48 protein-coding genes, 1 tRNA gene and 1 pseudogene (1 of these 50 only partly in view) are annotated in these 42,565 nt (G+C 55.5%); 45 read left to right on the top strand and 5 right to left on the bottom strand.

All coding sequences use genetic code 11. The features are described 5' to 3' along the window. The 11 genes from HMPREF9081_RS07665 to HMPREF9081_RS07615 form a co-directional block, all read left to right on the top strand. Window positions 1–1,036: autotransporter outer membrane beta-barrel domain-containing protein (locus HMPREF9081_RS07665; RefSeq protein ID WP_006306569.1), on the top strand; the 1,036-nt coding region annotated here is incomplete at its 5' end. A 102-nt stretch (window positions 1,037–1,138) separates the two neighbouring features. Further along, window positions 1,139–1,214: transfer RNA gene (locus HMPREF9081_RS07660), tRNA-Lys, on the top strand. A gap of 84 nt (window positions 1,215–1,298) precedes the next feature. Beyond that, window positions 1,299–2,054 (top strand): 5'/3'-nucleotidase SurE, encoded by a 756-nt coding sequence (gene surE / locus HMPREF9081_RS07655; RefSeq protein WP_040395531.1) that lies wholly within the window; start codon window positions 1,299–1,301, stop codon window positions 2,052–2,054. 132 nt (window positions 2,055–2,186) lie between these two features. Then, window positions 2,187–2,849 carry a precorrin-2 dehydrogenase/sirohydrochlorin ferrochelatase family protein gene (locus HMPREF9081_RS07650; protein WP_006306566.1) on the top strand — a complete coding sequence of 221 codons (663 nt, stop codon included), beginning with the start codon at window positions 2,187–2,189 and terminating at the stop codon, window positions 2,847–2,849. Continuing rightward, complete coding sequence (gene hemA, locus HMPREF9081_RS07645; protein ID WP_006306565.1) at window positions 2,803–4,122, top strand: glutamyl-tRNA reductase; 1,320 nt, start codon at window positions 2,803–2,805, stop codon at window positions 4,120–4,122. The genes HMPREF9081_RS07650 and hemA overlap by 47 nt, the downstream gene beginning before the upstream one ends. After that, on the top strand, window positions 4,082–5,014 hold the full coding sequence (gene hemC, locus HMPREF9081_RS07640; RefSeq protein ID WP_040394815.1) for a hydroxymethylbilane synthase: 933 nt from the start codon (window positions 4,082–4,084) through the stop codon (window positions 5,012–5,014). Before hemA ends, hemC begins: the two co-directional genes overlap by 41 nt. Then, window positions 5,011–6,528, top strand: a complete 1,518-nt coding sequence (gene cobA / locus HMPREF9081_RS07635; RefSeq protein ID WP_006306563.1) for a uroporphyrinogen-III C-methyltransferase — start codon at window positions 5,011–5,013, stop codon at window positions 6,526–6,528. The genes hemC and cobA overlap by 4 nt, the downstream gene beginning before the upstream one ends. Then, window positions 6,525–7,496, top strand: coding sequence for a porphobilinogen synthase (gene hemB, locus HMPREF9081_RS07630; protein ID WP_006306562.1), 972 nt, complete (start codon window positions 6,525–6,527; stop codon window positions 7,494–7,496). The genes cobA and hemB overlap by 4 nt, the downstream gene beginning before the upstream one ends. Before the next feature lie 11 nt (window positions 7,497–7,507). After that, window positions 7,508–8,827, top strand: coding sequence for a glutamate-1-semialdehyde 2,1-aminomutase (gene hemL / locus HMPREF9081_RS07625; RefSeq protein ID WP_006306561.1), 1,320 nt, complete (start codon window positions 7,508–7,510; stop codon window positions 8,825–8,827). A 144-nt stretch (window positions 8,828–8,971) separates the two neighbouring features. Further along, complete coding sequence (locus HMPREF9081_RS07620) at window positions 8,972–10,627, top strand: putative polysaccharide biosynthesis protein (RefSeq protein WP_040395530.1); 1,656 nt, start codon at window positions 8,972–8,974, stop codon at window positions 10,625–10,627. After that, entirely contained in the window at window positions 10,624–11,505 is an 882-nt protein-coding gene (locus HMPREF9081_RS07615) for a diacylglycerol/lipid kinase family protein (protein ID WP_006306556.1), read from the top strand. The genes HMPREF9081_RS07620 and HMPREF9081_RS07615 overlap by 4 nt, the downstream gene beginning before the upstream one ends. Before the next feature lie 5 nt (window positions 11,506–11,510). Here HMPREF9081_RS07615 and HMPREF9081_RS07610 read toward each other — a convergent pair whose 3' ends face one another. Both HMPREF9081_RS07610 and HMPREF9081_RS07605 read right to left on the bottom strand, forming a co-directional pair. After that, window positions 11,511–12,734, bottom strand: coding sequence for an ATP-binding protein (locus HMPREF9081_RS07610; protein ID WP_006306549.1), 1,224 nt, complete (start codon window positions 12,732–12,734; stop codon window positions 11,511–11,513). Between the two features lie 15 nt (window positions 12,735–12,749). Then, window positions 12,750–13,991: a tRNA(Met) cytidine acetate ligase gene (locus tag HMPREF9081_RS07605; protein ID WP_040394813.1), complete on the bottom strand. Its 1,242-nt coding sequence runs from the start codon at window positions 13,989–13,991 to the stop codon at window positions 12,750–12,752. Window positions 13,992–14,158: 167 nt separating this feature from the next. Here HMPREF9081_RS07605 and HMPREF9081_RS14510 point away from each other — a divergent pair, with 167 nt between their 5' ends. From HMPREF9081_RS14510 to rlmD, 14 genes are all read left to right on the top strand, one after another. Next, window positions 14,159–14,284, top strand: coding sequence for a secretion protein HlyD (locus tag HMPREF9081_RS14510; protein WP_071778225.1), 126 nt, complete (start codon window positions 14,159–14,161; stop codon window positions 14,282–14,284). Between the two features lie 44 nt (window positions 14,285–14,328). Next, window positions 14,329–15,417, top strand: a complete 1,089-nt coding sequence (gene mnmA, locus HMPREF9081_RS07600) for a tRNA 2-thiouridine(34) synthase MnmA (RefSeq protein WP_174262945.1) — start codon at window positions 14,329–14,331, stop codon at window positions 15,415–15,417. A 31-nt stretch (window positions 15,418–15,448) separates the two neighbouring features. Further along, window positions 15,449–16,498: a hypothetical protein gene (locus HMPREF9081_RS07595; RefSeq protein WP_006306546.1), complete on the top strand. Its 1,050-nt coding sequence runs from the start codon at window positions 15,449–15,451 to the stop codon at window positions 16,496–16,498. Window positions 16,499–16,509: 11 nt separating this feature from the next. Next, on the top strand, window positions 16,510–17,358 hold the full coding sequence (locus HMPREF9081_RS07590; RefSeq protein ID WP_006306545.1) for an NYN domain-containing protein: 849 nt from the start codon (window positions 16,510–16,512) through the stop codon (window positions 17,356–17,358). Between the two features lie 10 nt (window positions 17,359–17,368). Next, the gene (locus HMPREF9081_RS07585) at window positions 17,369–17,779 is read left to right on the top strand and encodes a DUF3783 domain-containing protein (RefSeq protein WP_040394808.1); all 411 of its coding nucleotides are present in this window, start codon (window positions 17,369–17,371) and stop codon (window positions 17,777–17,779) included. Next, window positions 17,776–18,723, top strand: coding sequence for an ABC transporter substrate-binding protein (locus HMPREF9081_RS07580; protein WP_006306543.1), 948 nt, complete (start codon window positions 17,776–17,778; stop codon window positions 18,721–18,723). Before HMPREF9081_RS07585 ends, HMPREF9081_RS07580 begins: the two co-directional genes overlap by 4 nt. Beyond that, entirely contained in the window at window positions 18,723–20,177 is a 1,455-nt protein-coding gene (locus HMPREF9081_RS07575) for an aminotransferase class I/II-fold pyridoxal phosphate-dependent enzyme (RefSeq protein WP_006306542.1), read from the top strand. The genes HMPREF9081_RS07580 and HMPREF9081_RS07575 overlap by 1 nt, the downstream gene beginning before the upstream one ends. Window positions 20,178–20,179: 2 nt before the next feature. Continuing rightward, window positions 20,180–21,040 carry a polyamine aminopropyltransferase gene (gene speE, locus HMPREF9081_RS07570; protein WP_006306541.1) on the top strand — a complete coding sequence of 287 codons (861 nt, stop codon included), beginning with the start codon at window positions 20,180–20,182 and terminating at the stop codon, window positions 21,038–21,040. Beyond that, window positions 21,021–21,902: an agmatinase gene (gene speB / locus HMPREF9081_RS07565; protein WP_006306540.1), complete on the top strand. Its 882-nt coding sequence runs from the start codon at window positions 21,021–21,023 to the stop codon at window positions 21,900–21,902. The genes speE and speB overlap by 20 nt, the downstream gene beginning before the upstream one ends. Before the next feature lie 73 nt (window positions 21,903–21,975). Next, window positions 21,976–22,266 (top strand): Asp-tRNA(Asn)/Glu-tRNA(Gln) amidotransferase subunit GatC, encoded by a 291-nt coding sequence (gene gatC / locus HMPREF9081_RS07560; RefSeq protein WP_006306539.1) that lies wholly within the window; start codon window positions 21,976–21,978, stop codon window positions 22,264–22,266. A gap of 12 nt (window positions 22,267–22,278) precedes the next feature. Beyond that, a complete protein-coding gene (gene gatA, locus HMPREF9081_RS07555) occupies window positions 22,279–23,745 on the top strand; it encodes an Asp-tRNA(Asn)/Glu-tRNA(Gln) amidotransferase subunit GatA (RefSeq protein WP_006306538.1) in 1,467 nt (488 codons plus the stop codon). Then, entirely contained in the window at window positions 23,742–25,181 is a 1,440-nt protein-coding gene (gene gatB / locus HMPREF9081_RS07550; RefSeq protein WP_006306537.1) for an Asp-tRNA(Asn)/Glu-tRNA(Gln) amidotransferase subunit GatB, read from the top strand. Before gatA ends, gatB begins: the two co-directional genes overlap by 4 nt. Window positions 25,182–25,418: 237 nt before the next feature. Beyond that, a complete protein-coding gene (locus HMPREF9081_RS07545; RefSeq protein ID WP_006306536.1) occupies window positions 25,419–26,087 on the top strand; it encodes an HAD family hydrolase in 669 nt (222 codons plus the stop codon). Beyond that, on the top strand, window positions 26,084–27,487 hold the full coding sequence (gene rlmD, locus HMPREF9081_RS07540) for a 23S rRNA (uracil(1939)-C(5))-methyltransferase RlmD (RefSeq protein WP_006306535.1): 1,404 nt from the start codon (window positions 26,084–26,086) through the stop codon (window positions 27,485–27,487). The genes HMPREF9081_RS07545 and rlmD overlap by 4 nt, the downstream gene beginning before the upstream one ends. Before the next feature lie 53 nt (window positions 27,488–27,540). Here the strand turns inward: rlmD and HMPREF9081_RS07535 are convergent, their stop codons facing one another. Continuing rightward, window positions 27,541–27,867 (bottom strand): hypothetical protein, encoded by a 327-nt coding sequence (locus tag HMPREF9081_RS07535; protein ID WP_006306534.1) that lies wholly within the window; start codon window positions 27,865–27,867, stop codon window positions 27,541–27,543. Between the two features lie 739 nt (window positions 27,868–28,606). Between HMPREF9081_RS07535 and HMPREF9081_RS07530 the strand changes: the two are divergent. The 9 genes and pseudogenes from HMPREF9081_RS07530 to HMPREF9081_RS07490 all read left to right on the top strand — a co-directional run. Further along, window positions 28,607–29,338, top strand: a pseudogene (locus HMPREF9081_RS07530) (IS256 family transposase); the annotation flags it as partial. A 22-nt stretch (window positions 29,339–29,360) separates the two neighbouring features. After that, window positions 29,361–30,320 (top strand): structural protein, encoded by a 960-nt coding sequence (locus tag HMPREF9081_RS12785; protein ID WP_006306528.1) that lies wholly within the window; start codon window positions 29,361–29,363, stop codon window positions 30,318–30,320. Between the two features lie 372 nt (window positions 30,321–30,692). Then, complete coding sequence (locus tag HMPREF9081_RS07515; RefSeq protein ID WP_040394805.1) at window positions 30,693–31,325, top strand: hypothetical protein; 633 nt, start codon at window positions 30,693–30,695, stop codon at window positions 31,323–31,325. A gap of 19 nt (window positions 31,326–31,344) precedes the next feature. Continuing rightward, entirely contained in the window at window positions 31,345–32,265 is a 921-nt protein-coding gene (locus HMPREF9081_RS07510; RefSeq protein WP_006306525.1) for a hypothetical protein, read from the top strand. Between the two features lie 11 nt (window positions 32,266–32,276). Continuing rightward, window positions 32,277–32,453: a hypothetical protein gene (locus HMPREF9081_RS13870; RefSeq protein ID WP_006306524.1), complete on the top strand. Its 177-nt coding sequence runs from the start codon at window positions 32,277–32,279 to the stop codon at window positions 32,451–32,453. Next, window positions 32,440–32,874, top strand: coding sequence for a hypothetical protein (locus tag HMPREF9081_RS07505; RefSeq protein ID WP_006306523.1), 435 nt, complete (start codon window positions 32,440–32,442; stop codon window positions 32,872–32,874). The genes HMPREF9081_RS13870 and HMPREF9081_RS07505 overlap by 14 nt, the downstream gene beginning before the upstream one ends. Then, window positions 32,855–33,229, top strand: coding sequence for a hypothetical protein (locus tag HMPREF9081_RS07500; RefSeq protein WP_006306522.1), 375 nt, complete (start codon window positions 32,855–32,857; stop codon window positions 33,227–33,229). Before HMPREF9081_RS07505 ends, HMPREF9081_RS07500 begins: the two co-directional genes overlap by 20 nt. Before the next feature lie 4 nt (window positions 33,230–33,233). Beyond that, window positions 33,234–33,671 (top strand): hypothetical protein, encoded by a 438-nt coding sequence (locus HMPREF9081_RS07495; protein ID WP_006306521.1) that lies wholly within the window; start codon window positions 33,234–33,236, stop codon window positions 33,669–33,671. A gap of 11 nt (window positions 33,672–33,682) precedes the next feature. Further along, entirely contained in the window at window positions 33,683–34,630 is a 948-nt protein-coding gene (locus HMPREF9081_RS07490; RefSeq protein ID WP_006306520.1) for a phage tail tube protein, read from the top strand. 42 nt (window positions 34,631–34,672) lie between these two features. Here HMPREF9081_RS07490 and HMPREF9081_RS07485 read toward each other — a convergent pair whose 3' ends face one another. Together HMPREF9081_RS07485 and HMPREF9081_RS07480 are read right to left on the bottom strand one after the other, a co-directional pair. Continuing rightward, window positions 34,673–35,071 (bottom strand): type II toxin-antitoxin system HicB family antitoxin, encoded by a 399-nt coding sequence (locus HMPREF9081_RS07485; RefSeq protein ID WP_006306519.1) that lies wholly within the window; start codon window positions 35,069–35,071, stop codon window positions 34,673–34,675. Next, window positions 35,068–35,283, bottom strand: coding sequence for a type II toxin-antitoxin system HicA family toxin (locus HMPREF9081_RS07480; RefSeq protein WP_006306518.1), 216 nt, complete (start codon window positions 35,281–35,283; stop codon window positions 35,068–35,070). The genes HMPREF9081_RS07485 and HMPREF9081_RS07480 overlap by 4 nt, the downstream gene beginning before the upstream one ends. Window positions 35,284–35,356: 73 nt before the next feature. Here HMPREF9081_RS07480 and HMPREF9081_RS07475 point away from each other — a divergent pair, with 73 nt between their 5' ends. The 11 genes from HMPREF9081_RS07475 to HMPREF9081_RS07430 form a co-directional block, all read left to right on the top strand. Then, window positions 35,357–35,617: a hypothetical protein gene (locus HMPREF9081_RS07475; RefSeq protein WP_040394796.1), complete on the top strand. Its 261-nt coding sequence runs from the start codon at window positions 35,357–35,359 to the stop codon at window positions 35,615–35,617. A gap of 20 nt (window positions 35,618–35,637) precedes the next feature. Continuing rightward, on the top strand, window positions 35,638–35,934 hold the full coding sequence (locus HMPREF9081_RS07470; RefSeq protein ID WP_006306516.1) for a DUF1799 domain-containing protein: 297 nt from the start codon (window positions 35,638–35,640) through the stop codon (window positions 35,932–35,934). 1 nt (window position 35,935) lies between these two features. Continuing rightward, on the top strand, window positions 35,936–36,790 hold the full coding sequence (locus HMPREF9081_RS07465; protein WP_006306515.1) for a tape measure protein: 855 nt from the start codon (window positions 35,936–35,938) through the stop codon (window positions 36,788–36,790). 304 nt (window positions 36,791–37,094) lie between these two features. Then, window positions 37,095–37,418 carry a transposase gene (locus HMPREF9081_RS13260; RefSeq protein WP_071778197.1) on the top strand — a complete coding sequence of 108 codons (324 nt, stop codon included), beginning with the start codon at window positions 37,095–37,097 and terminating at the stop codon, window positions 37,416–37,418. Beyond that, window positions 37,397–37,777, top strand: a complete 381-nt coding sequence (locus tag HMPREF9081_RS07460; protein WP_050795015.1) for a DUF4368 domain-containing protein — start codon at window positions 37,397–37,399, stop codon at window positions 37,775–37,777. Before HMPREF9081_RS13260 ends, HMPREF9081_RS07460 begins: the two co-directional genes overlap by 22 nt. A 109-nt stretch (window positions 37,778–37,886) precedes the next feature. Then, on the top strand, window positions 37,887–38,174 hold the full coding sequence (locus HMPREF9081_RS07455) for a hypothetical protein (RefSeq protein WP_006306512.1): 288 nt from the start codon (window positions 37,887–37,889) through the stop codon (window positions 38,172–38,174). 198 nt (window positions 38,175–38,372) lie between these two features. Then, the gene (ylqF, locus tag HMPREF9081_RS07450) at window positions 38,373–39,263 is read left to right on the top strand and encodes a ribosome biogenesis GTPase YlqF (RefSeq protein WP_006306511.1); all 891 of its coding nucleotides are present in this window, start codon (window positions 38,373–38,375) and stop codon (window positions 39,261–39,263) included. A gap of 17 nt (window positions 39,264–39,280) precedes the next feature. Then, window positions 39,281–40,039: a ribonuclease HII gene (locus HMPREF9081_RS07445; protein ID WP_167535614.1), complete on the top strand. Its 759-nt coding sequence runs from the start codon at window positions 39,281–39,283 to the stop codon at window positions 40,037–40,039. Window positions 40,040–40,062: 23 nt separating this feature from the next. Next, window positions 40,063–42,132 carry a prolipoprotein diacylglyceryl transferase gene (locus tag HMPREF9081_RS07440; protein ID WP_154647342.1) on the top strand — a complete coding sequence of 690 codons (2,070 nt, stop codon included), beginning with the start codon at window positions 40,063–40,065 and terminating at the stop codon, window positions 42,130–42,132. A 90-nt stretch (window positions 42,133–42,222) separates the two neighbouring features. Next, window positions 42,223–42,549: an EscU/YscU/HrcU family type III secretion system export apparatus switch protein gene (locus HMPREF9081_RS07435; RefSeq protein ID WP_006306508.1), complete on the top strand. Its 327-nt coding sequence runs from the start codon at window positions 42,223–42,225 to the stop codon at window positions 42,547–42,549. Continuing rightward, a protein-coding gene (locus tag HMPREF9081_RS07430; protein ID WP_006306503.1) for a YraN family protein crosses the window boundary here: on the top strand, window positions 42,546–42,565 show its start. Its footprint extends 337 nt past the window's final position; the window shows 20 of its 357 coding nt (coding positions 1–20); the start codon lies at window positions 42,546–42,548; the stop codon falls past the right edge of the window. Before HMPREF9081_RS07435 ends, HMPREF9081_RS07430 begins: the two co-directional genes overlap by 4 nt.

Raw genomic sequence — 42,565 nt, 5'->3', positions numbered from 1 at the left:
CATGCACGGCGTATCTCTCCTCTATGGCTTTGACCTGATGAAGCGAAGCAGCGATGAGCTCATTGCAACCGTCACCCGAGCGGCGATCAGCGAACAGACCAAATCCTTTGTCGAAACCAGAGCAGGAGCAACCAGCTTCATCAACGGCGGCGCCGACCTTCTTGCGGGCGCGGGCATGACCTCCGCGAAGAAAGAGGGGAGCGGGGACAAAGACAAGGACGCACGGGGGTATCATCTCTGGGCAGCGATGGAGCAGAGCGGCATGACCGTCAAATCCGGCTCCTACAGCGACACGCAGGGCTATGGATTTGCCGTTGGGTGGACGAGAGAACTCGGCAGGAAAGGACATACCCTCCTCTTCAGCCCGTTTGTCGAATACGGCAGGGGCAAGTACGACTCCTATCTGGACGACGGCGTACACGGCAGCGGCAAGATCAGCTACCTCGGCGTCGGCGTCATGGGACGCGTAGAAAACGCACAGGGACTGTGGGCAGAGGCGGCACTGCACGGTGGCAAGACACGCAGCGACTACAGCGGCTCGCTCTATACGGGGACGAGCTCGCACTACGACAGCTCGAACGCGTACTATGCGGCACATCTGGGCATTGGCAAGGAGATGAAGACGAACGAGAAGGACCGACTGAACACCTATCTGCGGTACTTCTGGTCGTACCAGTCGGGGATGCAGGCAAAAATCCATACGGGCGGACGGAATGCAAGCGTCGATGAATACGACTTCGGCGCAGTAAGCTCGAACCGCGTACGTCTTGGATTTACATATACGCACAAGGACAGCGACAAGAGCGAAATCTTTGCCGGACTTGCATGGGAGTACGAACTGAGCGGGAAGGCAACGGCGTCGTACCAAGGGTACGAAACACCGAGTCCGAGCCTTCGGGGTGGGAGCGGGATGCTCGAAGTGGGGTACCGCTTCGCACCGAAGGACAGCCGCTTCTCGTATGACCTGCGCTTCACGGGCTGGCAGGGCAAGCGTCAGGGCTACTCCGGCGGCGCACATGTGAACTGGGCGTTCTGATGAAGTCTGCCAAGTTCAAAGTTTATTTCCATAAATACGAACAGCCCCTTGACATGCGCTCCATATTTCCACTATAATAGCGTTGCACTTGGGAGTGCAACTGACTCACTAGCTCAACTGGCAGAGCAACTGACTCTTAATCAGTAGGTTCACGGTTCGATTCCGTGGTGGGTCACCATGTGTATTTCATCCGCTTGGCGGTTTGGAAAAGGCAGGTTGGTACGCCAACCTGCCTTTCGTATATGAGAATGGAGGCGCATTTGTGAATATCCTGATCCTGAACGATGACGGCATTGCGGCAGAAGGGTTGCAGACACTTGCACGCCATCTGGCGCCGCGTCATAACGTAACGGTTGCAGCACCGATGCACCAGCAGAGCGGGACATCACACGCGCTGACGATCGGGCGCGCGATCGAGGTACGCACCGATGAGAATTTCGATGCGGACTACGACATCCTGGCGTGGGCGATCGACGGGACGCCGACGGACTGCGGCAAGCTCTATCTGGACGCAATCGCGGAGGAAATGCCGGACGTTGTACTCTCCGGCATTAATCACGGCTCAAATCTCGGTACAGATGTGATCTACTCAGGGACAGTCGGTGCGGCGTTCGAGGGATTTTTTCACGGTATTCCGTCCTTTGCGCTCTCGCTTGTTGAGGGCAGTGAAATCTCCTACGCGGAGGCGGCGGCGTATTTCGAACCGTTTATGGAACGCGTTCTGGCGGAGACGGAGAAGCCGTTTCTCCTCAATATCAATTTCCCAAAGGTGCTCACAGGGGAGTCACCGCAGTTCGTCTTCTGTCGGCAGGGCGGGCGCGACTACATCAACGCCTTCGAGCGTATCGAGGAGAACGGGCGCGTGCACTACAAGGTGGCAGGTGAGGTGTCGGATACGGACAAGGGTGCGGGTACGGACATCTACGCGGTGGAGCACGGGCTGATCTCCGTGACTCCGATCGGTGTAGATATGACGGACTATCCGCTCCTTGAGGAATGCGGCAGACGGATCGGATGATTGCTGCGCTCGTTGATAATCACTATAAAGAGAGGGGATTCCGTCTTCTCCTCTTTTTTTTTACGCATATTTGCGGTATAATAGCGAACGTGAATAGGATTCATATTTTTCTTTTATGGAGGAGGAATCCGTGTGCTCTATCCGCTAAATGTTGACCTGACGGGACAGCTTGTCATTGTCATCGGTGGCGGTCGAGTGGCAGAGCGCAAGGTTGTGGGCATTCTGGCGACGTGTACGGATGTTGATGTACGTGTGATCGCGCCGGCGGTCACGGAACCGCTTCGTATGCTTGCGGACAGTGAACAGATCGACTGGCAAGAAGGGTGTTATACCAAAGGCATACTTGAAGGGGCTTTTCTGGTCTATGCGGCAACGGATTCTCCTGCGGTGAATGCGGAGGTCGCACTTGAGGCAAACGAGCGTGGAATTCTCGTCAACGTGATCGACGATCCGCGTGCCTCCTCGTTTCAGATTCCTTCGACTGTGCGGCGCGGGGAGTTTATGCTGACCGTTTCGACGAACGGAGGAAGTCCCGCGCTCTCACGTGCCATACGGATGGAGCTTGAACATCTCTATCCGCATTCCTTTGGAGAATGGTTGGAATGTGTTGCACGTCTGCGGACGGAGCTGCGGGCGCAGCTGCCGAACGATGAGCAGCGCACGGAATTCTGGCGCATGGCACTGCGCCCTCATATTTTAAGTATGGTTCGCGATGGAGAGTTAGAGAAAGCTGAGGTTGAGTTACGTAATGCAGCTCTTGACATTGGGGCTAAATCATCGAACGGCTCCGGTTGATGTGCGTGAGCGGGTTTCGTTTTCTCGCGAGGAACTGCGTTCGGGGCTTTTAAGTCTTGGAGAGTATGATGGTCTGAGCGGTCTGGTGGTACTGTCCACCTGCAACCGCACGGAGCTCTATGCCTCGGTGGACGATCATGAGCGCGGTGCACAGGCACTGCGGCAGTTTCTCAATGATCTTGCACAGGGCGGAGATGATCTGGATGCATATCTTTACACCTATGTCGATGACGAGGCGATCAAGCATCTCTTCCGCGTATCGTCGAGCCTTGACTCACTGGTGCTCGGTGAGGGGCAGATTCTCTCACAGGTGAAGGAAGCCTATGCGATTGCGCGCGAGGCGGGGGCGACGAGCACGGTGCTCAATCTCCTCTTTCACCGTGCCATTACAACGGGCAAGCGCGTGCGGACGGAGACGCGCATCGCCTATCGCTCCGTATCTGTAAGCTATGCTGCGGTAGAACTTGCCGCTGCTTCGCTCGGGGGTCTCGGCGGATGCACCGGTCTGATCTTTGGCGCGGGCAAGATGGCAGAGCTGACGGCGGAACATTTGCGTGCACACGGCATCGAAATGATCTTCGTGACGAATCGCCACATCGAACGTGCTGAGCGTCTCGCAGAGCGGATCGGCGGAGAAGCCATTCCCTTCGATCGAGCCATGGACTATCTGACCTGCGTGGATGTGGTGGTCACGTCGACGGGAGCACCGCACTACGTGATCAAGGCGTGGGAAACCCGCCGTGTGATGGCGCGCCGACAGGGACGCAAGCTCTTCCTCATCGACATCGCCGTTCCGCGCGATGTGGATCCGGATGTCGCGGGGATCAAGGGCGTGGAACTTTACAATATCGACGCGCTTGAGGCTGTCGTGGATGAACATCTCAGCGAGCGTCAGGCAGAGGCGGTCAAGGCGGAGCGCATCGTGGATGAGGAGGTCACAGCCCTTCTCGAACGCTTCAAATATCTCTCATTCCAGCCGCTTATGGCGCTTCTCTCGGGACGATGCGAGCGGATACGCGAACGTGAGATCAAGCGTGTGAGTGCGAAGCTGCCCGATCTCTCGGAGGAGCAGGAGCGGCAGGTGGAGCATATGAGCCGCATGATTGTGCGGAAGATTCTGCGCACCCCGATGATGAAGCTGCGCGCCTCGGCAGGTACGAAGGATGAGGCATTCTACATCGAGGCGATGCGCGCCCTCTTTAAGTTGGATGCGATAGGAGAAACAGGAACAAGTGAGCAGCGGCACAATCACTATCGGTACGCGGGCAAGTAAGCTGGCACTGTGGCAAGCGGAGTACATCGCGGCAGAAATTGAAAAGCACCATGGCTGTCGTGTAGAACTTCGGAAAATGACGACGAAGGGCGACCGCATTCTCGATGCCCCCCTTGCAAAGATTGGGGGCAAGGGGCTCTTTACGAAGGAACTTGAGCAGGCGATGCTCGCGGGTGAGATTGATCTTGCCGTGCACAGTCTCAAGGATATGCCGACGGAGGTCCCCGAGGGACTTGTCATCGGAGCGATTACGCAGCGCCTCGATGCGGGCGATGCCTTTGTCAGCGTGCACTATCGATCGATGGAGGATCTTCCCCAAGGGGCAAGGGTTGGCACGTCGAGCCTGAGGCGGCGTGCGCAGCTGCTTGCCGTGCGCCCCGACCTTACGATTCTCGATCTGCGCGGCAATGTCAATACACGACTAGCAAAGCTCGATGCGGGCGAGTTCGATGCGATTGTCCTCGCGGCGGCGGGGCTCAAGCGCCTCGGGCTGGGCGAGCGCATCCGAACGATTCTGCCGCGTGCCATGATTCTCCCCGCCGTCGGGCAGGGGGCACTGGCGATTGAGTGCCGCGCAGACGATGGTCGGATTCAGGAGATGATTGATTTCCTGCGCGACACTGAGATGACTGCGGCGGCGACGGCGGAGCGCGCATTTCTGCGCCGCGTCGAGGGCGGATGTCAAATCCCTGTCGGCGTCTATGCCGAGGTCGGTGAGGGCAATGTGCTCCACGTAGAGGCGATGATTGCCTCGATCGATGGAATGCGTGTCTGCCGGTCGCACTCTATGGGAACGCCCGCAGAGGCTGAGAAGATTGGTATTGCCCTTGCAGAGGAACTGTTGGATGTCGGTGGGCGAGAGATTTTAAAAGAGATTGGAATTGCGGTATGAGTGGAAAAGTATTTCTTGTCGGCGCGGGTCCGGGGGATCCGCGCCTTTTGACGGTCGGTGCGATGAACTGCCTGAAGCAGGCGGATGTCGTTGTCTATGATCATCTGGCGGATGAGAGTATTCTCGCTTATGTGCCTCCGGAGGCAGAACGGATCTATGTCGGCAAGCAGTCCAACAAGCATACGATGCGGCAGGAGGATATCAATGTCCTGCTTGCGGACAAGGCGGATGAGGGCAAGACGGTCGTCCGACTCAAAGGGGGCGATCCCTTTGTCTTTGGGCGCGGCGGGGAGGAAGCGCTTGTGCTTCTTGCGCGCGGCATTCCGTTCGAGGTGCTGCCGGGCGTGACTTCTGCAATCAGCGTTCCTGCCTATGCGGGCATCCCCGTCACCCATCGCGGTGTGGCCGTTTCCTTTGCGGTCATCACGGGGCATGAGGATCCAACGAAGTCCGAGTCGCATGTTCGATGGCAGCATCTCGCGACCGGTGTCGATACGCTGATCTTTCTGATGGGCGTCGCCAATCTTCCTGAGATCACGAAGAATCTGATGGACAACGGGCGCTCCGCCGATACGCCTGCTGCAGTCATTCGTTGGGGAACGCGTACCGATCAGGAAACGTATGTCACGACGCTCGGCGATGCCGCCGCAATGGTGCAGCGCGACGGCATTCGACCGCCTGCGATCTTCATTGTCGGTGAGGTGGTAAAGCTGCGGGAGCAGCTGCGCTGGTTTGATCGTGCGGATATTCGCCCGCTTCTCGGGAAACACATCCTTGTGACGCGCGCGCGTGCACAGGCATCGGCACTCACGGAGAAGCTGACAGCACTCGGTGCGGCCTGCGTGGAGACTCCCGTGATCCGCATTGTTCCTCCCGCAGATGGGTATGCGGCACTGGATGCGGCGATTGGAGAGCTGCATACGTACCACTGGCTGATCTTTACGAGCGTCAACGGAGTGGAGCACTTCTTTGCACGGCTTCACCATGCGGGTAGGGATACACGCGCACTCGGTTATGCGAAGGTCGCCGCAATCGGTTCTGCGACGGCAAAGGAACTGCACTCCTATGGCATTGATGCCGATCTCGTGCCCGAGGAGTTCCGTGCCGAGGCCGTCGTGGAGGCGCTGAAGCCGATCCTGCCGCCGCGTGCGCGCATTCTCCTGCCGCGTGCGCAGGAGGCGCGCGATGTCCTGCCGGAGTCGCTGCGCGCGCACGGAGCGACGGTTGATGTCACGCCTGCCTATGAGACGGTGCCGGAGCTGAGTGGGGGAGAAGAGCTCGCCGAACGTCTGCGTAATGGGGAGATCGATTTCGTGACCTTTACGAGCTCCTCCACGGTGAAGAACCTCGTGCATCAGCTGGGGAATATCACGCCGCTCCAACAGGTGAAAATTGCCTGCATCGGACCGGTCACGGCAGAAACAGCACGAAGTTTTGCACTTGAGCCGGACATCATAGCAGAGAACTATACCATCGACGGACTGGTCGATGCCATAAGGGAGTATATGCAATGAATATGATTCAGCGTCCACGCCGCCTTCGCATCTCATCGGGCATGCGCGATCTTGTGCGCGAAACAGAGCTGTCTCCGCGCGATTTTGTCTACCCGATCTTTGTTGTTCCCGGCGAGCACATCAAGGAAGAGATTCCGAGCATGCCGGGCTGTTATCACTACTCTGTGGATCAGGTTGCGGCGCTTGCACGTGAGATTGCGGCTCTCGGGATTCCTGCAGTCGAGGTGTTTGGTCTGCCGGAATATAAGGACGAGATCGGCTCGAGTGCATGGGATATGACGAGTCCCGTGCAGCGCGCGATTACGGCGATCAAGGATGCCGTTCCGGAACTCGTCGTCGTCGGTGATGTCTGCCTCTGTCAGTATACAAGCCACGGACACTGCGGCGAACTGCACGATCACTATGTAGACAATGACGCTACTCTGCCGCATCTTGTAAAGACGGCAATTAGTCAGGCACGTGCGGGTGCCGATATTGTCGCACCCTCGGACATGATGGATGGGCGCGTTGCCGCCATTCGAGCAGGCCTTGACGCAGAGGGCTTTGTGAATACAAGCATCATGAGCTACGCGGTCAAATATGCCTCGGGCTATTACGGCCCCTTCCGCGATGCAGTGGACAGCACTCCGTCCTTCGGCGATCGCCGCCAGTATCAGATGGATCCCGCAAATGCGCGTGAGGCTCTGAAGGAGGCGGCACTTGACGTGCAGGAGGGCGCGGACATCATCATGGTAAAGCCGGCGCTTGTCTACCTCGATATTGTACGTCAGGTATATGAAGCGACGGATCGTCCGATCGCGGTCTACAATGTCAGCGGTGAGTATGCGATGGTGAAAGCGGCTGCTGCAAACGGATGGATTGACGAACAGCGCATTGTTTTGGAAACGCTGACGAGCATGAAGCGTGCCGGTGCGAAGATCATCATTACCTATCATGCGATGGATGCCGCTGCGTGGCTCACTGCATAGGGAGGATTGTTATGCGAAATACACAGCAGTCGAAAGCAGCATTTGCCGAGGCGAAAGAATATATGCCGGGCGGGGTCAACAGTCCCGTGCGCTCCTTTGCGAACGTGGGCGGGAATCCGCTCTTTATCGCACGCGGCGAAGGTTCTAAGATCTATGATATTGACGGAAATGAATACATCGACTACGTGGGCTCATGGGGACCGATGGTTGTTGGGCATGCGCACCCACAGGTGGTCAAGGCCCTGCAGGAGGCTGTGACGCACGGCACAAGCTACGGTGCGCCGACACTCCTTGAGACTGAGCTTGCAAAACTTGTGCAGTCGGTCTACCCGTCGATCGAGGTCATTCGCATGGTAAACTCGGGGACAGAGGCGACGATGAGTGCTCTTCGTTTGGCTCGTGGCTATACGGGGCGCGATAAGATTGTGAAGTTCATTGGCTGCTATCACGGACACAGCGACAGTCTGCTCGTCAGTGCAGGTTCCGGCATGGCGACGTTCGGTGTGCCGAGTTCGCCCGGCGTGACGAAGGGGACGGCAGCGGATACGATTGCCGTGCCGTACAACGATGAGGACGCGATCCGCTCCGTCATGGAACGTGAGGGCGATCGAATTGCGGCGGTGATCATCGAGCCGGTCGCGGGCAATATGGGGCTTGTTCTGCCGCGTCAGGGATATCTCTCCCTGCTGCGCGAACTCACCGAGAAACACGGCGCACTCCTCATCTTTGACGAGGTTATGTGCGGCTTCCGCGCATCGCTCGGCGGAGCACAGGCGGCCTACGGCATTCGCCCCGATCTCACCTGCCTCGGCAAGATCATTGGCGGCGGACTTCCCGTCGCCGCTTACGGTGGGCGGCGTGAGATCATGGATCGGGTATCGCCGGCAGGACCCATCTATCAGGCGGGAACGCTCTCGGGCAACCCGCTCGCGATGACGGCGGGCATTGAAACGCTGAAGATCCTCACGGCGGAACCTGAGGAGGGCAAGGCGGACTACAGTCGCGAGCTGACGATCCAAACGAAGAATCTGCTGCTCGGCTGGCAGCGCGCCGCAAAGGATGCGGGCGTTCCGATCTGTGCACATCAGGCGGGATCGATGTTCGGTATTTTCTTTATCGACCGCGAGGTCTATGACTATGCGGATGCAGAAACAGCGGATCAAGATGCGTTCCGCATCTGGTTCGACACAATGCTCGATGAGGGCATCTATCTCGCGCCGTCGCAGTTCGAGACGCTCTTCCTCTCAGGCGCGCATACGGCAGAGGACATTGAGCGTACGATTGCCGCTGCCGAAAAAGGCTTTGCTGCCGTGAAGAAATCGCGCGGCTGAAATTATATTGAACTGCCTCCTGTGAGCATACACTGCTTACAGGAGGTTTTGTTATATCCTTGAGAAAAGTCCGATTGCGACAGAGAATGCCATATGCTATAATTCAATAGTAGTTTATTGATGTTTGACTATCGTATTGAGGCGGTGTTTCTCATTCGTGAGATAGATGTTGCTGAAGGGAAAAGCAGCAAGGGAGAATCCTTCCTCAAGGGTACCTTCGTCCTGACGATTGCCGGTTTTGTCGTTAAGGTCATCGGTTCGCTTAACTGGATCTTTGTTTCCCGCATCCTCGGCGGTGAGGGAATCGGATTGTATCAGATGGCTTTTCCCATTTATTTTTTTGCCATGACGGTCTCGCAGGCGGGTGTGCCCGTCGCCATCTCGATCATTACGGCAGAGCGCGTGGCACTGCGTGATATTTATGGTGCAAAGCGCGTTTTTCGTATTTCGATGATGCTCATGCTCCTCACGGGGCTGCTCTTTTCGGTTCTGACGTATCTGGCTGCGGACTGGCTGATCGATTGGCAGCTGATTCGCGATGCGCGCGCATACAAGGCTGTGGTGGTGCTGGCACCGACGGTCTTTTTCGTGACACTTCTCGCAAGCTCGCGCGGCTATCTGCAGGGATGGCAGCGCATGACGCCGACGGCGGTGTCACAGATCGTGGAGCAGATCTTCCGCGTGGTGACGATGATCGTCCTCGCAAGCCTGCTCATGCCGTGGGGACTCGACTATGCAGCGGCAGGCGCCTCACTCGGCGCGTTTGCAGGAGCAGTGACGGGGCTCATCGTGCTTGTTTACTTTCACATCAAGTTGGAGCGCGATATTGCGCGTGACTACGGCACGGAGTTAAAGCCTCTGCCGGGCGCTTCCTATGAGTCGCGGCTCTCCATCATCAAGCGCATCTTCAAGCTGGCGCTGCCCGTATCGGCGGCGAGCATCATGCTGCCAGTCGTGTCGAATCTCGACCTCATGATCGTGCCGCAGCGACTTGAGGCGGCAGGCTACAGCATCAGTGAGGCAACGGAGCTTTTCGGTTATCTGAACGGCATGGCTGTGCCGCTTGTCAACCTTGCGACCATTCTGACTGCGTCGATGGCGATGAGCATTGTGCCCGCGATCTCGGAGTCACGTGTGCTCGGCGATCAGGCACGCGTATACGATCAGACGGCGGCGTCCGTACGCATTTCCAATTTTGTCTGTTTTCCCGCATTCGTCATTGTGTTCGTGCTGGCAACGCCGATCTCGGCGCTGATCTACAACGCACCGGGCGCGGGTCCCGCTGTGATGATCTCGGCGGTGAGCATTATACTGCTCGGGTTGCATCAGGTGTCGACGGGCATCCTACAGGGGCTCGGGCATCCGACGATTCCAATGGTAAATATGCTGCTCGCGGCGGCGGCAAAGGTCTTTTTGAACTGGCATCTCACGGCGATCCCATGGCTCGGCATCATGGGCGCGGCGTGGGCAACGGCAGCCGATATGGGCGTTGCCGCGCTCATCAATCTCTATTTTATCTATCGCTTTATCGGTTATCGGATCGAGCTGCTACAGCTCATCAAGACGATCTGTGCCGCCGCGATCATGGCGGGAGCGGTCTATCTCTTCTACGGATGGACGCTCGAATGGTGGGGGATTCCCGCAATCTCCACGTTTGGTGCGGTATTCTTTGGCTGTGCGATCTACGTCGCAGCGATGATTCTCCTGCGTGCCCTCATTGAGGAGGATCTGCGCCGTCTGCCGATGATCGGCAGTGTCGGAATTCGATTCTTGCAGCGGATTGGAGTTTTTAAGGCATGAAAAAACTAGGGCTGATCTACAACCCCGTTTCGGGTCATGCGCTTTTCAAAGGGAAGCTCGATGCCCTGATCGATCTGTTTCAGCAGCATGGGATTGTGCTCTGTCCCTATCGTACGCGTGGGGGCGGACAGGATCACCTCGGACGCTTTCTCCGAGAGATGTGTCCGGACGGTGTGCTTGCCGCGGGTGGGGATGGTACGGTGCACGCCGTCGTAAATGCGATGATGGAGTCCGATATGGATGTCCCGCTCGGGATTCTCGGCAGCGGTACGTCGAATGACTTTGCGACGCATCTCGGGATCTGGGACTGGGAGTCCTACATCGAGCGCATTGCAGCAGATGAATCACGACGGGTTGATCTTGGGATGATCGAAGGGACGGGGCAGTACTTTGTCAATGTCGTCAGTGCGGGTGTCCTCACGGGCATTGCCCACGAGGTGAAGTCCAGCTACAAGAACACCTTGGGCAAACTGGCCTATTATCTGAAAGGTATTGGCGAGATTCCGCGTCTGCGCTCCTTCTCTGTTCGGATCACGGCAGATGATGTGAAGTATGACGCGGATATCTTTTTGTTTGTCATTGCAAACAGCCCCGTTGTGGCGGGAATGAAGCAGATCGGTCGGAACATCGCCATTGACGATGGCATGCTCAACCTTTTGGCCGTCAAAAAAACAGGTCTGCCGCAGTTTATATCTGTTGCGGCAGACCTGTTTGCCGGAAAACCGGTGACGGAGCGGGAGAACATCCTGCACATTCAGGCAAAATCCTTTGAGATTCACGCAGAGGAAGAACTCTCCAGCGATATCGACGGGGAATGCGGACCTCTGCTTCCGCTGCGCGTGCGGACGCTGCCGCTCGCGCTCTCCGTTTACTGCTGACGCTCTCAGTGGATGCCGAGGTAGTGGGCGACGAATTGCTGCGCCGTGCGCCCGCTGCGTCCGCTGTGCGTCATCTCCCAGCGCAGCCCTGCGATACGCAGCTCTTCGGGCGAGAGATGGATGCCCTTCTGTGCAAGCATATGGTCGATGATCGCGAGATACTCCTCCTGATTGGGCGCATGATAGTGGATGACGAGACCGAATCGATCCGAGAGTGAAACGGTCTCATTGATCGTGTCATCGCGATAGAGCTCGTCCTGCTCGCGCTCACGCCATGTCTCACGCACGAGATGACGGCGGTTGGAGGTCGCGTAGAGGCGTACGTTCGGCGGACAGGAGGAGACGCCGCCCTCGATGGCGGATTTGACCGCCTTGAACTCGGCATCGGCGTCCTCGAATGAGATATCATCGAGGAAGAGGATGAACCTCCGCCCGGCATGATTTCGCAGGGTGTCCATGATCTCGGGCAGGTTACGCAGCTGTTCCTTTGTAATCTGAACGAGGCGCAGACTGCTGTCCTCGAATTCGCTCACGAGCGCCTTAACGGCAGAGGACTTTCCTGTACCGCGTGCACCCACAAGGAGGACGTGATTTGCCGGCTTGCCCAGCACAAAGGCTTGCGTATTCTGTATGAGTTGCTCTTTTTGTCGCTGATAGCCAACGAGGTTTCGCATTTGCGTCCGCTCGAAATGCTCGACACCGCGCAGATGGTTTGTCGCGTCATCCCAGTGGAAGACAGCATATGCTGCAAGCTCGCCATAGCCATAGCGCGCGTAAAAGGTGAGCAGCGCCTCTGCGTAGTCACGCGATGTTTGTGCCGTCTCGATCCACGGGAGAAGGAAGTCCTCACTCTTGTCATAGATATTCTGCGTAGGTTCATAGTTGTCGAGCAGGCGCACACCGAGAAAATGGCTCGTTGGTTGGGTGAGCAGAGGATAGAGGCACTCGATGTCCTGATAGAATGCCTGACGCAGGCTGTTTCCCGGCGGCAGCCCCGTCCGTTCCATAGTCTCCGAGACGAGATTGGCTTCATGGGTGAAGACGTGGAGCAGATACTGTGGGAGCAAATTCCCGCTGAGTCCCATCGTCTCTGCTACACGGATGAGTTGAGCAGTGCATTCTGCCCGCATTTCCGGATCATCTGTGTTCCACTCAAGGAAGCTGAGGATGGGATCTCGCTCCAAGGAATTCAGGACAAGGAGTGTTGAAAGCTTCAAATTCCGGCTCATAATACGTTCCTTTCTCTATCGAAGAAATGTGGGGGACGTGATAAAATCCGTGCGGGGATTCTGTGTGTACCCCTGCGGCAACATGAGGCTGCGCAGTTCCGTCGCACGGGTATCGAAGGCAAGCATGCGCTGCAACGGCGAATGTGTTGCTGTGCGTCCGGCGCGTTCCATGCTCGTGAGGAAGGCCGCTGTACGCGTGATGATGGGGAGAGTGGAGGCGCGTTTGATCGCGCGCAGCAACTCTCGCCCGCGTAGATTGAATGCGAGGGGACGGATGTAGGTCGCGCCGCCTGCATCAAATTCACGTGCCTGTGTTTTCCTAAAGTGCAGGAGCAGGTGAACGATGAGGCGGGCAATCCGGCTCTGAGGACAGCGTTTCGTGGCTGCTGCCGCGAGGAATGACCGATAATCCGCTGTTGTTTCCAGACTGCGGATCAGACGATGCTCAATCCCCTCCGAAATGCCATAGATTTTCATAAGCGCGGGTGCGTCCATCACAAGGAGCTGATAGCGCAGAAGTTCGAGCAGTCTGTCTTCTTGTGGAAGTCCCTGCTCATGCCCTTCCTTCAGATCATCCAGGACGATCGGCAGCACCGTCTGCGCCAGCTGCTGCCAACGGGGGGACTTCCCAAGTGCCCTGCGGATGGAAGATGCGCTCGTAATGCCGGTATGTAGCCGTACATCGCCGTGCTGTGCCGCTGTCCGTCGGATCGCAAGGGGGACGATGTTTGGTGCAGTCACGCGCAAGGCGCGCAGATATTCGATGGCGAGAATATTGTTTGGCGCACGCATCGTATCCTCGGATGTGTTCGTTTCTGCTATCAGTGCGCGGGTGAGCGCCCCCGCGTAGGAAAGCCCATCTCCGATATGTTTGCACAGCCGTTCCTGCACCGCATCGGAGTCGATCTGTGCTGCCAATCTTACAAGCGATTCAAGAGTCTCTGCCTCCATTCCAAAGGCAAGATGACGGACGATCCCGAGCTGTGAGAGGAGCGATATGCCCCCGCGTGCGAAGTCCTGTGCACTGCGGCAGACAAAGACAAAGGGCAGTTCGAGCACGAGATCGACACCGCCCGTCACGGCATGACGGGCTCTCGTCCATTTGTCCAGAATGCACGGACCGCCGCGCTGGGTGAAACTGCCGCTCATGACGGCAATGACGTGAGCGCCCGGATATTGCCGACGTACAGCCGCGATTTGGAATTCGTGCCCGTGGTGGAAGGGATTGTACTCGGCAATGATGCCAACGACCTGCATATAAGCCCTCCCCGCACAATTCTTACGTTCATATTTTAACAAAAAAATCATCTTTTGTGTAGAGTTACGGCTCAAATACAAATTCTTGTATTTCCTAGGCACGAATGCTATACTAAACGAGAAATTAAGGAATCGCTGATAAAATGAAGTCCGTCAGATTGGCGTAGATTTTTTGTCCGAACAAGGAGGAAAACCGGACGCATAGCAAGGACTATGTGGAGGATTTACCGACGAAGTGCGGGCAAAAAAGATACGTCAAGATGGCGTGGCTGAATTTATCAGTGCTTCCTTAAGTGGTTCCTTAAGGAAATCGGGAGAAATTTTATCAGTGAAGCATATGAGGAATCAAGGGCGCGTTGTGGTCGCCATGAGCGGGGGGGTGGACAGTTCACTCGCGGCGGCTCTGCTCTTGGAGCAGGGATACGATGTGGTGGGCGTTACCATGCGACTTTCGGATGAGAATCGTGATGCAGTTCCCGATGACCGCAGCTGCTGTTCCCTGAGCAGTGTCGATGACGCGCGTCGCGTGGCAGATGTCCTTGCCATTCCGCATTATGTGATGGACTTTACAGCGTCTTTCGAACGCTCGGTGATTGACTATTTTTTGGATGAATATCTGCGTGGTCGTACCCCGAATCCATGCATTGCCTGCAACCGACACATCAAATTTGAGGGACTGCTCGATAAGGCACGCGAACTCGGAGCATCCCATGTTGCGACGGGGCACTATGCGCGCATTGATCGCGATGAAGCAGGGACGTATCGTCTGCGCAAGGGGCTCGATCTCGAAAAGGATCAGTCCTATGTGCTCTATCACCTCAATCAACGTACATTGGCACAGGTTCTGCTCCCCCTTGGAAGTTTCAGCAAGAGCGAAACGCGCCGTATGGCGGAGGAATATCATCTGCCCGTTGCACATAAGGCGGAGAGTCAGGAGATCTGCTTTGTTCCGCGCGATGATTACAAAGCTTATCTGCGGGCAAAGCGTCCAGAGTGTGCCCGTGAGGGAGATATCGTTGATCGGACAGGAAATGTGCGCGGCAGACATGAGGGGGTTGCATTCTATACGATTGGTCAGCGCAGGGGGCTAGGAATTGCGGCACCGCGGCCGCTCTACGTGACCGCATTGGATGCTGTGAAAAATCAGGTCATTGTTGGAGCAGCGGACGAGGTTTATGCGTGTGAACTCATTGCCTCGGATCTGAGTTGGACGATGTGGGACGGACTCGATCAAGAGCGCTCGGTGCAGGCAAAGATCCGCTACGGGAAGAGGGAAGCTCCGGCGCAGATCACGCCACGCGATTCAAAGAGCGTATGGGTTCGTTTTGCGCAGCCGCAGCGTGCCGTGACTCCGGGACAATCCGTTGTGTTTTACGAGAAAGATATCGTACTTGGCGGCGGGATCATCGATGAGGTGATCGCTTGATCCGTCGATCTGATACGGGGAGGGAATTCGTATGATGAGCAGTGCGACGAAACTGAAGCTCAGCATTGTGGCAGTTGCTGTGGTGCTCCTGCTGCTGGGGGGACTCTTTTGGTATTTCCGTGTCCATACGAAGACGCCGGAATATGCGCTTCACGCGATTGAGGATGCGCTTGACCGGAACGATGAGACACTTTTCCTGCGCCATGTCCGTTTGGATGCAGTACTTGATGCAGGTTATGATGATTTTATGCGCGGGACGATGGACGCCGAATTTGGGCATTCCCGCGAGGCATCTGCGGCACTTGAGGATTTCTCCAAAATGCTCAAGCCCGCATTCATCAATATGCTCAAAGACGCAGTTCATACGCGTCTGACGACGGGTGAATGGCCTTCTGCAGACGTGATCGAGGAGGGAACTGATACGGAGAATATTCTCTCCCGTATCGGTGTACGCGATTTGACATTCCGCGAGATTGCGCGTCTGACGCGTGATGAGGAGGCACAGACAGCAGAGGCAGATATCGTTGCACATCAGGGCGAGGCAGACGCTGATTTTACGTTCAAGATCCTGCTTGTTCCCTCCGAGGAAGGAGACTGGCAGGTTGTTTCCATCCAGAACCTGCATGAGTATGCCGTGTTGCTCGAGCAGGCGCGGCGCTTGCGCGTCGAGGCTTACTTGGAGGAAACAGATGCGATTATGGCACGACATGACCAGACATCGGGAGCTGCGCAGCTGCGGCTTTACTCCGTGCTGGGAGCGGGAGCTCTGGGCAGTCAGGCAACGCGGGATATGGCACGCCAGATTATGGAGCAGGATATCCTTGTCGACTGGCAGGAACGCAAAGATGAGCTTGCTGCTGTTTCCGTTCCCCGCAGTATGCAGAGTCTGCACCAGCTCCGCCTCAAGATCTGTGATCTCCACATTGCTTATGCACAGGGATATGCGGCGTGGATGACAGATAAAAATGCCGCCACGATCCGCGGCGCAGAGAGCAGTCTGCGTCAAGCGGAGGTGCTCGAGGTGGAGGCATCGTTCCTCGTGCAGCGAGCCAAGCGCTTATTTGGTGATAAGATGGAGTGAGGAGAGAGAGCATGCTCGATTCGAGCAATGATACGGTAGCAATTCTCTATGATATTGAGAATGCACCGATTGAAATGCTTCAATATACGATTGATAAGGCTATGCGCTACAAACCCGGACGCATGATCGTGGTTTCTGACTGGGAGGCACATCCGGAGCAGAAGCGCTGGGATCGTCTCATGGAGTATCCGGATTTGACCTTTCGTCAGATCAGTCGGACATTTTATGGAAAGAATTCGCTGGACTCGGCGCTCTATGATTCGGCACAGATCCTCTATCAAGAGGGCGTGCGCAAGTACTTCATCATTACGACGGATTCGGACTTCGTACGCATTGCTGAGTCTTTGAACGCTGAGGATCCCTCCTACATCATCGGCGTTGGAACGAAGCAGGCAAGCGAAGATCTGCGCAATGCCTATAATGAATTTTTCGTCTATCCGCCGGAGTCAAAGCCCGAAAAGAGCACAGCAAAGAATAAAAAAACACAAGAGAACGCAGAGGTGAAAACCGTGGCAAAGAAAAAGTCGTCGGAGGATAAGGGCGTGAAGCAGAAACCCGCTGTGGAACAGACAGCAAAGACTTTGGAGCAGAAGAAACAGGCGGCAGAGAGTAAGAAGAAGGAATCGCCCGATAATCCTGTCGAGGAAACCGCAAAGACATCTGCAAAATCCAAAAAGAAACAGGGACAAAAGTCTGTACCGCTGGTTGAGCCCGCGCCGACGCCGCCGCTCTCGGGCTTCCTGACCGTACGCCTACCGAAAACATTGCGTGCATCGCTCGAGCAGAAGATGCTTGAGGAAGAGGTTTCTCTGGATGAACTTGTAACATATCTCCTTATGCGCGGACTCTCTGCAAAGTAAGGGAAAAATGATGATGAGAAAAGAAGAGCGCGTCTTGCTCTATCAGTTTCCGGAGGATCAGATCCGTACGGCACAGGATGTATTTCGTGCGCTTGGAATTCGCGCGCAGATTCTCGCAGCGGATGCATGGCGTGAAAAGATCGGCTGGCTGCTTGGCATCAAGGGGTATAAGCCTGCTCCGCCTGTGCAGGAGAATAATACGGCTTTTGATTTTCCGCACCGCCTTCTGCTGTTGGAACACATTCAGGGCAAGCGGCTGACAAAGATGCTGGAAGCACTGCAGGATGCGGGCATTCCGCGCATTACGTATAAATCTGCAGTTACGCCGTACAATACACTGTGGACGTTGCGCTATCTCTGTGAACATATGGCGAAGGAACATGCAGGATCTGTCGAGGATCGGGAAGGAAAGATACAATGAAGAGATTTCTTGTTGTAGCGCTCTCGTTGATGCTTCTCCTTGTCGCAGGCTGTGGCTCGGAGCCGGAGCCACAGACGAAGGATGCGAAGCTTTCAAAACTGACCATAGGCCTGATGCCTGATACGGACTCGATTCCATTTATCATTGCCGCAGAGCGCGGATATTTTGCGGAGGAGGGGGTCGAAGTCGAACTCGTTCCCTTCAAGAGTGCAATGGAGCGAGACGCAGCCCTTCAGAGCGGAAATCTTGACGGCGCGGTCTCCGATCTGCTCGCCGTCATCTTTGCGCGCTCGGGTGGATTTTCCGTGCATGCAACCTCCTATACGGACGGGAATTACAATCTCGTTGCAGGCGGTATGGCCGGTATTTCATCTGCCGCAGATCTTGGCGGAAAGGAGATCGCCATCTCGCGCAATACGATCATCGAATATGTAACGGATGAAATTCTCACGGTGAATGGCATGGGGGAGCAGGATGTTTCCAAGGTTGTCATTCCGCAGATTCCCGTGCGTCTCGAGATGCTGCAAAGCGGGAATCTCGCGGCGGCTGTTCTGCCCGAACCGATGGCGAGCGTTGCCGTGGCATCGGGAAGTCGCTATATTACCGGCTCGGGGGATCTCGGGATCAATCCGGGCGTGATCGTGTTTACGGACTCCTCGATCAAGGATAAAGGGCAGTCCATTCGTGCAATGTATCGCGCCTATGACAAAGCGGTCAAGTATCTTAACAATACGCCGCGTGCAGACTACATTGACCTCGTGATGGAAAAGAGCGGCTTTCCCGCACCCGCACGCGATGCCCTTGAACTGAGGCCCTATCGTCCTGCGGGACTTCCGGCGGAGAAGGATGTGGAGGAGGCCGTGCGCTGGGTGAAGAGCAAAGACCTTGCAGGGGACTACCGCTATGACGACCTCGTTTCCAAACTTCTCTCGGAGGCGAAATAATGCCGTATCTCTCTCAGACGAGTGCTCCCATTCAGGAGGCTCTTGAGCGGATGAAGCGTGCACGTCTTGTTCCCTTTGATGTGCCGGGACATAAGCGCGGGCGCGGGAATCCGGAGCTCACGGCATTCCTCGGAAACACCTGCCTCGATGTCGACGTGAACTCCATGAAAATGCTCGATAATCTCTGCCATCCGATTTCGGTGATTCGGGATGCGGAACAACTCGCTGCAGAGGCGTTTCGCGCTGCACACGCATTCTTCATGGTGAGCGGCACTACGGGATCCGTGCAGGCAATGGTGCTCTCTGCAGTAAGGCGCGGGGATAAAATCATCATGCCGCGGAACGTCCACCGGAGTGCCATCAACGCTCTGATTCTCTGCGGCGCCATCCCGATCTATGTGAATCCCGGCATCGACGATGTGCTTGGCATTGCGCTCGGTATGCGTGTGGAGGATGTCGCCGCAGCGATTGAGCGACATCCGGACGCCAAGGCGGTCTTTGTCAACAATCCAACCTATTACGGCATCTGCTCCAATCTCCGCGCGATTACGGATCTAGCGCACGCGCACGGCATGAAGGTACTTGTGGACGAGGCGCACGGTACGCATCTGTATTTCAGTGACCGTCTCCCTATGTCGGCAATGGATGCGGGTGCGGATATGGCGGCAATCAGCATGCACAAGTCCGGCGGCTCCCTGACGCAGAGCTCCATTCTACTCTGCGCCGACACGATGCCGCTCGGCTATGTTCATCAGATCATCAACATCACGCAGACGACGAGCGCGTCCTATCTGCTTCTGGCAAGCCTCGATATCAGCCGCCGCAATCTTGCGCTGCGCGGACGCGAGGTCATCGACAAGATCATCGACCTCGTCGCCTATGCACGTGATGAGATCAATGCAATCGGGGACTACTATGCCTATGGGCGCGAGCTGATCGACGGCGCGGCGGTCTACGATTTTGACACCACAAAGCTGTCCATTTTCACGCGCCCGACAGGACTCGCAGGTGTCGAGGTCTACGATATCCTGCGTGATGACTATGACATTCAGACGGAGTTTGGCGACATCGCGAATCTGCTTGCCTATGTGTCTGTCGGAGATCGTCCGAAGGACATCGAACGCCTTGTTGCGGCACTTGCTGAGATCCGGCGAAACTACCGCAAGGATCCCTCCAAAACGCTCAAGATGGAGTACATCGACCCCGTTATCATCTGTGGGCCCCAAGATGCATTCTACGCGGAGAAGGAGTCGCTGCCAATTGCAGAAACATGTGGACGCATCTGCAGTGAGTTCGTCATGTGCTATCCGCCGGGCATTCCCATTCTCGCTCCGGGGGAGCAGATCACGGAGGACATCCTGACCTACATTCGCTATGCAAGGAAAAAGGGCTGTCAAATCACGGGACCGGAGGATATGAGTATACAGCGTCTCAATGTGATGACGGAGAGATAGACATGGAATTTTGGTATACGGAACAACATACGCCCGATGTACGCTTTTCGATTCGCGTGGATCATCAGCTCTACAGCGGACAGAGCGAGTTTCAGCGCATTGATGTGTTTGAGTCGCCCGAGTTCGGGCGATTTCTGACACTTGACGGCTATATGATGCTGACGGAGAAGGATGAGTTCATCTACCATGAGATGATCACACATGTGCCCATGTGCGTTCATCCGGAGGCGAAAGATATCCTCGTCATCGGCGGCGGCGATGGGGGAACGGTGCGTGAGCTCCTGCGCTATCCGACCATACGCCGCATCGATCTCGTGGAGATTGACGAGATGGTGGTTGACGTCTGCCGCGAGTATCTGTCCTCTACTGCCTCGGGGCTTTCCGATGAGCGTGTCAGCATCCACTACGAGGACGGGCTGCGCTTTGTGCGAAAGCCCATCGACGCCTATGATCTCATCATCGTGGATTCGACGGATCCGTTCGGACCGGGCGAGGGGCTGTTCACGAAGGAGTTCTACGGGAACTGCTTCAAGGCTCTGCGGAGTGACGGCATCATGATCAATCAGCATGAGAGCCCTTTCTACGAGCAGGATGCCTATGCGATGCAGCGGATGCATCAGCGCATTGTTCATTCGTTTCCATTCAGCCGTGTGTATCAGGTGCATATACCGTCCTATCCGTCAGGGCATTGGCTCTTCGGATTTTCGTCCAAAAACCGTCGCCCCGTGGAGGGCGTGGACTTTGCGCGATGGAAGTCGCTCGGTATAAAGACCCGTTACTACAATACGAAGCTTCACGCGGCTGCCTTTGCCCTGCCCAACTATGTGGAGGAGATACTCGAAGATGTGGAACCGCAATGTTGAAACCTTCCTCGGATGTGATGGCACATACGAGGACAGCCATATCGTGATCTTTGGTGCACCGTTCGATTCAACGACATCCTATCGCCCAGGAACGCGGTTCGCCGCCCGTACCATGCGCGCGGAATCCTACGGACTGGAAACGTACAGTCCGTATCAGGATCTCGATCTCGAGGACGCACGCGCCTTTGACGGTGGTGATCTGGAGCTTCCGTTCGGAGATACGGAACGTGCTCTTGATATGATTCATACGTATGCGAAAAACATTCTGGAGGGCGGGCGTCTGCCCTTCCTGATTGGCGGCGAACATCTTGTGAGCCTGCCCGCGGTCAAGGCAGCGGCAGAGAAACATTCGGAGCTTGCGGTGATCCACTTCGACGCACATACTGATCTCAGAGATGAGTATCTCGGCAATCATCTGTCGCACGCGACGGTGATTCGACGTGCTTGGGACATTCTGGGCGATGGGCGCATCCATCAGTTCGGCATTCGCAGCGGCGAGCGTGCTGAGTGGGAATGGGCACGCGCGGGGCATACGAATCTTCATCCCTTCACGTTTGCCGGACTTTCCGAAGCCGTCACGGCGCTCAAGGAACGCCCCGTGTATCTCACCATCGATCTGGATGTGCTCGATCCTTCGGCATTTCCGGGAACGGGAACACCCGAGGCAGGAGGAGTGACCTTTGTTGAGCTCTTGAAGGCAGCACTCTCCGTGATTCGCGGATGCAATGTTGTCGCCTGCGATCTGGTGGAACTCTCGCCGCCGCTCGATCCGAGCGGAACATCCACGGCAACGGCACTGAAACTCCTACGGGAGATGATACTCGCCCTTGAGGCAGATTTCATTCGTCCGCCAACAGCATGAGGATTTCCATTTGATACCTGCGATACGATTTGTTATAATAATGCGGATACTGCTAAGAAAGACGGTGTAGGCAATGAAGGTAACGGAACAGGATCTCAGGACAACGGCGCATCTCTCGCGCCTTTCAATTCCTGCAGAGGAAAAGGAAGAGGCATTGAAAACATTGGGAGACTTCCTTACGTATGTGGATAATCTTTCCAATGTCGATACAGAGCATGTCCAGCCAACGACGTATGCACTGCCTATCGAGAATGTCTTCCGTGCGGATGAAGTGCGCCCGTCCCTTTCCAACGAGGCGGCACTCTCGAATGCGCCGCTCAGCGAGGACGGCTATTTCAAGGTACCGAAAGTGCTCGAAGGGTAAGGAGGAGCTGTTTTGAGTCTATATGAAAAACCGGCGCATGTCCTGCATGACATGCTCATGCACAAGGAGATCAGTGCACATGAACTGACCGAGGATGTATGCGCGCGCATGGACGCCGTCGAAGGCGAGGTTGGCGCGTATCTTTTGGAGATGCGTGCGGCAGCGCTTGGCGAGGCAGATCGTGTGGATGCAAAGATCGCGGCAGGGGAAAAGATTCCCTTTCTTGCGGGTATCCCCGGCGCTGTGAAGGACAATATTTGCACAAAGGGTGTGCGGACGACGGCAGGGTCGAAAATCCTTGAGAATTTCGTCCCGCCCTATGACGCGACAGTCATGACGAAACTGCATGATGCGGACGCCGTCATCCTCGGCAAGGCAAACCTCGACGAGTTCGCAATGGGCGGCTCGACGGAGAACTCTGCCTATCATCCGACTCATAACCCATGGGATGTGGAGCGTGTGCCCGGCGGCTCCTCCGGCGGCAGTGCGGCAGCCGTCGCGGCGGGCACGGCGATCTGGGCGCTCGGCAGCGATACGGGCGGATCAATCCGCCAGCCCGCTTCGTTCTGCGGCGTTGTCGGACTCAAGCCGACCTATGGTCGTGTTTCACGCTATGGACTCATGGCATATGCCTCTTCACTCGATCAGATTGGACCACTCACGCGCGATGTCACAGACGCTGCGCACATCATGAACATCATTGCGGGGCATGATGTTATGGATTCGACCGCGAGCAAGGCGAATGTTCCAGACTATACAAAAGCGCTGCAGAATAACGTAAAGGGGCTCAAGATCGGTCTGCCCAAGGAATACTTCATTTCCGGAATGGACAGCGATGTCGAAGCCTCCGTCCGCAAGGCAATCGCAGACGTGGAGGCGATGGGGGCCGAGGTCAAGGAAATATCCCTTCCACACACGGACTATGCTGTTTCGACCTACTATCTGATTGCCCCCGCTGAGGCTGCGACCAATCTCGAACGCTACGACGGTGTCAGCTATGGTGCGCGTGTGGATGGGGAAGATCTCGTCGATATGATGACACGGACGCGCACGGAGAAGTTTGGCGCCGAGGTCAAGCGGCGCATCCTGATCGGCAACTATGCGCTGTCCGCTGGTTACTATGACGCCTACTATCTCAAGGCACTCAAGGTGCGCACACTGATTCAGCAGGACTTCATGCGTGCATTCGAGGATGTGGATGTCATCATGACGCCGACGGCACCGACGCCCGCCTATAAGATTGGGGAAATGACGAGTCCCTTGCAGATGTACCTGCAGGATATCTCAACTGTGCCGGTCAACCTTGCAGGACTTCCGGGCATCTCCGTACCCTGCGGCTTTACCTCGTCAGGGCTTCCCATCGGACTGCAGATCATCGGACGTCCGCTTGCCGAGGAGGTCATTCTGCGCGTGGCATACGCCTACGAACAGGCACATGATTTCCATACGAAAATGGCGCCGATTGGAGGAAGGGCATGAAATACGAAACCGTCATCGGTCTTGAGATTCACTGCGAGCTCAAGACAAAGACTAAGATTTTCTGCGGCTGTGCTACGGGCTTCGGTGCAGATCAGAATACGCATGTCTGCCCCGTTTGCCTCGGACTGCCCGGCGTCCTGCCCGTCCTTAACCGTCAGGTCGTGAACTATGCCATCAAGGCGGGACTCGCGACAAACTGCGAGATCAACGGATATAGTAAATTCGACCGCAAAAATTACTACTACCCCGACCTGCCGAAGAACTTTCAGACCTCGCAGTTTGATCTTCCAATCGCCGAGCACGGCTGGGTGGACATCGACACAGAGGCGGGGAAGAAACGCATCCGTCTGACACGCATCCACATGGAGGAGGACGCGGGGAAACTCGTCCACTCCGGCACGACAATCAAGGACTCCTCCTCGTCCAATGTGGACTACAACCGCACGGGCGTGCCCCTGCTTGAGATCGTCTCCGAGCCGGACATGTCCTCGGCGGAAGAGGCGCGCGCCTATATGGAGAAGATCAAGACGATCATGGAGTACATCGATGTCTCCAACTGCCGCATGGAGGAGGGCAATCTCCGCGCGGATATCAACGTCTCCCTGCGTCCCATCGGTTCGGACAAACTCGGCACGCGCACGGAGATGAAGAACATCAACTCCTTCAAGGCGCTTGAGGATGCCATCAACTACGAGATCGAGCGTCAGACAGAGGTGCTCGAGGACGGTGGTCACATCATCCAGGAGACGCGCACATGGGATCCCGAACGTGGCATCACACTCTCCATGCGCAGCAAGGAAGAGGCACATGACTACCGCTATATGCCGGAGCCCGATCTGCCGCCGATTGTGACGAGTGCAGAGGAGATCGAGGCGATCCGAAAGGGACTGCCGGAGCTGCCCGACGCGCGTCGTGCGCGTCTGATGGACGAGGCAGGGCTCTCCGCCTACGACGCAGGCATCATCACGAGCTCGCGCGCGATGGCGGAATACTACGATGCCATCACGGCGACAGGCGCAGACTCGAAGCTCGCGGCAAATTGGCTGATGGGCGATCTTGCGAAGAACCTCAACGCCGAGGGCAAGACCATCGAGGAATCGCCCGTCGATGCAAAGCGCCTTGGCGAGATGATCCTACTCATCTCAAAGGGTACAATTTCCTCGAAGATCGGCAAGACCGTATTCAAGGAGATGTGGACATCGCCCGATGCACCCGAGAAGATCGTCAAGGACAAGGGACTTGTTCAGATCACCGATACGAAGGAGATCGAGGATATTGTCGATCAGGTCATTGCCGCGAATGCAAAGGCGGTCGAGGACTACAAGGGCGGCAACAAGAAAGCGATCGGCGCGCTTGTCGGACAGGTGATGAAGCAGTCCAAGGGCAAGGCGAACCCACAGATGGTCAACGAACTCTTAGCAAAAAAACTCGGCTGAGATTTAAGGAAGCACTGATAAATTCAGCCACGCTATCTTAGCGCATCTTTTTTGCCCGCACTTCGTCGGCAAATCCTCCACATAGCTTTGGCTATGCGTCCGGTTTGCCTCCTTGTTCGGACGAAAAAATCTACGCCAATCTGAGGGTCTATTTTATCAGCGATTCCTTAACAAGGCTGTTGTACGAAGCCGGAAAACTTCGTGCAACAGCCTTGTCTTGTCAAAGGAGGCATTTCCATGAAATACGAAGCTGCCATATTTGATTTGGACGGGACACTCGTCGATTCGTTGGCCGATCTCGCGGACAGCGCCAATGCCACACTCCATGCACACGGATTTCCCGTGCATGAGGTAGAGGCATATCGCTATTTTGTGGGGGATGGCACACGAAGGCTGATTGAGCGTATTCTGCCCCAAGAGCACACAGCAAAGCCGTCATTTGTGGATTCCTTTATCGCGGAATACAAGGATTGCTACGCTGCAAATCTGCTCCATAAGACGAAACCGTACGATGGTATTATGGAGATGCTCAAGGAGCTTCAGAGGCGCAATATTCCTATGGCTGTCTGCACAAACAAGCATCAATCTGCGGCAGAGAAGATTATGGAGGCGCTGTTTCCGCATGATATGTTTCGTACCATCATCGGCGATCAGGATGGACTGCCGCGCAAGCCGGATCCGCAGAAGGTATTCCATATTATGAAAAACTTCGGTGTTACAGGAGCGCATACGGCGTACTTCGGCGACACCAGTGTGGACATGGATACCGCGCGCAACGCGGGGGCATTTTCCGTCGGGGTGCTCTGGGGATTTCGCCCAAAGGAAGAACTCGTTGCGCATGGAGCCGACGTGCTCCTCACACATCCCATGGAACTGTTTGAAAAGGTGACGTTTGCAGAGCGATGAAGGCGAAAGAGAAGATAAAGCATCCCACGCAGACAATTCCAGTCCGAAAAGGGCAGACATATCATATTTGGATTGATCGCCTCGGGACGAGCGGTGAGGGTGTCGGACGGTATGAGAACTTCACCGTGTTTGTCCCAAACGCACTTCCAGGCGAGAATATTTCCGTCCTCATCGAAGAGGTAAAAAGCAGTTATGCGCGCGGGCACGTGAAGGAAATCCTGCACACGAGTCCGGAGCGAGTTGCACCGCTCTGCGAAATTTACGATGAATGCGGCGGCTGCCAACTCCAACACCTCTCTTACGATGCCCAACTGGATGCGAAGCGTGCACAGGTTGCAGACGCGCTGACGCATATCGGCAAACTCCTGCAGATTCCCGTGAAAGAAACCATGCGTGCAGAGCAGCCGTGGAACTATCGGAACAAGATGCAGTTTCCGATTGGCGTCAACAAGGGAAAAATCATGGTCGGCTGCTTTGCACAGGGCAGCCATAAGATCATCAATACGGAGAACTGCCATATTCAGCATACCGCGAACAACGATCTTGCGAATGCCGTGCGTGCGATTGCCGAGAAACTGCATATTCCCATTTATAACGAGGACACACACAAGGGAATCCTACGCCATATCGTCGGGCGTGTCGGGCGGAACAATGATCTCATGGCGGTCATTGTCACGGCGACCAAGCAGCTCCCGCGTGCAAAGGATTTTGTCCGTATGCTGCGCGAGCGCCTGCCGAACCTCGTCAGCGTCCATCAGAACATCCAGACCTATCGCAACAACGTCATCATGGGACGTGATACACAGTTGCTCTGGGGCAGATCGACCATCATCGACTCCTTGGGTCGACTGAATTTCCACATCTCCCCGCGCTCCTTCTTTCAGGTCAATACACGGCAGGCGGAGCGCCTCTATGAGCAGGCACTTGCCTATGCCGATCTGCATGGAACAGAGACTGTCATTGACGCCTACTGTGGTACGGGAACGATTACGCTCTTTCTCGCCCAGAAGGCGCGCAAGGTTTACGGCATCGAGATCGTTCAGCCCGCCATCCTTGACGCACGGAAGAATGCGCGCGACAACCATGTCAAGAATGCCGAATTCATCGTCGGTGACGCGACTGACGTCATGCCGGCGCTATACAAGCAGGGCGTCCGCCCCGATGTCGTCGTCGTCGACCCGCCGCGCGCGGGCTGCACCGAAACTGTCCTCCGCACCTTTGCCAATATGAAGCCCCAACGCATCGTCTACGTCTCCTGCAACCCCGCCACCCTCGCACGTGACCTCGCCATCCTAAAAGGTGTCGGATATATCACACAGGAAGTCCAACCTGTAGATTTATTTCCACACACTTCGCACGTGGAATGTCTCACGAAATTAGTCCGACGCGATCTCCTATAAACCTTACGACAAAGCCCCGTAGCTCGACAGAGAGCCGCGGGGCTTTTCGTGTGTCAGAAGTTCCAGACAATATCAAGCTCCCCCTTCGTCGGGAGAACGACAATCTCCTTAATAAGCTCCTGGAGGAGGTCCCTTTTCTCATCCATCGTCCCTGTTTCTATCACAGCATCGAAGGAGGAGAGGAGAAACAGGGCTTTCTCCTCTGAGAGCCGCGTTTCCTCTTTCTGCACTTCCATATTGTCCAGCGTTGTCTGCAGGGCGTCCCGCTCTGCTTGTAGCTTTTGCGTACGCTGACCGATCTCATGAATGCTGATTGTGCCAAGCTGGTAGAGATCCACAACACGCGAGATTTGACGATCCAGCTCGTCAATGCGCTGCATGAGTGCCGTGCGATCCGCATCGGAGCGAGAGGGACGTTGACGCTCCTGCGTGCGCAGCTTTTGAAAATACGCATGATCATGTGCGCTCTGATATTGTCAACTGTTCTTGACAATATCAGAACAACGCAATGATTCAAGCGGCGAAGCGCAAGGCAAGAGGTTTTCATACCTTTGAAGGCTATGCCGCAATGATCTACTTGGTTGCAGGAAAGTTGAAATTAGCTACACCTGTTCTGTTCTGAAAATACCTTTTCCACTAGTTTTGGAGTAGAGCCTTTTTATTTGGGAAAAATCAGCAATATTTTCCTACTTAGCTGCCTAACTAGGAAAAAAGAGCCGATTTTTTCCAGTTGGTTGATGTTCTGAACTATGCTATACTGGATGCGTTGCCACCTCCATGCCGGCACGGGAAGGAGGTGTGTCAAGAATGTTACTATCGTTTCTGCTCTCCGTTCTGGCTGGGATAGTCTGCCCCTATCTCTGCAAATGGCTTGACGGGTGAGACAAAGGCAACAAGCCTAGGCGCTAGTCCCTGCCTGCACAATGGGAACAGAAAAGCCCCCGAGCTGGTATCTCGGGGCTTTTCGTGTGCCTTGATGTTACTATCGCTTGCCATAGATAGTATAGCACAAGTCCCCAATGAGATGCAAGTTATGAAAATGTCTCAATGCGTCTGCGTTCCTCCGCCTGCAGTTCCTCGGCGAATGCTGCGAATCCCTGCAAATCCTCTGTATTGAGATTTGTGGACTGCCTCTACGTCTCGTTGCGCAGGGAGCGGGGCGCGGCACAAGCGGCGGTACATGTCGTCTTCGCCTATGACGCAGACGGGCGCAGAGATGTGCTTGGTCTTTGGATCAACGAGGCGGAAAGCAAGCAGGCATGGATGCAGATTTTCGATGAACTCAAAGCGCGCGGTGTGGAGGCGATCGGATTCCTCTCGATGGATGGCGTGGCAGGTCTGGAGGAAGGGGCACGCGCCGTTTTCCCGCAGGTCGTGGTGCAGTGGTGCATCGTACATCTGGTTCGTAACGCCATACGGTACATTCCACGCAAAGAATGGGGACGGTTCACCAAGGAACTGAAGGGAATCTATGGTGCGGTAAATGCCAAACAGGTACGCGAGCGGTTTGAGATCTTCCGCAAAGAATGGGCTGCATACCCCGGGGCTGTCGCTGTTTGGGAAAAGAACTTTGCGCATGTCGAGCAGCTCTTCTCCTATGGAAGCGCCGTACGCAAGATCATATACGCAACAAATGCGGTGGAGAGCGTCAACGCAAGTTTTCGCAAGGTCACGAAGAAGGGAGCGTTTCCGAACGAAGAGGCGGTATTCAAGCTGCTGTATTTACGCGTACTAGAACTCTACGGGAAGTGGGGTGGGCGCAGAATACCGAACTGGGCACTCGTGCGCAATCAGTTGCTTATGGATGAGCGTATCGAAAAGCTCATGCAGCAATATGACGCGATCTACTGAAAAATATTTTTACACAAACTTCTTGACATACCCGCATATATCGCAGCTTGTCGAGGCGCTCGAGACGCAGAACGAGAAGGCGCTGAACAAGGCAATATACACCGCGACGCAAGAGAGGACGCGCTACTTCGCCGACCGCATTGCACGGACGGAGATGGCGCGGGCGTATCAGGACGGTTTCTTGCTGAAATGGGACAACAACGAGGACTGCGTGGCGTACCAATGGAAACTGTCGGGGCGGCATCCGCGCTATGATATCTGTGATCTGTATGCAAAGGCGAATCTCTACGGGCTGGGTGCGGGCGTGTTCCCAAAAGACAAGGTGCCGCGTTTGCCCGCGCATCCGCACTGTATGTGCTTCTTGAAGCCTGTCATACGTGGGATGATGGACAACGAAACGCCGACGGAGCGCATCGAGGAGGGCGGCAGGGAGTACCTTGCGAGCGTCAGTCTGCATCATCGGCAGATGCTCCTCGGGATTCATGGGGAGAAGGATGTACGGGGCGGAGTTAGCTGGACAGCAAAGGCACGAGGATACGGCGGGAAAAAAGTTGACAGCAGACTCTCGTCAACGGGCGGCAGAGGTGATATAATAATACAAAGCGGGGCGCTGAATCCCGACAGTAAGCGAGCGCTCAACCATGCTACCACATATTATGAATCCGTGCGGCATATGACAACGGACTGCGCGAGGATTGCCGCTAACACCGGTTTTCGGGAGCAGGATATTCGTGTCATAAAGAACCATGTGTTCATCGAGGAGCATGACCTGCAAAACGGGCGGAAAAGATTCTTTCCGGATTATGAAATGGCACAGTCGTGGCAGCGCCTTATTGATGGGCGAAATATTCAAGAGCGTGACATTGTCTTACTGAATCATGAATATATCGAATCTATTTTCATGAAAGGCGGACTTTCCGCTGTTGATGCTCATGAAAAAGCACAAAGAATATACAACTATGTAGCGCTCTTGAAAGGGTGATTCAAATGCTGGGGTGGGCGAAACCGATCAGAGAGAACGATGATGAGATGTTCATTGCTTATAGTGTGGAAAGTGATCGATCTTGTGACGGTGTTCTGGTCTGGGACAAAAAAACAGAGGAGTTCCGCATAGACAAACTGTCTGCCACAGCAGATGTTATGTCCACAAATCGACTGGCGGGGCTGATTCGGTATAGCTTGTATGAAGGTTTCTTCACTCCGGGGCTTAATTGTATGTTGAGCTGATAAAAACGGGATAGAAAGCACTTGCTCTCTTGCAGGTGCTTTTTTCATGCCCTCCGTGCTATGCGGCAGGGCATTTTTGATGCGCGGGATGGAGACCCGCACGGCTATTTGCACAGGAGGCAAGAACATGGAACTCAAAGACGTATACGCGGCACTGGAGGCTGCGGAAAACGGCGCGGCGATGGTGGAGACCATCAAAAGCGAGCTTGTGGGCGTCCGAAAGGAGGCGGCAGATGCACGCATCGCCAAGAATAAGGCAGAGGAGGCGCTGACTGTGCTCAAGACGGAGCATGGGGCGCTTGCAGAGAAGCACAAGGAGCTGGAAACGCAGCTCGGCGACGCGCAGAAGAAGGGCGCGGGTGCACAGACGGAGATTCAGAAGCTGCAGGGGCAGATCGCCGACCTTGCCAAGAAGTACGAGGACGCGGAGGCGGCGCGCAAGACCGCTGAGGAAAAGCGCGTACAGGCAGACATCATGGCGCAGACAGTCGATGCGCTCACCAAGAGCAACGCTGTCGCCCCGCAGGAATTTGCAAAACTCATTGCGCCCTCCATCAAAGTCGCTGAGGATGGCACATACAGTTATACCAAGGCAGACGGCACGCGGGGCAGCATCGCCGACGGCGCTGCGGAGTGGCTGAGCGGTAAGGCATGGGCAGTCAAGGACGCGCAGAAGCCCGGCAGCGGCGACGGCAGATCCGGTGATAATGGCGCAGGCGGCACGATGGCAGAGCAGTTCGCCGCTACGCTTGGGGGATAACGAAAAGGAGTAAAGACACATGGCAATCAATACGCTTGAGATGGCAAAGATTTTTCAGCAGGAGCTGGATAAGCAGATGCTTACGGCGGGCACGTCCGGCTGGATGGAGGCAAATGCCTCGAACGTGAAGTACAGCGGCGGCGACACGGTGCGCATGCCGAGCATTTCCACGACGGGGCTGGCAAAGTACGACCGTGACAATGGATTCAACCAGGGTGCGGTAACCCTTGCCTACAAGGACTACACGCTCACGCAGGACAGGGGCAGGACGTTCCATCTCGATTCGATGGACGTCGATGAGTCGAACTTCATTGCGGCGGCGGGGAACGTTATGGGCGAGTTTCAGCGCCTGCAGGTCGCGCCTGAAGTCGACGCTTACCGCTACTCGCGCATTGCGGCTCTCGCGAAGGGCGCAGCGCATGAGTCGGCGGCATTCACGCCGACGAAGGACAACATTCTCGGCAAACTCGATGAGGAGATCACGAAGCTGCAGGACATCATCGGCGAGGACGAGCCGCTCGTTCTTATCATGGCGACGCCCGTGCGTACGATCCTCAACGGCGCGAAGGATGTGACGCGTTATCTTGATGTTGCGGACTTCAAGGCGGGCGCGGTGAACACGAAGGTGCGCACCTATAACGAAATCCCGATCCTCTCCGTCCCCTCGGCGCGCATGAAGACGGCGTACATTTTCGCCGATGGCAAGACCACGGGACAGGAGGCAGGAGGATTCAAGGCGGACACGGGCGCTAAGGCGATTAACTGGATCCTCATGGCACGACGCGCGCCGATTGCGATCTCCAAGACGGATAAGGTGCGCATTTTCGAGCCGGACACGAACCAGAAGGCAGATGCGTGGAAGCTCGATTACCGCAAGTTTCATGACCTCTGGATTCCGAGCAACAAGCTCGCGGGTGTCTGGGTCAACACGGGTGCATAAGGAGGAGCAGGATGACAAGACTGATACGGCTGAACGAAGTGCAGTACGCAGAAACGGAGCATCAGGTCGCAGGTCTCGTGATGCAGGGATTTGAAGTGTCGCCACTCGCGGCGGAACGTGTCGCGGAGAAGCCCGCAAAGGGCAAAAAGGAGGGCGCTGCGGCGTCCGAGGGCGATGAGCGTCATTGACATATTCCGCAGCAATCTGCGTCTTGCTGTCACGGCAAGTGCGATCGAGGTCGCGACGACCGCGAAGATGGATCACCGCTACCAGCAGCGGAATGGACGGCTCAAGGATGCGGTGCAGACCGCAATCGGTGGGAGCGGCATGGAGGCGCGTGTGTATCTTGACGGGAACATCGCGCCCTATGGCGTCTTTATCCACAAGGGCATAAGGGCGCATGATATCTTTCCAAAACGGAGGAAGGCACTGCGCTGGGTGGACGGGAACAAGTTTCTGTTCGCCAAGCGAGTCCGTTTTCCCGGATGGGATCCGGATCCGTTTATCTATGATGCATTTGAGAAGAATCAAGATACGATCCGGCGAATTTTTGACCGATACACGGTGCGGGCGCTACAGGAGGTGGGAAATGCTCTTACAGGCAACTGAATTGAGGGATAAGGACGAACTGCTTGGCACATCCGTGACGGACGACCTTATCGCAGAGGTAGAGAAGTACCTGTGCGCAGCGGCGGCAGGTCTTGGCGTCGCATGGGAGGCGGTGCAGCCGACCTACTACGTGCGGCGCTTCCTTACGGTCTATGTGTTCCGCGAGCTGTGCATGCGCAAGAGCTTCACGGGTGCGCAGCCGTGGGGCGGCAGTGATGACCGGGACAGCTACGCGGGCAAGTACAGCTTCTACCGCGACGAGATGAAACGCATTGAGGCGTCCATGACCGCCGCAGCACTCACGGGGACAGCGGTGAGCAGCAGCTACGGCTCTGTAGGACTGCATCGGGGGTAATGAAATGCTCTGGCTAAAAGTTTTGAAGAGCCTGCGCGACTATCTGCATGCGGCAGACATCGCCGATCAGGTCATCCTCGGCGGCTACAAGCCGAGCGATGTGCGCCCCGACGAAAACGGCAAAGGGCTGATCTTTATTCAGCGTGACCGCGAGCGCCCTGCAGGTGATGATCTCGTGCAGGATATGCGCGTGCAGATCAGCGTCGATGCGTGGGTACAGTCGAGCAGCAAAGACCTGACAAAGGGCTATGAAGCCATCGCACGCCTCGAAGGAGCGCTGATGGATGCGCTGCGGCGTTACGAGCAGGAGACCGTATACATCGCGGACCGTGTACAACTCATGCGGGTACGCATCGTTGAGACGGGCGGCGACGGGGACAGCGTGCGCCCTCTCGTTGGCAGCCGCACGAGCCTTGAGATCATCGTTTATGAGGAAACATAAGGAGGCAGTATATGGCAACACAACAGGCACGCGGCTATAAATCCGCGATGACCATTGACTTTGAGTCGGCCTTTGGCGTGAGCCCCACGACGAAGAAGGGCATCTCTCTGCCGATGAACAGCAATGAGCTCTCTAAGGCGCAGACGCTCATCGAATCGGACACGATCACGAACACGCGCAACGACACGCAGCCGGCACTTGGCCGCGTGAGCGTCGACGGCGATATCGAGATGCCGGCAGACTATAGCGCATCGGGCTACATGCTCAAGGCGCTGTTCGGCGATCCCAAGACCACGGGCACCGCGCCGAATAAGACGCACGTCTTTACGGTCAAGGACACACAGCCCTCCATCGTTGTGGAGAAGGCTTTCCCTGACCTCGGCAAATACGTCCGCTACAAGGGCGTCAAGATCAATACGTTCTCTGCCGATTTTGGGCAGGACAACGAGATGACGTTCAAGTTCGGTGTCATGGGCGCCTCGCGCGAGCAGGACTCTGCAGCGTATGACAGTGCGGCAAAGGCGGCGAAGCTGCTGCGCATCGCACAGAACCATGCCTACGTTAAGATCGACGGCACGGAAAGCCGCATCGTCAAAGAAGGCTCGCTTGAGATCAATGCGAACCTCGACGGCGATCAGTACGTTGTCGGCGGCGGCGGTCTGCGCGGGGACATCCCCGAAGGGCTGATGAAGGTATCCGGCTCTCTCAAGGCGCTGTTCGTCTCGACCGAGTGGATGGACAAGGCGGACACAGGTGCCGCCGCCTCTATGGAGATTGGCTTCAAGCTCGACGCCAACACGTCGCTTGTCTTTGCCCTGCCGAGCGTCCAGTTCGAGCCGTTCGATGCACAGATCAGCGGACCCGCCGGCGTGGTTATCGATGTGAAGTGGCGTGCATTCTCGGCAGACGGGGCGAGCATTGTCACGGTGACGCTGAAGAATCAGCAGGAAGCATACTGAGGCAAAAGAAAAAGCACCTTGCGGGCGCAGGGCGCTTTTGTCTTATGCCTTGTTTACGCCGAGTTCGCGCATAAGGGCGTTTTGCAGGAGGTTCGAGAAGTTGATGTTGTGCTGCACAGCGAGCGTGTCCAGCCACTTGGGAAGCGAGAGCGTTTTCTTCACGGATTTTGCGTTATACATGCGGTCGTATGCGAGCTTGTCAAACGGCACCATAACGGCGAACTGGTCACGCTCAAGCGGCAAATCTTGCGGGAGCGAAGGGGCGGGGTAATCGGCGGGAGAAACGTCTTCGAGCATCAGCCCGATTGCGTCCTGCGCCATCGTAAGGGCGTCTTCCATCGTCTCCCCCTGCGTCATGCAGCCGTCGATGTCGGGGATAAAGACGGAATAGCCTGTTTCCTCCGTCTGGAAAACAGCGGGGTAGAAATATATGTGCTTCATGACTTTCCTCCGTTCTGAGAGGGCTTCAGCCCTGCTTCCTTTAGAAGTTGCCGCTCAATGCCTTTTTTGAGTTCTTTCGCGTGCATCGGGACGCTCAGCGTGATGTTTCGCCCTGGATGATGATACTTCTGATGAGAACCGTTGTTGCTTTTGATATAGATAAATCCGTTCTTCTTCAGAAGACGAACCATTTCTTTTGGCGTCATCGGCATGACAGTACCTCCCTTTGAGATTATTATACGCTATATTACGTATTGTTGCAATAAGAGTTTAGGAGAAAATATTATGACAAATGAAACGACAAGCAAAATCACGATCCGCTCTCTCTCGGTGAAGGAAATGCGCGAACTGCGCAAGGCGGGACTGGATCCTGCTCTTGCAAAGGAGGACGACAGCGCTGCCGTAACAACGGGCATGGCAGACTGGATCCTCGACAACATCTACGCAGGGCAGATTCCCGATGACATGCCCTATAACGAGGCGCTCCGCATCGCAACGGATACCTATGCCGAGACGTACGGACGCGAGCGCGAAGTAAAAAACTAGAGGCCGTCTATCGGTGGGAGATGTCGGAGAGTCCCGCGTACTGCGCATCCTGCCGCGAGGCATACGCGCAGGAGGGGGCTGCGCCGCCCTGCGAAGGGTGCGTACACGAGCCGCCCGCACTGATGGACGAGAACATAGATGCGTGGTATCTGTGGCGGCACATACAGACACAGGTGCGCACGTCATTCGCGGGCATAGTCGGCATGGATTACGGCGCAGCGCGGCAGGTGGCTGATGTGCTGGGCATAGATTTTGACATCGCCATGCTGCATAAGATACAGACGCTTGAGACGGTACTTTTAAGTGAGGTGAGATGAAGTGGCAAACCCGATTATATCGGTCATCATACGGGCGCGTGACCAAGCAAGCAGCATCATACAGAGCATACGCAATCAGCTGAACAATCTGCCAAATCCAACGCTCGATCTCACGTTGAACGGTGCGGAGGAAGCTGTCTCGCAGTTGGGTGGCATTGCAAGGACCGCCCTCATCGCCGCCGTCGGCATCGGCGGTGTTGCGGAAGCGCTCGGTGCGGCAAAGCACGCCTTCATCGACTACAACGCCGAGCTGGAACAGACACATGTCGCATTCACCTCCATGCTTGGCTCCGGGGAACAAGCAACTGCCATGATCAGAGATTTGCAAAAGTTCGCTGCGGAAACACCGTTTGAGATGCCCGGCATCCGCAACGCAGCACAGCAGCTCATCGCATTTGGATATGACGCACAGGAGATCATCCCGACGCTCACCGCGCTCGGCAATGCGGCGTCGGGGCTTGGCAAGGGGGAAACGGGCTTTGGTCAGCTCGCCTTTGTCTTCGGTCAGATCCGCACAACGGGCAAGCTCATGGGCAATGATGTGATGCAGCTGGCACAGCTGGGCGTGCCCGTAAAGGACATCCTCGCAAAGAATTTGGGGCTGACAAAGGACGAACTTGCCAATATCGGTGAGATGGGGATTGACGCCGACATCGCCATACGCGCGCTGATGGACGGCATGAACGAGCGTTTCCCAGAGATGATGAAAAAGCAGTCGGAGACGTTCGAGGGCGTGCTGTCGAACATCAAGGACAACATCGGGCAGGCGTTCGGACTTACGGGGCTGCCACTTTTCGAGCAGGCAAAAAATATGGGCTCTACTCCCGAAGTAGTGGAAGATGGTATAATCGTCTAGTGTGATGACAAATGGTCGAGAATTTTGACAAGATGCTCGCAGGATCACTGCGTCTAGAGGATCCATGGTATATCATAGGCGCGTCCACTGCAAGCGCCCCCGTGTTCTCTGCGACAAATGCGGTACCGTGCAGATGAGCGCGCCGTTTGAGCGCAAGCACAGTCGCTTTCCCCTGCTGTTCGAAGGCTACGCCATGCTACTCCTGTAAGACGTTCCTCGTGCCAGAGCCTCCCGTCTGCTTCGCTGTGACGAAAAGTCGCTCGCCGCTATCCATACGTATTGGGTGCATGACGCGGTAAATCGTATGGATCTTTCCGATATCTGCTCCATCGCCATGGATGAGACATCCTTTCGTCGTGGGCACAAATACGTCACCGTCGCCGTCGACCCAGTAAGGCGCCGTGTCTTCGACGTCGAACCTGGTCGCGATAAAACGGCGGTCAAAAACGTGGGTGAAAAACTTGAGAGGAATGGCGGCAACACGAAGAGTGTCAATTCTGTCACCAGCGACATGTCCGCAACTATGATATTGCCAAGAAATCCAGAAAAGCGGCGGACAAGGTTCTGCGTGATGCCAAGCGGGAAATGGAACAGGCAGGCAAGCGTATGCGGAAACTGGATCTGCTGATTCAGCGGCTTTACGAGGACAATGTGGACGGCAAGGTTTCCGATGAGCGTTTTACCAAACTGACCGCCACTTATGAAAATGAGCAGAGCGTCTTGACTATGCGGATGAAGGGTTTGCAAGCTGTGGTCGCCAAGGAATCGGAAACCGCAGCCAATGTGAACGGCTTCCTTTCCATCGTCAGGAAGTATACGGACATCCCGGAGCTTACCTCAGAAATCGTCCGCGAGTTCATCGAGAAGGTGTACATCTTCCATCCGGAAGTGGCGGACGGCAAACGCACACAGAAAATCGTCATCGTGTGGAACCGCATCGGAGAGTTCAACGCTCGGACTTTGGATGCGGAAGACGAACAGGCATAGCCGGTTTTACGGACTGGCTGTGCCATATTTTTTTACAAAAGCGGTATCCATAAGGGAAGTTATCAAAGGATAACGGCGGAACGCCGAACAACTGAAAGGAGATCATATCATGAGCAAGTGGACAGACATTCGGGATGCGATTGTCAAGGAGATCAACGTCAACCATGTAACAGAGGAGGTCAAGCAGCGGGTGACGCGCACAATCTTCACGGAATGCGTACCTGCCATTGAGCAGGCAGTCGACAAGTTTGTGGCGCAGATCAAGGAGCAATCCAAATCAGAGCACGGTTGGTGCTACTGGAGGGATGCAGTCGTTCTGCCGGCAATGATGCAGGGCGGCGTGTGGCTTGTGCGGCTCGTGCTGGACAAGTCGCTGACGCCGACGATCAAGGCATAACGATATAGGTGTATCCACGCCCCAGGACTTCGGCTCTGGGGCTTATTTTTGCTTGTCTCCCATTTGTCTCCCGTTTATGGGATTTTTCCTTAAAATATGATATAGTATTGATAATGATGAATTATGATTTTCTCGCTTTATACATTTACATATGATGATAAAGTCCAGTAAAATTAAGGCTCAAGGGGAATATATATAATGACTGATAATGACAACGCAATCGATATTCCAAGTCTCCAGTGGTACCCTGGGCATATGCGTAAGGCAGAGCGGCTTGTTAAAGAAAATCTGAAGCTCGTAGATGTTGTGATAGAGCTGCTGGATGCGCGGATTCCGATGAGTTCGGCAAATCCCGTGCTGCGTGAGATTGTGGGTGGCAAGCCGCGGGTCATCGTGCTCAACAAGGCGGATCTTGCGGATGAGGCGGCGACGCGCGCATGGGTGAATTGTTTCGCCACACAGGGGATTACGGCGGTTCCTGTAGATGCGGTAAAGGGGCGCGGTGTCAAGGAACTCGTGCAGGCGATTGCGAAATGTGCGAAGCAAAAAACGGACAAGCTCGTTCAGCACGGAGCAAAGGCGCGGGCAGCACGGTGCATGATCCTCGGGATTCCAAACGTAGGGAAGTCCTCACTCATCAACCGCTTGTCGGGCGGCAGCAAGACGAAGGTGGAGAACCGTCCCGGCGTCACACGTGCAAAGCAGTGGATCCGCATCGGTGCGCAGCTCGAACTTCTCGATATGCCCGGCATTCTCTGGCCGAAGTTTGAGGATCGGCAGGCGGCACTTCATCTCGCATTTACGGGTGCAATCAATGACAATGTCTATGATGTGGCAAGTGTAGTCTTGCTGCTCCTCGACACGCTTCGCATGAGGTATCCGTCCGATCTTATGGAACGCTACCGATTGGAGAAGGAACTGCCGAGCGGTATGGAACTGCTCGAGGAAATCGGGAGAAAGCGTGGATGTCTGCGCGCGGGAGGCAAGGTTGACTATGAAAAGGCAGAGCAGATTGTGCTGACGGATTTTCGCAGCGGGCGGCTGGGGCGCGTCACACTGGATGATTTTCCGCCCATTCCCACCATCTAGGAAGTATGGTAAAGGAAATGACAAATTTGACGATAAAAGAAATAGAAAACATATTTCTTCAAGGCAGTGTGACAACGGAGTTCATCGAGACCTGCCAACACGATACAAGAAAATCGGTACAAACGATTCTTCGCCGCTACGAGCGAGCAGAAAAAGAACGCGAGCGTCTGCATCACATGTATGTGTATGAACGTGTCGCCGCAGCGAAAGGACGCACGATTGTCGCGGGTGTAGATGAGGCAGGACGCGGTCCTCTTGCGGGGCCCGTTGCTGTTGCTGCTGTCATTCTGCCGCAGGAATGCATACTTCCCCGTTTGAATGACTCAAAGAAGCTGTCTGCCGCTGTGCGTGAGGAACTTTTCGACCAAATTATCGCATGTGCCGTTTCCCATTATGTTGCACTGATCGATGCACAGACAATTGATCGCATGAATATCCTGCAGGCGACGCGCATGGGGATGTATGAGGCAGTTGCTTCTCTGTCCCCGACGCCGGATGAGGTGCTGATCGACGCTGTGGAATTGCCGAAACTATCCATGCCGTCAAAATCCATCATCAAGGGGGACGCAAAGTCCGCGTCGATTGCGGCAGCGTCTATTTTGGCGAAGGTAACACGCGATCGATTGATGAATGAATACGATGCCGCATATCCGAACTACGGCTTTGCAAAGCACAAAGGATATGGAACGCGTGAACACATCGAAGCAATTCGCAAATACGGGGTGAGTCCGCTGCATCGCAAATCGTTTGAACCCATACGATCTATGATTCAATAGAAAAGGCTGTGAATACTGTGTCGATGGAAGCAAATACAACAACAGCATCTCCTGCAATTCCTGCCGCCTCTCAAATCTCGCAGGGGCGAATGACCGAGGGTGTCCAGAGTCGCGGAGAACAGGGAGACTCATCTGCCGCATTCAGTCAGCGGACGAATGTTTCGCTTGAGACTGCCATCGACCATATGGCGGATGTCCTCTCAAAGATCAGCGGACGCCAGCAGACAAATGTCCAGCAGATGCCGCAGGAGCTCAAGGAAGTCATTCAAAATATGATACGTCAGTCCTTTTCCCTCGAAACGACACTGGGACAGGGACTCGGAAGTACTGCCGCAAGTCAGCGTTTTTCGACCGACCAGCTGACAACACTTGCGCGTATGCTCAATCAGCTTGGCACAATGGCAGAGAAGGGAAGTGCCCCACAGATCGGGGATGATCTTGCGGCACTGCTCACAGGACTGAAATCGGCACTCGCCAAAGAGGCTGGTGGAACGTTTGAGCCAATCATGCTGACGAAAGCAGCATTCCAACTCCTCGATACGGGGAATGCGGAACTCCTGCCAAAGGAGTTGCAGGCCTTTCTTACCCAACTGAATGCACAGGGAAGTGCACAAACAACATTCTCAGGCAATGCAGGATCAACACCACTGTCCTTCCTGAATCAGCTCGTTCAGCTTTTGATGCCGCGTGCAACGGCATCTTCCTCCCAGCCGATGCCAATGAACGGGAGCATGCAGGAAGGAGAGATACAGACCGCTGCTCAGAACCCGACGGGCGGACCGGAGGCACGCACGTCTTCAACCGTGCAAAATGCAAACACGGCAATGCCGAAGGAAACCGTGCCGGACCAGCAAATGTCCCGCGCACAAACATCTGCATCGACAATGGATGGAGTGGCGAAGGAAAATACCGCCACGATGCTGCGACAGGCAGTAAATCTCCCGAATGAAAGCACAGGTCAGGCAAACGCCTCCAAACAATCAAACGCATCCGCTACACAGGGAACACAGCCATCATCCGGTGAGGCGGGAACCCTTCAGAAGGGGATGACAAGTGAACTTGCTGCGGGAGCAAATTCCTCCGAACGCGGGCAAAACACAGCAGCGTCGACGGGAACGCCGCAGGCTTCTGCACAGAATGCTAAGGAAACGGCAAATTCGATGCTGCGTCAGGGGGACGCACAGGCTGCTTCGGAGACCGGTACACGAACAGTGACCAATGCGCAAGGGGAGGCAGCGGCACAGTCTGCTCGCACACAGGCGGGACGTGAGGCGGAGCTTTCGAATGCGCCAAATACGTCGGTGCGAAGTGCGGCACAGACGAGGGTCCCTGAGATGCAGAGATTCTTTACCCAGACGATGGAGAATACACCGCAGACGATGAACGTTTTGCGGAATCTCGCACAGACGCTCCTCCAAAACGAAAATCTGAGTCAGAAGGAAGCGCTTCTGCTGCAAAACTTTGTCAGTGGACGCGGTCAAACGCTGAACGAAGGAGATGCAAAACAGCTGCAGCAGTTGATTCAGCTGTTACAGCAGAACATTCCGGGGACCGTTCGTCAGGCGGCACTCGAACAACAGCTGCCCGATCTCCCGCGCCTGTGGGCCTTCATGCAGATGGCGGACATTGTGAAGACACGGAGGATGACGGCAGAGCAATACAAGCGTGCGGGCAGGGATGTCGCGGCACTCGCACTCACTATGCGCAATGCGCTTGAGGGAGAAAATGCTGCACCGCAGCCGGGACAGCGATCCATGAACTTCGTCATGCCGCTCTTTATGGGCGCATCCGAGTATCCCGCCTATATCCATGTCTACGACGAAGCACATCAGGATGAGGAGACCGATCGCATCAAAAAGGAAACGTGGCTGCGCATCTGTGTGCTCACGGACAACATCGGCACGGTAGAGCTCATCAATCGCATCTATGAGGAAAATCATGTGGATATGCGCCTCTATTTCTCGGACGCCGATGCCGCATGGGAGTTTCGTCATGTGCTCGATGAGATACGGGAAACGGCGGACGGCACCTCACTCGTCATCGAAGGGATCCAGATCGGTGCGATCGGAGAGCGGCGTTTTTTCACGAACTGATGCAATCAAAACAGCTGTTTTTCCTTGACGGGAAAAGCGTGAGAATCGTATAATACAAAGGACTGTATAGAGAATAAGGATGGGTGAGAGATGGCGGAACAATGGAATAATGACACTTCACCTGTCGAGGAGATACCGGTAGAGCAGGAACCTCGGGCCGTTGCAATCAAGTACGATGTTAAGAACGACAAGGCTCCGCGCGTGACGGCAAAGGGGCGTTCGCTCGTTGCGGATCGCATTCTTGCAGAGGCGCGCAAGAACGGCATTCCTGTCTATCAGAACAAATCTCTCGTCAATATGTTGATGGCGCTTGAGATCGACCGTGAGATTCCGCCGGAACTCTACCGTACGATTGCAGAGGTTCTTGCACATGTCTATCGCATCGACCGCCGTGCGGGCGATCGGAGATCATCGTGAGCAACAAGGCGATTGG

It is taken from the genome of Centipeda periodontii DSM 2778, from assembly GCF_000213975.1.
GTDB lineage: Bacteria > Bacillota > Negativicutes > Selenomonadales > Selenomonadaceae > Centipeda > Centipeda periodontii.
Note: the sequence above shows the minus strand (reverse complement) of the source record. Positions and strands in the feature narration are given on the sequence as shown.

Bases quoted from the DNA above. Each gene is read 5' to 3' on its own strand.
- HMPREF9081_RS07615 (WP_006306556.1), top strand. From the start codon at position 10,624: ATGAAAAAACTAGGGCTGATCTACAACCCCGTTTCGGGTCATGCGCTT.
- HMPREF9081_RS07580 (WP_006306543.1), top strand. From the start codon at position 17,776: ATGAAGAGATTTCTTGTTGTAGCGCTCTCGTTGATGCTTCTCCTTGTC.
- HMPREF9081_RS07445 (WP_167535614.1), top strand. From the start codon at position 39,281: ATGACAAATTTGACGATAAAAGAAATAGAAAACATATTTCTTCAAGGC.
- hemL (WP_006306561.1), top strand. From the start codon at position 7,508: ATGCGAAATACACAGCAGTCGAAAGCAGCATTTGCCGAGGCGAAAGAA.
- HMPREF9081_RS07480 (WP_006306518.1), bottom strand. From the start codon at position 35,283: ATGCCGATGACGCCAAAAGAAATGGTTCGTCTTCTGAAGAAGAACGGA.
- HMPREF9081_RS07505 (WP_006306523.1), top strand. From the start codon at position 32,440: ATGAGCGTCATTGACATATTCCGCAGCAATCTGCGTCTTGCTGTCACG.
- HMPREF9081_RS07455 (WP_006306512.1), top strand. From the start codon at position 37,887: ATGAGCAAGTGGACAGACATTCGGGATGCGATTGTCAAGGAGATCAAC.
- HMPREF9081_RS07545 (WP_006306536.1), top strand. From the start codon at position 25,419: ATGAAATACGAAGCTGCCATATTTGATTTGGACGGGACACTCGTCGAT.
- speE (WP_006306541.1), top strand. From the start codon at position 20,180: ATGGAATTTTGGTATACGGAACAACATACGCCCGATGTACGCTTTTCG.
- HMPREF9081_RS07470 (WP_006306516.1), top strand. From the start codon at position 35,638: ATGTCGGAGAGTCCCGCGTACTGCGCATCCTGCCGCGAGGCATACGCG.
- HMPREF9081_RS07535 (WP_006306534.1), bottom strand. From the start codon at position 27,867: ATGCAGCGCATTGACGAGCTGGATCGTCAAATCTCGCGTGTTGTGGAT.
- HMPREF9081_RS07595 (WP_006306546.1), top strand. From the start codon at position 15,449: ATGATGAGCAGTGCGACGAAACTGAAGCTCAGCATTGTGGCAGTTGCT.
- cobA (WP_006306563.1), top strand. From the start codon at position 5,011: ATGAGTGGAAAAGTATTTCTTGTCGGCGCGGGTCCGGGGGATCCGCGC.
- HMPREF9081_RS07500 (WP_006306522.1), top strand. From the start codon at position 32,855: ATGCTCTTACAGGCAACTGAATTGAGGGATAAGGACGAACTGCTTGGC.
- HMPREF9081_RS13870 (WP_006306524.1), top strand. From the start codon at position 32,277: ATGACAAGACTGATACGGCTGAACGAAGTGCAGTACGCAGAAACGGAG.
- HMPREF9081_RS07440 (WP_154647342.1), top strand. From the start codon at position 40,063: ATGGAAGCAAATACAACAACAGCATCTCCTGCAATTCCTGCCGCCTCT.
- HMPREF9081_RS07605 (WP_040394813.1), bottom strand. From the start codon at position 13,991: ATGCAGGTCGTTGGCATCATTGCCGAGTACAATCCCTTCCACCACGGG.
- HMPREF9081_RS07490 (WP_006306520.1), top strand. From the start codon at position 33,683: ATGGCAACACAACAGGCACGCGGCTATAAATCCGCGATGACCATTGAC.
- rlmD (WP_006306535.1), top strand. From the start codon at position 26,084: ATGAAGGCGAAAGAGAAGATAAAGCATCCCACGCAGACAATTCCAGTC.
- HMPREF9081_RS07495 (WP_006306521.1), top strand. From the start codon at position 33,234: ATGCTCTGGCTAAAAGTTTTGAAGAGCCTGCGCGACTATCTGCATGCG.
- HMPREF9081_RS07485 (WP_006306519.1), bottom strand. From the start codon at position 35,071: ATGAAGCACATATATTTCTACCCCGCTGTTTTCCAGACGGAGGAAACA.
- hemA (WP_006306565.1), top strand. From the start codon at position 2,803: ATGCAGCTCTTGACATTGGGGCTAAATCATCGAACGGCTCCGGTTGAT.
- mnmA (WP_174262945.1), top strand. From the start codon at position 14,329: ATGAGGAATCAAGGGCGCGTTGTGGTCGCCATGAGCGGGGGGGTGGAC.
- HMPREF9081_RS07585 (WP_040394808.1), top strand. From the start codon at position 17,369: ATGATGAGAAAAGAAGAGCGCGTCTTGCTCTATCAGTTTCCGGAGGAT.
- HMPREF9081_RS07515 (WP_040394805.1), top strand. From the start codon at position 30,693: ATGGAACTCAAAGACGTATACGCGGCACTGGAGGCTGCGGAAAACGGC.
- gatC (WP_006306539.1), top strand. From the start codon at position 21,976: ATGAAGGTAACGGAACAGGATCTCAGGACAACGGCGCATCTCTCGCGC.
- HMPREF9081_RS07475 (WP_040394796.1), top strand. From the start codon at position 35,357: ATGACAAATGAAACGACAAGCAAAATCACGATCCGCTCTCTCTCGGTG.
- HMPREF9081_RS07435 (WP_006306508.1), top strand. From the start codon at position 42,223: ATGGCGGAACAATGGAATAATGACACTTCACCTGTCGAGGAGATACCG.
- HMPREF9081_RS07590 (WP_006306545.1), top strand. From the start codon at position 16,510: ATGCTCGATTCGAGCAATGATACGGTAGCAATTCTCTATGATATTGAG.
- HMPREF9081_RS07460 (WP_050795015.1), top strand. From the start codon at position 37,397: ATGCGGAAACTGGATCTGCTGATTCAGCGGCTTTACGAGGACAATGTG.
- gatB (WP_006306537.1), top strand. From the start codon at position 23,742: ATGAAATACGAAACCGTCATCGGTCTTGAGATTCACTGCGAGCTCAAG.
- HMPREF9081_RS07610 (WP_006306549.1), bottom strand. From the start codon at position 12,734: ATGAGCCGGAATTTGAAGCTTTCAACACTCCTTGTCCTGAATTCCTTG.
- HMPREF9081_RS07575 (WP_006306542.1), top strand. From the start codon at position 18,723: ATGCCGTATCTCTCTCAGACGAGTGCTCCCATTCAGGAGGCTCTTGAG.
- speB (WP_006306540.1), top strand. From the start codon at position 21,021: ATGTGGAACCGCAATGTTGAAACCTTCCTCGGATGTGATGGCACATAC.
- hemB (WP_006306562.1), top strand. From the start codon at position 6,525: ATGAATATGATTCAGCGTCCACGCCGCCTTCGCATCTCATCGGGCATG.
- ylqF (WP_006306511.1), top strand. From the start codon at position 38,373: ATGACTGATAATGACAACGCAATCGATATTCCAAGTCTCCAGTGGTAC.
- HMPREF9081_RS13260 (WP_071778197.1), top strand. From the start codon at position 37,095: ATGGATCTTTCCGATATCTGCTCCATCGCCATGGATGAGACATCCTTT.
- HMPREF9081_RS07510 (WP_006306525.1), top strand. From the start codon at position 31,345: ATGGCAATCAATACGCTTGAGATGGCAAAGATTTTTCAGCAGGAGCTG.